Source organism: Mesorhizobium subarcticum (assembly GCF_055456085.1).
The window spans coordinates 57,672-115,342 of record NZ_JBVBEG010000002.1 but is presented as its reverse complement, the minus strand read 5'-3'; the positions used below and the strand labels follow the sequence as shown (position 1 = coordinate 115,342).

Here is a 57,671-nt window from a genome sequence, read left to right as displayed (position 1 = left end):
AGAATTCAAGGAAGTCCTAAAGGAACGTTGTCGATGTTTGCGTTAGCTCCGAGGAGCACTTTCGGCCCCGAGGAGCATTTTCTGGTGTACGCCTTCCGGCATACGCCCAACATCAATCAAGTCGCATGTCGATTGCGGCTTGGTTCTTCGGTGACCCGTGCAAGGTCCATCGCGTCGACACGACGCGACAACCTCTCCATTCCATCCGGCACGGTTCGGCAGGCGATGCCGAACCATGTTGCGCCAATTCGATGCTCGATGGGCGAGTGGCCGCCCGGCACCCTAATCGATCGGAGCGTTCCGAACCTATGAAAAATGTGGACTACATGTGCGAAGTGCCCAGTGACTGCGCTGACGGCACTCAAGATCGCAGCGTCTATTTGACGTTTGACGACGGGCCCAATCCAGTTTGCACACCGCAGATCCTCGATTTGTTGGCGCAACATCGGGTGCCGGCGACGTTCTTCGTCATCGGCGCCCACGCAGCAGACCAGCCGGAACTCATCCGACGAATGATTGCAGAAGGGCACGAGGTAGCCAATCACACGATGACTCATCCGGACCTGTCCAGATGCGGACCCGGCGAAGTCGAACGTGAAATAGTCGAGGCAAGCAACGCCATCAGGATGGCGTGTCCCCAGGCCACGGTGCGGCGCATGCGCGCGCCGTATGGGGTCTGGACCGAGGACGTGCTCACTACGTCGGCGCGCGCCGGATTGGCATGCGTCCATTGGTCAGTTGACCCGCGAGACTGGGCTCGCCCTGGCGTCGACGCGATTGTCGATGAGGTGCTCACCGGTGTTGGGCCGGGCGCAATTGTGCTCTTGCACGACGGGTGGCCCGAGGAGTTGAAATCGGCCACTTACGCCAGTCTGCGTGACCAGACTGTCACGGCGCTATCCCGTCTGATTCCAGCGCTGCATCACCGCGGTTTTGTAATCCGCCCGCTCCCTCAACATCACTGAACATACGAGATCCCATGGACCTGCTTACCACGACCAGTACTGTCGCCGTCGCGTGCTATGCACTGCTCTCGACTGTTTATAAGGGCATGCAGGCGGTTTATTCCCTGCCGCCAACCGTTGCACCGGCGTCGGAAGACCTGGTCGGCTCCGACCTCTGGCCGAGCGTGGATGTCATCATCCCCTGCTACAACGAAGGCCCGCTTACGCTCTCGGCGTGCCTAGATTCCATTGCAAACCAGGAATACGCCGGAAAGCTACGTGTCTACGTGGTTGATGACGGTTCTGGAAATCGCGACGCCGTCATTCCCGTTCACGACAATTACGCCGGCGACCCGCGATTCGACTTCATTCTGCTCCCAGAGAATGTCGGCAAGCGCAAAGCGCAGATCGCCGCGATACGTCGCTCATCTGGAGATCTGGTGCTCAACGTCGACTCGGACACGACACTTGCGTCCGACGTCATCAGGAAGCTTGCACGGAAGATGCAGGATCCAGCAATCGGCGCTGCCATGGGCCAGTTGACGGCAAGCAACCGGAGCGACACTTGGCTGACCCGATTGATCGATATGGAGTACTGGCTGGCCTGCAACGAAGAGAGGGCGGCGCAAGCCCGCTTCGGTGCCGTCATGTGCTGTTGCGGCCCATGTGCTATGTACCGCCGATCTTCGCTGCTTTCGCTGCTAGACCAGTACGAGACGCAGATGTTTCGGGGCAAGCTAAGCGACTTCGGTGAGGATCGCCATCTTACGATCCTCATGCTGGAGGCAGGCTTTCGAACCGAGTACGTTCCGGACGCTATTGCTGTAACGGTGGTTCCCGATAGATTAGGACCTTATCTGCGCCAACAACTGCGCTGGGCACGGAGCACTTTCCGGGACACGCTGCTTGCGCTGCGCCTGTTGCCCGGCCTCGATCGCTATCTTACATTGGACGTCGTCGGACAGAATCTTGGCCCGCTACTTCTTGCACTGTCGGTAATAGCCGGGATTGCGCAGTTTGCACTGACAGCCACGCTGCCGTGGCCGACAATCCTGGTTATTGCAGCAATGACCATCATTCGGTGCACCGTGACAGCATGTCGAGCTCGGCAAGCTCGATTTATCGGCTTTTCTCTGCACACTTTTATCAACATCTTTCTGTTACTCCCCTTGAAAGCCTATGCTTTGTGCACCTTGAGCAATAGTGATTGGCTTTCACGCAAGACTGCCACCCTTCCCAACGCCGACAAAAAGCAGATCATCGTCGCAAACCCGATTGCCGGAGTTGGTACAGGCAGTTCGGGAAGTGCTGAGGCAATTCGAAGAACGGATCTTCCGCGCGATTCTTCAAAGTTGGTGAACGCGGACAGCGTTTGCAGCGCTGAGTGATCGAGTGCGTTGGCTGGATGGACACGTTGTGAGCCTGGGCAACATCCATCAATTGTCAGCAACGGCGATCGATTGCATCTCGACGCCAATCCGTCCGGTGAGAGCGACACACGTTTGCTTCGGCTGTGACTATCCAAAGGGGCCGTCACAATGCGATGGCCGGTTCTGCCAAGAAATATTCGCAAATTAGCTACCGGCCGGCTGATCGGCCTCTTAAGACTGAGATCGACACATGTCCAAAGTAGCAATCGACCTTGCCGGCGTGAAGAAGTCCTTCGGCGACAAGCTTGTTGTGAACGGGCTGTCGTTCACCGTTGCGTCGGGAGAGTGCTTCGGCTTGCTGGGGCCGAACGGTGCGGGCAAGAGCACGATTGCGCGTATGCTCCTCGGCATGACAGTGCCTGATGCGGGCAAGATCACGGTTCTTGGAGAGCCAGTGGGTGCGCGGAGTCGCTTGGCACGCAAGAGCATCGGCGTGGTTCCGCAGTTCGACAACCTTGACCAGGAATTCACCGTACGAGAGAACCTGTTGGTGTTCGGGCGCTACTTCGGCATGAGCACACGCAAGATCAAAGAGGTCATCCCGTCGCTCCTCGAGTTCGCCCGTCTTGAGAGCAAGGCGGATGCACGTGTCGGCGAACTATCCGGCGGCATGAAACGGCGTTTGACACTGGCACGTGCGCTGATCAACGACCCCCAGCTACTCGTGATGGATGAACCGACGACCGGCCTCGACCCGCACGCGCGACACCTGATTTGGGAGCGTCTGCGTTTCTTGCTGGCGCGCGGTAAGACGATCATTTTGACTACCCATTTTATGGAAGAGGCCGAGCGTTTATGCGATCGGCTGTGCTTTCTGGAGCATGGACGCAAACTCGCCGAAGGCAGCCCTCATGCCCTGATTGAGGAACACATCGGGTGCCAGGTGATCGAGATCTTCGGCGGGAATCCCCAGGAGTTGGTTTCGCTGATCAGGCCATACGTGCAGCGCGTCGAGGTGAGCGGCGAGACGCTCTTTTGCTATACGGCCGATCCGGAGCAGGTTCGCGTACAACTGCGCGGGCGCGCGGGTCTGCGCCTTCTGGAGCGTCCACCCAGTCTGGAGGACGTTTTCTTGCGGCTGACCGGACGCGAGATGGAGAAGTGAACGATGGGTAAAGGTTTTTCGGCGGCTCTACCCGCCAACGCTTGGAACTGGATTGCGGTATGGCGCCGCAACTATCTGGCATGGACGAAGGTCGCGCTCGCGTCGATACTCGGTAACCTCGCCGATCCTATGATCTACCTGTTCGGACTCGGCACTGGTCTCGGAATGATGGTAGGTCGCGTTGAAGACGCGTCGTACCCTGCTTTTTTGGCAGCCGGGATGGTCGCGACAAGTGCGATGACCGCGTCCACCTTCGAAACAATTTATGCGACTTTCCCTCGCATGAACGAACAGCGGACCTGGGAAGCGATCCTGCACACACAACTTACCCTCGGCGACATCGTTCTCGGTGAGTTGGTGTGGGCAACCACAAGGGCCTTTCTGGCCGGTACGGCAATTGCGATGGTGGCCGTCATAGCGGGCTACTCAGCATGGTCGTCCGTCCTCTATGTGCTACCAGTCATCGCTCTCACTGGGTTGGCCTTTGCGAGCTTGGCGATGATCGTAACCGCGCTTGCGCCCAGTTACCACTACTTCATATTCTACCAGACGCTCTTCCTCACACCCATGTTGTTCCTGTCCGGCGCTGTCTTCCCGGTCACTCAACTGCCAAGCACCTTTCAGCACATAGCGGGCATCTTACCGCTGGCGCATTCGATCGACCTAATTCGTCCGGGCATGCTTGATCGCCCGGCTGGGGACATCGCCCTGCACATTGGTGCGCTTTGCATATACGCGGTAGTGCCTTTCTTCCTCTCGATGGTGCTGCTTCGCCGGCGCCTGCTGCGTTGATGCTACTTTCGAACACAAGAAGGAGAACGAGAGTCAGCATCGCGAACGGCTACAGCCGCGAGCGTGCTTGGCCCAGCGACTGTGAGTTGGGGACAGCAGAACACACAAGCTGAGGCGCACACGCGACCGGACGCAGCCTTGCACGCCGGTCTGCGATACCAGAACCTCATGGCGCGATCCGGCTGCATGAGCGCGGATTGCATCCGTCCGTCTTAAGAGATCACATCCCGTATTCTTGTCCTGGGCGCCCCTGAACCGTCGAAACTATCATCAGCTGGAACACACACTATGACCCACATTTCACCGACACCTGAGCCTTTTGCCATCCTTGCTATGCCAAGGACCGGGACACACTACCTGGAAGTATTGCTAAACGAGCATCCGAACATATTGAGTAACGGTGAGTTGCTCAACGAGTACGACACCAACTGGCCCGATAAGGATCGATTGCTGCTCGGCGATCGCGAGCTCCTAGAGCTTGCTTACGTGCGCTGTCCCACTTGGAGCGACAAGACGGTGACGCATGTTGGCTGCAAGGTCAACGAACCTCAGTTTCACGATCATCCGGGCTTTTTTGCGGAACTGGCCCGTTGGCCAGGACTCAAGGTCATCCTCGTGGTCCGGAGAAACATACTGGAATCGCTAAGGTCGCTGGTGCAGGCACGGCAAAGCGGCCAATGGCTGAAGTTCAGTTCGGACAAGGATGCGGCTCCGCCACCACGGGTCAGATTGCCAATCGCCAACTGCGAGGCGTACTTCAAAACCGCCGACGCTTTCTACGCTCGAGTAGCGCACGCCTTCGCGCCGTCCAACGTGCTGGTAATCGAATATGAGAGCCTTCTTCAAGAACCCGCCACATGTTTGGGAGCGGTTTGGGATTTCTTGGGGGTTCCGGGGCTTCAGCTTTCCGGTCGCGCCATCCTTCAGCGCCAGGAAGCGCGACCGCTCGACGAAACGGTAGAGAACTTCGACGAGTTGCGGCTTCACTTCGCAAACGGACCTTATGCGAGGTTCTTTGACGTCGCTGCCGTGTGACTGGCCTTCGCAGCCAGTAGCGGGCTTGCTCCACGACGGGGCTGCCACTTGGCCGCGATTGGCATCAACTAAGGGCGTTCTTGTTGCAGACTTGCCAAGAAGGGCATGACCGCCAACGTACTTCCTCCCGAGCTGATCGACAGGCAGGATCAAGAACGTTCCCACCATCAAACCAAGCTGACCAAATCAGGTCGGTTTTGACGTCCTCCTGGAGCGATTGCGCATGTTCATTCCTGTTCCCGAGACCCACGGCAGATCCATAGCCAAGGCTGTCAGTTGGCGCATCACAGGCAGTGTCGATACGTTCGCGCTGAGCTGGCTCATAACTGGAAACGTCGTTTCCGCGGGATCGATCGCCAGTGCTGAAGTTATTACAAAAATCGTGCTGTACTATCTCCACGAACGGGCATGGTCGTTCATTCCGTTTGGCCGGCGCATGATATTGCCGGCTGATTGAACAGCACACCATTGGGGCAATCTCTCGGATGTCTCAGATCGTCGCGATGACGAAAGCTGTGATCATATGGTTTCAGCAAGCGTCGAACGTCCGGCGCACATTCGCGCTTGCAAGGGCCCGCTTCGGGGATGACTGGCAGTTCTGCCCGGGGCGGCGCTTTAAGCGCCGTCAAAGGCTGGATTAGAAAGTGCCGACATGAATGTTCCTTTGACGCACCTGCAACGTCTGGAGGCCGAGTCCATCCACATCTTCCGGGAGGTTGCGGCCGCCTTCACCAAGCCGGTCATGCTTTATTCGGTCGGCAAGGATTCATCCGTGCTGATGCATCTGGCGATGAAGGCGTTTTATCCCGCCAAGCCGCCATTCCCCTTCCTTCATGTCGACACGACGTGGAAATTCCGCGAGATGATCGCTTTTCGCGATCAGATGGCGCAGAAACTCGGCTTCGATCTGCTCGTTCATGTCAACGAAGATGGCGTGCGCGACAACATCAATCCGTTCGATCATGGTTCGAACACCCACACCCATGTGATGAAGACCGTGGCGCTGCGCCAGGCGCTCGACAAATACGGTTTCGACGCTGCCTTTGGCGGCGCCCGTCGCGACGAGGAGAAATCGCGCGCCAAGGAGCGCATTTTCTCCTTCCGCAATGCCCAGCATGTCTGGGATCCGAAGAACCAGCGGCCCGAGATGTGGAAGATATTCAACACCCGCATCGCATCGGGTGAATCGATCCGCGTCTTTCCGCTGTCGAACTGGACCGAGCTCGATATCTGGCAGTACATCCTGCAAGAGAACATCCCGATCGTGCCGCTCTATTTCGCCAAGCCACGGCCCGTCGTCGAGCGCGACGGCATGCTGATCCTGCGGGATGACGAGCGCATGAAACTGCGCCCCGGCGAGACGGTGGAGAACCGGCTTGTGCGCTTCCGTACGCTCGGCTGCTATCCGCTGACCGGCGCCATCGAATCGGATGCCGACACGCTGGAAGCCATCGTCGGCGAAATGCTGACCGCGCGCACCTCCGAGCGACAGGGTCGCCTGATCGACCGCGATGAAGCCGGCTCGATGGAAAAGAAGAAGCGCGAGGGGTACTTTTGACCATGCGCCACATCATGGCAAAGAGCCTCGCACCCACCGACGGCGTCCGCGACTATCTGGCGGCGCAGGAGAAGAAATCGCTGCTGCGCTTCCTGACCTGCGGTTCCGTCGATGATGGCAAGTCGACGCTGATCGGGCGCCTGCTTTCCGACACCAAGCAGATTTTCGAGGACCAGCTCGCCGCGCTCGAACGCGATTCGCGCAAGCACGGCACGACCGGCGACGACATCGATTTCGCGCTTCTGGTCGATGGCCTCGAGGCCGAGCGCGAGCAAGGCATCACCATCGACGTCGCCTATCGCTTCTTCGCCACGCCGAAGCGCAAGTTTATCGTTGCCGACACGCCCGGCCACGAACAGTACACCCGCAACATGGCGACAGGCGCGTCGACCGCCGACCTGGCCATCGTGCTGATCGATGCCCGGCAAGGGGTGCTGCGCCAGACCAGGCGCCATTCGATCATCGCTTCGCTGCTCGGCATCCGGCACATCGTGCTGGCAGTCAACAAGATCGATCTTGTCGGGTTCGACCAGGCGGTCTTCGAACGCATCACCGAGTCCTACCGGCAATTCTCGCGTGATCTCGGCTTCCAGACCATCGTGCCGATCCCGATGTCCGCCCGTTACGGCGACAACGTCAGCCGCCGCTCGGAAAGCATGGAATGGTATTCCGGCCCGACGCTGATCGAGCATCTCGAAACCGTATCGGTCGACGAAGCGGTGGTCGAGCTGCCGTTCCGGTTCCCGGTCCAATATGTCAACCGCCCCAATCTCGACTTTCGCGGCTTTGCTGGCACAGTCGCCTCCGGCTCGGTTGCACCCGGTGACGAGGTCGTCGTCGCCAAGTCCGGCAAATCCTCGCGCGTCAAGCGGATCGTCTCCTATGGCGGCGACCTGGCCCAGGCGGCAGCCGGCCAGGCTGTCACACTCGTCCTTGACGACGAGGTCGAGATCTCACGCGGCAACATGCTGGTTTCGCCGGCTGCCCGGCCGCAGGTCGCCGACCAGTTCGCCGCCAACATCGTCTGGTTCGACGAGCACGCTTTGCTGCCCGGCCGGTCCTACATCCTTCGCACCGAGACCGACCAGACAAGCGCCACCGTCACCGACCTGAAATACCGGATCAACGTCAACGACTTTGCTCATGAGGCGGCCAAGTCGCTCGAGATGAACGAAGTCGGCATCTGCAACATCTCGACGCGGACACCGATCGCCTTCGATCCGTTCGCAGAGAACCGCACCACTGGCGCCTTCATCCTGATCGACCGCATCTCCAATGCCACGGTCGGCGCCGGCATGATCCTGCACTCGCTGCGCCGTGCCGAAAACATCCATTGGCAGTCGCTCGATGTCGGCAAGCGCGTTCGTGCCGACATGAAGAACCAGCGGCCCGCCGTGTTCTGGTTCACCGGGCTGTCGGGCTCCGGCAAGTCGACCATCGCCAACCTGTTCGAAAAGAAGCTGTTTGCCACCGGTCGCCACACCTACATCCTGGATGGCGACAATGTCCGTCACGGTCTCAACCGCGATCTTGGTTTCACCGACGCCGATCGCGTCGAGAACATCCGGCGCGTCGCCGAAGTGGCGCGTTTGATGGCCGATGCCGGGTTGGTCGTCATTGTTTCGTTCATTTCGCCGTTCAGCGCGGAGCGGCGCATGGCGCGCGAATTGATGGCGGACGGTGAATTCATCGAGGTGTTTGTCGATACGCCCTTCGAGGAATGCGCCAGGCGCGATCCGAAGGGCCTCTATGCCCGGGCGCTGAATGGCGAGATCAAGAATTTCACCGGTGTGGATTCGCCTTACGAAGCGCCGGAGAACCCGGAAATCCATCTCAAGACACTCGGCAGATCGGCCGAAGAGATGGTAGAGGCCTTGGAACTCTGGCTGATCGAGCGCGACATTGCGCAACCACCTCCTGCCGACAATGGTGGATCCATCTGATGACAAGGCAGTCCTTGCCCTGTTCGAAGGGTCGGCACTGGCCGGGAGTGGCGCCATCGGCTGTCTTTGATTTAGCCATGAGACGAAGGCGGACGCCTTGCCCCTACCCGCAGGGATTGTTGAGCCGGGGTCGCACACAACGGTTCGATGTCGGTTGCAAACTCAAAAACAACGAAACAGCCGGAGACCACCCACCTGATCACGCAGCATCGCCCTGAACTATGCGCTTCGCGACCAGATGGATGGAGCTCGTGGGTTGCTGCCGACATCGTCAATTTTGCCGGTATGTGGCAATCGGCCATGGTTTGTGCCACAGGCTGACATAAATCCGATAGGTCGAATTCAGATCCAACAAGTGCATTGCATTACGATATCGGACCGGGAACCGTAGACTGTGTTCCAGGCTGATGCGGACGCATAAAAACGAGGAAGAAGGATGGGAGCTGGAGCCTTGACCAGGGATGTTGAACCCGAGAATGCCGAGCGCCAGCGATGGCTGGCCCTGGCGGAAAAGGCGTTGGCCGGCGCATCCTTCGAGGAGAAGCTGGTCTCGCATAGCGATGACAACATCCGCATCGAACCGCTCTACGACCGCAGCACCGCGGCGGAACCGCTCGTGCGTGCAAACCCGAAATCGCCCTGGATCGTCAGCCAGCGCGTCGATGATCCGGATATCGACCGCGCCAGAGCCCAGGCTCTGGAAGACGTAGCGCAAGGCGCGACGGGATTGTCGCTTGTCTTCGAAGGGGCGCCGAACGCATTCGGCTATGGCCTGCCGAGAACGGCGCAAGCGCTGGAGACGGTGCTGGACGGCGTACCGCTCAATCGCATCCAGATCCGCATTGATGCGCATCCCTGGAGCCGCGCCGTGGCCGACTGGCTGGTGGCGTTCCTGAGCAAGCGCCGTTCGGACCCGGCAAAGCTGAACCTTTCCTTCGGCATCGATCCGGCGGCGATCTTTGCCGGAACCGGCCGGCTGCGCATGTCGATCGAGGCGCTACAGGCCTCGATGCCGCAATCGCTGGCGCATTTCTTCTCGATGGGCGTTCCGGGCGTGCTGCTGGAGGCGGACGGGCGTGTGTTCCACAATGCCGGCGCCACGGAAGCGCAGGAGCTTGGCATCATGCTGGCTTCGGCGATCTCCTATCTCAGAATGTTCGAGACGGCGCGGCAGCCGCTTGTCTATGCCGCACCCCATATCGGCTTTGCGCTCAGCGTCGACCAGGACCAATTCCTGTCGGTGGCCAAGGTTCGGGCACTGCGCAGGCTCTGGGCACGGCTGCAGGAAGCCTGTTCGATCCCCAATTCCACCGCCAATATCCACGCCGAGACGTCGTTTCGCATGATGACGGCATTGGACCCGGAAACCAACATCCTGCGCACCACGATTGCCTGCTTTGCGGCAGCATCAGGCGGCGCCGATTCGATCTCAATCCTGCCGCACACGATCGCGCATGGCTTGCCGGCGGGTTTTGCCCGCCGTGTTGCCCGCAACGCGCAACTGATCATGGCCAATGAAAGCCATATCGATCATGTCGCCGATCCTGCCTACGGATCCGGCGCGGTCGAAGCGCTGACCGCGGAACTGTGCGAGACAGCCTGGACGGAATTGCAGACAATCGAGGCCGAGGGCGGCGTCTTGTCCAGCCTTCAGGGCGGGCATATCCAGGCACGCGTTCATGCCGCGGCAGCGCGGCGCAACGCAGCCTATCAGGCAGGCGAGCGAGCCATCATCGGCACCACGCTCTATCCGTTGAAAAGCGAACGTCCGGTCGAGACGCTGGCAGCGGAACGGCGGCCCGCCTTCACCGAAGGCGTTGCCGTCTGCGAGCCCCTGTTTCCGGTCCGCATCGACCAATCAATCGGAGCCGCCTCTTGATCCCGGATTTCAGCCAGATCGGCTGGGTGCCGCCACGCCGCGCACCCATCGAGGTCAAAGGCCAGCGGATGACGCCGGAAGGCCTTGTCAGCATTGATGCTGTCTCCACGACGCAGGTTCCGGTCAGGCGAATCTTGACCGTGTCGTTCGCTAGCAAGCTGTAAAGGTCTATAGGCTGCATCAATGACGGCTTTGCCCTTCGATGGCGGAAACACATCCCGCATGGAGGCGACGCATGCGCCAACGACGTCCTGCTGACCCGAGCAGGGATGCAGCACGTGCTGCTGCGACAGGATTGCCAGAGTTTGCAGATCGCCGTTTCCGGCGCCTCCGTGCTCCGCCCGTTGCGGCTATGCGTCGACGCCATCGTGCCTACGCGGCGTCTGAAGTACCATCTTGCTGCCCTCCGGTGGCTGAATGACATCCACGGCGGCAGCCGCCCGATGGCCAGTGCCTCGCCAGCCGGTCGCTGTCACGGCCGATGGTGATCACTGTCGATGTTCAAGCAGGCGATCAAGGACACGGTTGCCACCAGGGTGTCGCCAGACACGCTGCCCCACGACTGCAGCTTGTATCTGCTTCCGAAATTGGACGACCTCCATTTTCGACGATTTCGTTTCGCCCGCACGGCCAGCGACCCGCCGCCGATAGAGTGCGTTCGCTTACCGCTGCCTCCATTGGGCGAGGAACGAACCCACCGGTAACAGCTTATCGCGGACAAAGATCCTAAGCCGCGCGATGATGACCGGCTTGGACAGTTTGATGCTGCGTGTTCCATATCCGCAGCGCTGATGGTCCGTATCAATACAATCGATTTGCCCTATTTTTCGAAATGCTGGAAAGCATCGCTCTTTCACTCCTATCTGGTACCACCTAAGGACCGGGCAATGCCTTACGAAGCTATTTTTAGCCTTGGATCTGACTGCACTCCTGCGACGCAAATCAGACGCTATTTCAAACGGCGCCCGAGCAGCTGTTTTGATTGGATTGTGACACCTATAGCCTCCATCGAAGAAATATTGGCAGATGATGGAGCGCGATTTGGGCTTCGTGTATCAGCCTGCTTCAATGGGACGTCAGCTTTTTGCGAGAATTACGGGGTAGTTTACCACCATGAATTCGATCGGACCACATCCAACGCAGTGATATTCACGCCGGAAGCGTTACGGTCCTGCCGAGAGAAGCTGATTTACAAATACAATAAGATGCTCGACATCGCTCGGACACGAAAAACGTTGTTTGTGCGTTATGTCTCGGCGACGGATGCTCCGGGGGATCAGCAGATGGGAAAGACGTTTGGCGTAGACGATCTCCAGGAGATGGTCACTCTACTTGAGAAAAAATTGGGACACTCAAGGTTCCATGTGGCCTATTTCCGCGCCATCGGGAATGCATATGATAGGTCGAAGTTCACAGGGCCAGTCCCGGAGCGCTGCAGTATCCATCAGGAGAACCATGTTCCTGATCAACTGGGCGAGGTTGAGGTATGGAACGTGTTCTTCTCGAAAATGGGACTTTCGCCAGACCGTCCACCGCTGCTGTAATCTTCAAGAGTTGACCAGAAGCATCCTTCGCGGCCATCCAAGGGAGATAGTCGGCGCGTCGATGTGGACGGATCCTCGACCTCGCCGAAACGATCGGTTTTCGATCCACATGAAATATTGCGCATGCTGGGCGAAGATTTCGAGTACAGGATCAAGCCCCCAAGCCCCACTATCGCAAACCCGTCCTATTGACGTTGGCGGGCGCCCGCGCGCCTCATGACGCGCGCGGGCTCTCGTGAACCGAGCCCGCTTCATTCGCTCTGCTCACGGCGGTCTCGGCCCTTCGGGCTTTGATCCCTGGCCATAACGACCCTTCGGTTGTCCAGCGGAGCCGCTTTCGTGTCACTGCGAGCAACACCGAGCCGAGGCAGGTTGACCGTACGATCGCGGACATCGTGGCCGCCCATAACGGGCGCTGCAACATCGACATCCATCTGAAGCATGATCCGTCGGTCACCGAACCTTTCGCCGAAACGCAACGTCCGGCGCCTTGAAGCGATCCGCCACGCCACCGGTGGAGTGAAGCGCGAGCCTGACGGCACCTGGGTCATCGGGCCGGACCATCCCAAACGCGTCGTCGTCTACGAGTGTCAGCGTGCCAGGGAAGAACCTGTCACGGTCGAGAAGCTCTCCTCATTGTCGCTTGAGCAACAGATTGGTTTCGACGGCGCCACTTGGATTGACCGCGAGCTGGTCTCTGACAGACCGGAGGCTTTGCATGGCTCGGGTTTCGGGCCATGATGTGCGGGCCGCGCAGGCACGCAGGCGGCAGTGGCTGCTCGTGCAGGGTCTCGCGAGTGAAGAGCAGGACCGGATAGTTTATCGCGCCAACATGATTTCGATCCTGCGTCAGCGTGAGCTGAACCGTGTTGTCGGTCAGCTTTCGCAGGAACTTGGGCTCTCGTATGCCGAAGCCCGGGCAGGAGATCGAATAGAGGGTACGCTGCGCCGATCGGTTGAGCTCGCCTGCGGCAAATATGCCGCGATCGAGAGGTCGCGCGAGCTCACGCTGGTGCCATGGCGGCCGGTGCTCCAGCGGCCCATCGGCAAGGAGGTTTCTGGCGTGGTTCAGCGCGAGGCTATCTCCTGGAACACCGGTCGGCAAAGGGGTGGGCCCAGCGTTTCATGACGACGCAGCAGCGATGCTTCATGCAACGCCCGATCGACCCGTCGCGCCGCGAAGCGCGGCGGTTTTTTTCTTGAGCACTTGTTTTTGGTCGCGGGACGTTTGCTGCCGTAGTGTCCAGCCTGGGCCTTGCAATAGCGCCCAACTATCGATTGTGCTCGACGGAGCCTGCAGCGAAGGGGGTGTCGTGCCGATTTCGTCGAAATGCTGAGCAATCCGGCGTCTTCAATCCCTCCGATCTGGCGTTGCTGGGGCGCGTCTTCGATCATTAGACATTGAGGGCCAATCTGCGCAATCTGCGTGAGGTGCTCGTGTCCCGGATCGTTCAGGAGGCCCGTATCGCCGAGATGAGCTGTCTCGCCGCCGGATGATCGAGGACGTCGCCCAAACGCGTCCTAGCCCCATCCACTGGGTGGATGACAGTTATCCCAATAATCGATTTTACCAGTCGTACCGAATTCCCCTAGGAGGCTCTGAATAGAAACGGCCGGGCGGGTGTCCTTCCGGTCGACCCAGGCTGCCGGGAGAAATCGGAGGCGAGCATGTGCGGGATTGTAGGCATCGTTGGGCAACAGCCAGTGTCGGAGCGGTTGGTCGACGCGTTGAAGCGTCTGGAATATCGCGGCTATGACTCAGCCGGCGTTGCGACGATCACCGAGGGTGCCTTGCACTGCCGGCGCGCCGAGGGCAAGCTTGTCAATCTCGAGGCGAGGCTGAAGGAAGAGCCGCTGGGCGGCACCATTGGCATCGCCCACACGCGCCGGGCAACTCATGGGGCACTGACTGAACGCAACGCGCATCCGCACTTTAGCGATGGTGTGGCCGTCGTCCATGACGGCATTATCGAGAATTTCGCCGAGTTGAAGGACGAATTGGCGGCTGCGGGGGCTGCCGGCAGTCGAGACAGTCGCGCCGATGATTTTCTCGCTGCCGATACAGCTTCTTGCCTATCACACGGCGCTGGTCATGGGCACAGATGTCGACTAGCCGCGCAATCTCGGAAAATCGGTCACCGTCGAATGATTGTGGGAGCTGACATGGCTGACTGGTCCGCCGCCCTCTATGTCAAATTCGAGGATGAGCGAACGCGGCCGGCGCGCGAATTCGACGCCCACATGAAGCCCGCAACGCCTGCGGATGGGACGGACTGAAACATGCATCGCGTCATCATCAGCGGCATTGGCGTTGAAATCCCCGAACCCACGATCACAAACGAAGAACTGGTCGCCAGCTTCAATGCCTGGGTCGACATGGAGAATGCGCGCCGCCAGGGCACCGACGAGCCGCTGCTACCGAAATCGGACAGCGACTTCATCGTCCACGCTTCAGGGGTGCGCGCCCGCCATGTGATCGAGCGCGAAGGCATTCTCGACCCGACCCGCATGGCACCGCGCATCCCGGCGCGGCCTGATGACGCGCTGTCGCTGGAGGCCGAGTTCGGCATCGCTTCGGCAAGGAAAGCCCTCGACCATGCCGGGCTGAGGCCGTCCGACATCGATCTGGTGATCTGCTCGGCCTCGCATCACCAGCGACCCTATCCGGCGATCGCCATCGAAATGCAGCAAGCGCTGGGCACCAAGGGCGCCGGCTTCGACATGGGGCTTGGCTGCTCTTCGGCTGCCGCTGCCTTGCACATCGCCGTCAATTTGGTGCGGTCGGGCGCGCACAAACGCATTCTGGTGACGACGCCGGAGATCATCACCGGCCATCTCAATTTCCGCGACCGGCAGACGCATTTCATCTTCGGCGACGCGTCCGTGTCCATGGTGGTGGAGGGGCTTGCCCAGGGCGAGAAGCGGCCGGAACGATTCGAGGTGCTCGACACGCGCATCTGGACGCAGATGTCGAACAACATCCGCACCAATCTCGGCCATCACACCCGCACCGCCCAGGATGATCCTTACATGATCAATCTGGAAGGTAATCTGATCAAGCAGGTCGGCAACAAGGTGTTCAAGGAAGTCACCGTCGCCGGGCAGAAGTTCATCGTCGAATTCCTCGCCGAGCACGGGCTGACGCCGCAGGCGGTCAGGCGCTTCTGGCTGCATCAGGCCAATGCGCGCATGAACGCGATGATCCTGAAACTGTCGTTCGGCCACGAGGTCGACCATGATCGCGCGCCGATGGTGCTGGAGCGACTGGGCAACACGGCGGGCGCCGGCGCCATCATCGCGCTGTCGGAGAACCACGCCGACATGAAGCCCGGCGATTTCGGCCTGATCTGCGCGTTTGGCGCGGGGTATTCGATAGGCGGCGCGCTGCTGAGGATGCTCTAAGATCGGCGGTTTCAGGCTGGTGCCTCGACAACCTCATCGCCGATCGGCAGGCGCTGCAAAACCGACTGAGGGGTGCAGCGGCTCGTGGTCCGGCCGCTGCCCCGGACACGGCTAGTCAGTCCGTCGGTATCCCATCTACTGCGCCACATGGAGCAGTAGCCGGAGTTCCGCTGGGTCGAATGCCATCATTGGTGGGGAGGCGGGTTCATCATCCAACAGCTGCCGGGGCTCCTCCTCGTGCGGCAAGCGCCCCTCGCCAAGAGTTAATTCGACCCCACATGTGCGAACGGACGGTGTTCATCAGTCAACCCAGGCGCCGTGGCTCCCTGAACGCAAAAGATCAGCATGAAGTCGAATTTGAAACGTTTTGCCCAAGCAACTGCGATCCCCTCGCTCTGGACGGTAACCGCTGCGTCGGCGAACGAAGGGATGTGATCACAGGGCAGGCAAACCCTTCCTGTAGAAGCGCAGCCCGGTCCGAACTGAACTATGGTGGCAAGGAGCAAGAACACGTACAGCGCCTGCTGCCCGACATTGCCGGGAAGATGTGGTCTGTGGTTGGACCGCTCCCAAGCTGATCGACCTCGCCGCATCGGCAAAGACGCCGACACGATTTACGCCGCGACTGAAGGAGGCCTGTCGGTCAGTAGGAACGGAGGCCTGATCTGGGAAACGGTCGTCGATGGCGCGCCCGTCAATCTCGGAGCTGACGGCCGACGGTTCCGTCTAGGCCCTCCGTGCCCTTATCGCCGATGATATAATGGAGACCTTCGACCACGTCCGATCCGAGGAGGTCTTCAAACTGTTTGGTGAGATGGCATGTGCCGGTCAGGTGATCTACCTGACGCATCACCGACACCTGTGCGAGATCGCCCAAGGCAGCTATTCCCAGCGTGACGATCCATGAGCTCGGACAGTTGTGCTCGTTTTCCGTTGGTGCAAATGACCGCCTTGGGGTCAATCCAAGCGTATCAGCAGAAATGGCAGCCAAGCCTACGGTAACAGTTGTGACGTCTGGTGCGAAGAAGCAAACCTCGCGATCGAGAAGACAAAGACTGAACCGCGCGGGATCAAAAGCAGCCTGGAGCGATACACAGCTACGCGTGGACCGAAGACTCTGCAGCAGGTCTCTCGACCGAAGCGCCTTAACTCGCTGCTCCAACTTGCTCCGGACACCGAGGTCAACCTGTAGCGGTCTCGAGCAGCGCCATCGGATCTTTCTGTCGCCTTTGTCGTGTCCGCTACACGGGCTTGTTCCGACAAGCACTGTTTGCCCTCAGGCTAAATAGCTGAAAAGCAATATTAAAATTTTTCTTCTGTCCGATCAAGCCAATTGGCACGCATCTTGAGACCCTTTGGGTGTGAGGCGGCGAGAGCTGCCGACCGGCATGTCGCGGGCAGCCGCGATGGATGGAACGAAGGAAGGAAAGCTACATGTCAGGTCTGCGTCAGATCGCATTCTACGGCAAGGGGGGCATAGGCAAGTCCACCACCTCCCAAAATACGCTCGCCGCACTTGTCGACCTTGGGCAGAAGATCCTCATCGTCGGCTGCGACCCCAAAGCCGACTCCACCCGCCTGATCCTGAACTCGAAGGCGCAGGATACGGTCCTGCACCTCGCGGCAGAGCAAGGTTCGGTCGAAGACCTCGAACTCCAGGACGTGCTGAAGGTCGGCTATAAAGGCATCAAGTGCGTGGAATCCGGCGGTCCCGAGCCGGGTGTCGGCTGCGCCGGGCGCGGCGTCATCACCTCGATCAACTTCCTCGAGGAGAACGGCGCCTATGACGATGTCGACTATGTCTCCTACGACGTGCTCGGGGACGTGGTGTGCGGCGGCTTCGCGATGCCGATCCGCGAGGGCAAGGCCCAGGAAATCTACATTGTCATGTCCGGCGAGATGATGGCGCTCTATGCCGCCAACAACATCGCCAAGGGCATTCTGAAATATGCCCATTCGGGCGGCGTGCGGCTCGGCGGCCTGATTTGCAACGAGCGTCAAACCGACCGCGAGCTCGACCTCGCCGAAGCACTGGCTTCCAGGCTCAATTCCAAGCTCATCCATTTCGTGCCGCGCGACAACATCGTCCAGCACGCCGAGCTCAGGAAGATGTCGGTTATCCAGTATGCGCCGGACTCCAAGCAGGCGGGGGAATACCGCGCGCTGGCCGAGAAGATCCATGGCAATTCGGGGCAGGGCACCGTGCCGACCCCGATCACCATGGAGGAGCTCGAGGACATGCTGCTCGACTTCGGCATCATGAAGACCGACGAGCAGATGCTTGCCGAGCTTCAGGCCAAGGAAGCGACGAAAGCGGCCGCCCAGTAACGAGCGCTGCCGCCACGAGGCGCCGCATTGCGCTGACGCGCCTTTCAAAGAACGGCGCCTCGTCGGTGAGGCGTCACTCGAACCTTTAAAGGGGTCCCATGAGCCTGGATTACGAGAATGACGGCACTCTCCATGCGAAGCTTATCGAGGAGGTGCTGTCGCAATATCCCGACAAGGCGGCGAAGCGCCGCAAAAAGCACCTCAGCGTCGCAAAGAGCGGGGACGAGGCTGGCGAGGAAGGCGAGGTCGTCTCCGAATGCGACGTCAAATCGAACATCAAGTCCATTCCAGGCGTGATGACGATTCGTGGCTGCGCCTATGCCGGCTCTAAGGGCGTGGTGTGGGGTCCAATCAAGGATATGGTCCATATCTCGCACGGCCCGGTCGGCTGCGGGCAATATTCCTGGTCGCAGCGCCGCAACTACTATGTAGGCACGACGGGCATCGACACGTTCGGGACAATGCAGTTCACCTCCGATTTCCAGGAAAAGGACATTGTTTTCGGCGGTGACAAGAAGCTGGAACAGATCATCGACGAGATTGAGGGACTGTTTCCCCTCAACAACGGCATGAGCGTGCAATCCGAATGCCCGATCGGCCTGATTGGCGACGACACCGAAGCAGTATCCCGCAACAAGGCCAAGGAGCACGGAAAGACGATCGTGCCGGTGCGCTGCGAGGGCTTCCGCGGCGTCTCGCAATCGCTCGGCCACCACATCGCCAACGACGCGATCCGCGACTGGGTCTTCGAGAAGAAGGACGTGGAGTTCGAGGCCGGCCCGCACGACGTCAACGTGATCGGTGACTACAATATCGGCGGCGACGCCTGGGCCTCGCGCATCCTGCTCGAGGAGATAGGGCTGCGCGTGGTCGGCAACTGGTCGGGCGACGCCACGCTCGCCGAGATAGAGCGCGCGCCGAAGGCCAAGCTCAATCTCATCCATTGCTACAGGTCGATGAACTACATCTGCCGGCACATGGAGGAAAAGTATGGGGTCGCGTGGATGGAGTACAATTTCTTCGGCCCCTCCCAGATCGAAGCCTCCCTGCGCAAGATAGCCAAGCATTTTGGCCCTGAAATCGAAGAGAAGACCGAGAAGGTTATCGCCAAGTACAGACCGCTTGTTGATGCGGTCGTCGCCAAGTACCGGCCGCGCCTCGAAGGCAATACTGTCATGCTCTACGTCGGCGGCCTGCGCCCCCGCCACGTCATCACCGCCTACGAGGACCTCGGCATGGTGATCGTCGGCACAGGCTACGAGTTCGCCCACAACGACGACTATCAACGCACGGGCCATTACGTAAGGAACGGCACGCTGATCTATGATGATGTGACCGGTTACGAGTTGGAGAAGTTCATCGAGGGGGTTCGCCCTAATCTCGTCGGCTCGGGCATTAAGGAAAAATACCCGGTGCAGAAGATGGGCATACCGTTCCGCCAGATGCACTCCTGGGATTATTCAGGACCGTATCATGGCTATGACGGCTTTGCCATTTTCGCCCGCGACGTGGATCTTGCCATCAACAACCCGGTCTGGGGCCTTTACGACGCGCCTTGGAAAAAAAGCCCGAGCCGTGGGCGGGCGATGGCTGCCGAATAACACCCGGCCTTAGCCTGGTCTCCCCAAGGGAGACGATGAACGCCCGCGGCCCCGTGGCCCGCGGGGACACCTGAAACGTCTCGACGTCCCTGAGCTGCCTTATGGGGCGGCCAGATGAAAAGAGGTAATCACCAATGCCGCAGTCGGCTGAAAAAATTCTCGACCACGCTCCCCTGTTCCGCGAGCCGGAATACAGGCAGATGCTCGCCGAGAAGAAGCTGAATTTCGAATGTCCGCACCCGGATCAGATCGTTACCGATCAACGCGAATTCACCAAGACGTGGGAATACCGCGAAAAGAACCTCGCCCGCGAAGCGCTTGTCGTGAACCCCGCCAAGGCCTGCCAGCCGCTCGGCGCGGTGTTCGCGGCAGCGGGCTTCGAACGAACCATGTCCTTCGTCCACGGCAGCCAGGGCTGCGTGGCCTATTACCGCTCACACCTGTCGCGCCATTTCAAGGAGCCTGCTTCGGCGGTTTCCTCCTCGATGACGGAGGATGCGGCCGTATTCGGCGGCCTGAAGAACATGGTCGACGGGCTCGCCAACACCTACCAGCTCTACGACCCGAAGATGATCGCCGTCTCGACCACCTGTATGGCGGAGGTCATTGGCGACGACCTGCACAGCTTCATCGAGAACGCCAAGGACGAAAACTCGGTCCCGCGCGACTTCGACGTGCCCTTCGCCCACACGCCGGCCTTCGTCGGCAGCCATGTCGATGGCTATGACGTAATGGTCAAGGGCATTCTGGAGCACTTCTGGAAAGGCCAGGAGCGCACGGAAGCCAAGGGAACCATCAACATCATTCCGGGTTTCGACGGCTTCTGCGTCGGCAACAACCGGGAACTCAAGCGCCTGCTCGAACTGATGAGCGTGTCCTACACCTTCATCCAGGACGCCTCAGACCAGTTCGACACGCCGTCGGACGGCGAATACCGCATGTATGACGGCGGCACGAAGATCGAAGACGTGAAGGAGGCACAGAACGCCGAGGCGACACTTTCGCTACAGTATTACAACACCCGAAAAACGCTGGACTACTGCGAGCAAGTCGGGCAGGCGACGGCCTCGTTCCATTACCCGCTCGGGGTCCAGGCGACCGACGAATTGCTGATGAAGGTCTCGGCGCTTTCCGGCAAGGAGATCCCCGAGACAATCCGCCTTGAGCGCGGCCGACTGGTTGACGCCATGGCGGACAGCCAGTCCTGGTTGCACGGCAAGAAATATGCGATCTACGGCGATCCGGACTTCGTCTACGCCATGGCCCGCTTCGTCATGGAGACCGGTGGCGAGCCGACCCATTGCCTCGCCACCAACGGCAGCTCGGCATGGGGAGCCGAGATGAAGGAACTGCTTGCATCCTCGCCCTTCGGCAAGGATGCCCAGGTCTGGCCGGGCAAGGACCTGTGGGCGATGCGCTCGCTGCTCTTCACCGAGCCGGTGGACCTATTGATCGGCAATTCCTATGGCAAGTATCTGGAGCGCGACACCGGCACGCCGCTGATCAGGCTGATGTTCCCGATCTTCGACCGGCACCATCACCATCGCTTTGCGCTCATGGGCTACCAAGGCGGGTTACGCGTCCTGACGACGATCCTCGACAAGATCTTCGACAAGCTCGATCGCGAGACCAGCGAGACGGGTGTGACGGACTATTCTTATGACCTCACCCGCTAGCAGCGGCGGCCGGCCTTTCGCCGAGGCTGGCCGCCTTCCAATGCACTTTTGGAGACCGACGCAATGTCCTCGCTCAGCGCCAAAATCCAGGATGTCTTCAACGAGCCCGCCTGCGATAAAAACCGCGGCAAGGAGGCCAAGGCGCGCAAAGAGGGCTGCTCGAAGCCGCTGACCCCCGGGCGGCAGCCGGCGGCTGCGCCTTTGACGGCGCCAAGATCGTACTGCAGCCGATCACCGACGTCGCGCACCTGGTCCATGCGCCGCTCGCCTGCGAGGGCAATTCCTGGGACAACCGCGGAGCGGCTTCGTCCGGGGCAACGCTTTGGCGCACAAGCTTCACAACCGATCTGACCGAACTCGACGTGGTGATGGGGCAGGGCGAGCGCAAGCTTTTCAAGGCGATCCGCGAGATTAGGGAAGCATATGCGCCGCCAGCGATCTTCGTCTATTCGACCTGCGTGACGGCGTTGATCGGCGACGACATCGAGGCCGTGTGCAAGCGTGCGGGGGAAAAATTCGGCTTGGCCGTGGTGCCGGTCAATGCGCCGGGCTTGGCCGGCTCTAAGAACCTCGGCAACAAGCTCGCCGCAGAGGCGTTGCTCGATCACGTCATCGGCACGGTAGAACCCGACGACGCCGGGCCGTACGACATCAACATCCTTGGCGAATTCAACCTCTCCGGCGAATTCTGGCTGGTGAAGCCGCTGCTTGATCGGCTAGGCATCCGGGTGCGCGCCTGTCTTCCGGGCGACGCGCGCTACCTTGACGTTGCTTCCGCGCACCGCGCCCGGGCGGCTATGATCGTGTGCTCGACGGCACTCATCAATCTTGCCCGCAAGATGGAGGAGCGCTGGGACATCCCGTTCTTCGAAGGCTCCTTCTACGGCATTTCCGACACCTCGGAAGCACTTCGCAACATTGCTGAGCTGCTCGTGAGGAAGGGTGCCGATCGCGAGATCCTCAACCGCACACAGACGCTGATCGCAGTGGAAGAGGCGATTGCGTGGAGGAAGCTCGAAGCCTACCGGCGGCGGCTTCAAGGCAAGCGCGTGCTGCTCAATACAGGCGGCGTGAAGTCCTGGTCGATCGTCCACGCGCTGATGGAGATCGGCATGGAGATCGTCGGCACCTCGGTCAAGAAATCCACGGTCGAAGACAAGGAGCGCATCAAGCAGATCCTGAAGGACGACAACCACATGTTCGAGCAGATGGCGGCGCGCGAGCTTTACGCCATGCTCTCAGAACACAAGGCCGATATCATGCTGTCGGGCGGGCGCACGCAATTCATCGCGCTCAAGGCCAAGACACCCTGGCTCGATATCAACCAGGAGCGCCAACATCCTTATGCGGGCTATGACGGCATGGTGGAACTCGTACGCCAGATCGACCTCGCCATTCATAACCCGATCTGGTCCCAGGTGCGCGAGCCGGCTCCGTGGGATTGCCAGCCTTCGGTCGAGGACGAACTGCCGGGCACGAAGAGCGAGACCGCGACGTTGCACGCTGTCCAGGAAGTCGCCGGCACGACGGCCGGCGAGTGCGGCGAGCGTTGAGGAAAGCCTATGGCCCGCATTCTTTCCCAGACCAAATCGGCAGCCGTCAATCCGCTGAAATCGTCACAGCCGCTGGGTGCGGCCTTGGCCTTTCTTGGGGTCGACGGCGCGATGCCACTGTTCCACGGCAGCCAGGGCTGCACCAGCTTCGCGCTCGTGCTCTTCGTGCGGCATTTCAAGGAAGCGATCCCCTTGCAGACCACCGCGATGGACGAAGTGACGACGATCCTCGGCGGGGCGGACAATCTGGAAGAGGCGATCCTCAACCTCAAGGTCCGCACAAAGCCAAAGCTGATCGGGGTCTGCACGACTGCACTGGTGGAAACCCGTGGCGAAGATTGCGCAAGAGACATCGCCGACATCAGGCTGAAGCACGCGCAAGAAATCGCCGGCACGGAGATCGTGCTGGCCAACACGCCGGATTTCGACGGCGCGATCGAAGAGGGCTGGGCCAAGGCTGTTACCGCGATGATCGAAGGCATTACACGGCCCGGCGAACAGGCGCGGCAATCAAAAAAGATCGCAATCCTGCCCGGCTGGAACCTCACTGTGGCTGACATCGAGCATTTGCGTGAGATGGTTGAAAGCTTTGGGCTGAAGCCGGTGGTTTTGCCGGACGTTTCAGGCTCGCTCGACGGCACCGTGCCCGACCGTTGGGTCACAACCACCTATGGCGGCACCAGCGTCGAGGATATCCGCGAGCTTGGCACGGCCGAACATTGCATCGCCATCGGCGAGCATATGCGCCGCCCGGCGGAGGTGCTGCAGAAGTTGACCGGCGTGCCTTACGTGCTGTTCCAGTCGCTGACCGGATTGAAGGGCGCCGATCGGTTCGTCTCGCTGCTGTCCGCGATTTCAGGCGCGTCGGTGCCGGCCGGGGTGCGCCGTCGCCGGGGCCAATTGCAGGATGCGTTACTCGACGGACATTTCCATTTCGGAGGCAAGAAAATTGCGATCGCTGCTGAACCAGACCAACTCTATCAACTCGCGACCTTCTTCGTCGGCATGGGCTCCGAAATCGCGGCGGCGGTCTCCACGACCGATATGTCGAAAATTCTGGAAAAAGTACCGGCGCAGTCCGTTCAGATCGGCGATCTCGGCGATTTGGAAGCTCTTGCCGCCGGCGCTGATCTTCTGGTCACCCATTCCCATGGCCGCCAGGCGGCGCAGCGCCTTGGCATTCCGCTCATGCGCGTCGGGTTCCCGGTCTTCGACCGGCTCGGCAGCCAGCACAAGCTCACAATCCTCTATCAGGGCACCCGCGACCTGATCTTCGAGGTTGCCAACATCTTCCAGGCCAACCAGCACGCGCCGACGCCTGAGGCACTTGATCCATTCCATAAGCGAGAAATGCCAGATGAGCTCCTTTCGTCGCCTCTCGCTCGTCACTGACGAGGTTCACACACCGATGCCGGAACGACGAGCGGGCGCATTGCGCGTGGCCATCGCCACGCAAGACATGAAGGACCTCAATGCCCATTTCGGGTCCGCCAGGCGCTTTGCCGTCTACGACGTGACGCGCGAGGAATGGAACCTCGTGGAAGCCGTGGCCTTCGATGACGTTTCCGACGAGAGCGGGGAGCATCGCAGCGAGGGCGATGACCGCATCACGCCGAAGGTGGAGGCGCTGAAGGGCTGTCATCTCCTGTTCTGTCTGGCGATCGGCGGGCCTTCGGCGGCCAAGGTAGTTTCGGCAAAAATCCATCCGATCAAGGTGCCGCACCCCCAACCCATCCAGGAGGTGCTGTTGCGCACGCAGATGATGCTCAGGACGTGTCCTCCCCCCTGGCTGCGCAAGGTGCTGGCGGAGGCAGGCGTCGCCGAGAAGAAACCGTCCTTCGAGGACGACTGAAATGAGGAGAAGGCGAAATGTCAGATACCGCGGCTAGCACTGCTGTCGCCGAGGACGAGGCGGCGCTTGCCACCCCGTTCGTCAAATGCCTCGTGCGGCTGATCCGTGCTCAGGATTCCTACGGGTCATGGGAAGGCAAACCGGATGCCGAGCTTCTGGGCGACTTCATCATCACCAGGGAACAGCGCCGTGCGATCCCGATCATCGGCGATCCCGATCCGGACGTGCTGTGGAGGCTCGATAAGTTCTATGCCGCCGTCGGGCTTGCGATCGAGGAGCGCTGCGGCCTGATGGCATCGCCGATGATGGAGATGAGCCATGAGGGCTTTGGGCGCGTGCTCTTCACGGCCGGACGGCTGGTCGTGCTTTCGAAGACCCTGCGCGATGTCCACCGGTTCGGCTTCGAGACGTTCCGGAAGCTCGCTCAGGCCGGCACGAAACTGGTCGGCGACGCAATCGCTACCATCGAGACCTATCCCGAGGTGGCGCGTGCGTGATGAAGCGGATCTTCGAGCAAGGGGGGCCATGACAATCTTGAGCGAGCGCGATAGCCAGCCCACGGAAGCCGAGGCGGGCCAGGTCGATGAGGGGGCTCTTGGGGTAGCGCCGATGAAGCCACTCGTTTTGATCTGTTCGCAAGATGCGGAGTTCTATCTGAATTATAGCCACATTCTGGAGGCGGACCGCTTCGCGAGTGAGCAGGCAGGCTGCGCGAAGGAAGCATTTGTATTGGCCGAACAACGGGAGTTCCACGCCGTCGTGCTGGACTGCGTGCCAGCAAGCGCGACGGGAGCCACAATCTGCGCCCGCCTCAAGGAGGAGCCGCAGACGGCCGACCTGCCCGTTATTGCCCTGATCGCGCGCGGCGCCGAGGACCAGCACCTCGATCTCCTGAAAGCTGGCATTGACGAGATCTTTGTGCGGCCGATCGACCCGGCCAAGCTGCTCGACTGTCTACGGGCGAGGCTGGCGCTGCCGAAGCGGGGCGCAAATGGTCTTGAAAACGGCGGCTGGCTCACCTGTGGCGGCCTCGAGATGAAGCTCGATGCCCGCCGGATTCGCGGCAATGGCCACGACATTCACCTCGGACTCATCGAGTTCAACGTGCTGCGGCTTATGATTGAAGCTCCCGGCAAGGTCTTCAGCCGGGAGGAGCTTATCGGCAGGGCCTGGGGGGACAACATCCATGTCGAACCACGCACCGTCGATGTCCATATCAGCCGGATCAGAAAAGCCCTGAAGTCAGCTTCGCCCGACAGCGACATTCGCACCGTCAGGTCGGCCGGCTACTCGCTTGAGAAGCCGGCCGAATGAATCAAGTGCCGGGTGTGGTGGCACTCCCACCCTCGCCGTGAGCCGGTCTTGCGGCCTGAAACGCCCCTAAACGCATACTCAGGAAGAAGCAGGCAAATGGGTTTTAAAACCGTACTCTGTGTGACCGGCGCCGACCATTCCGATCAGGACATCAGAACTGCTGCCGGCTTGTGTGCCGAAGTCGGCGCGCACCTTTCCGTACGGATTATACCGGCTCCGATGCTCGCTATGTCATATCCGCCGATCGGAGATGGTATCCCCGAGTGGCCTACGGGACGTGGACAGACAATTGCCAGATTGAACAATCGGTTTCGGCAAATCGACAGGTTTTCACAGGAGGTGGCCAGACAGGAAAAGCGCTCCAAGGATATCCAGAAGCTGCTGAGAGCCATGTGCCTTTCCTATGACGTCGATACCGATTATTGCGATGCGACCGGCGTGGGTGAGGTTGTGCGACAGCGGGCGCTCTGCGCCGACCTGACAATTGTTGGCCCCGCACTTCTCAACGACAGTATTCTCGGACCTCTTGTTATAAACGGCAGCTTATTCGATACGGGAAAGCCGGTGCTTATTGTGCCGAAGGGCGCTGAGGCGACCCTGTGGCCACGGCGCGTCCTGGTCGGTTGGGATTCACGACTCGAGGCGTCCCGTGCTGTTCGGGAAGCGCTGGGTCTCCTATGCGTTGCTGAGGAAGTTCGTGTCGCCCTGGTCGATCCGAAGGCGAACTACAACGGGAACGGCGCGGAGCCTGGAGCCGACATCGCTGCCTATCTCACTCGGCACGGTGCTCGGGTGTCGGTTGACCTACTGCCAAGTGCCGGCAAACCGGCGGCCACGGTGCTTGCGCAGCACGCAATCGACATTTCTGCCGACATGATAGTCATGGGCGTTTATGGCAGCCGCCGGCTGCGTGAGCGGCTCTTTGGCGGTGCGACGAGATGGATCTTTGAGAAGCCGACATTGCCGCTGTTTTTGGCTCGATGACTGGTTCGGGAGTTGCACCGATGCTGTTCAAAGCTCGACTCTCCTGGTCACCGATCCTGCTGCCAATTGGGAGAAGGGTCACGGCAAACGCGGGAAATTTCGCGAAGCTCCTCGGAGCCAATCTGCACGCGCCGTCGCCGAGACCATCGGACGTGTCTAGCGCGCTCTCGGGGGTTCTCTTCGCCCGGAGATGATCCGCAACGCGGAGACCGGTCGGGCAGAGGTACAGAGCGCTCTTAAATGCACTCAAAAGCACGCTTCGCAGGTCGGCGTCGGATCGAGAAGGAGAGTCGTTTCAGCGCGGCAGGCCCGACTTCGGACCCGGCATCGCATGCGCGCTATCGCGATCTCCTTCACTGGCTGGGAGCTGAACCCGTGCCGTGGCCGAGGCCCCAACTTCAAGTCGAGACGGTTGTTCTCTTGGCCGTAGTCGGCGGGAATCGATGGCATCAATTACGTTATCATCGCCTGGGACGGTAGCCAGTAGCGGCGAGGGCGGCTGCATTTTCAGCGTTTTCAGCCGGCCCGGCCCGACCCGCGTGGCGACCGGGCGGTTTTCGGGCTGGTCAATTCCGACAACGCTCACATTCGCATCAGGCGGTCCCTGTAGCGCCTGAGCACAGGGGACACAGAAGATAACGACACGAGACCAGAAAAATCCCGGAGAGAGCTCGCCGGACGGTACATGCCGCCACTCATCCTGGGCTTTTTCGCCACGATCATCATCGTCAAATGGCGGTATTCGCGAGCCGCAGCTGGACCGGCTTCGTCGTGACGAACTCATATGTCGCCAACTAGGAATTCAATCGCCCAGGCGGAGCGAGGAGGGCACACGCGGTCGGATCGAGCAGCCACGTGCAATCGCAAGTGGCGAGATCCGCAATAGCCGGCCGGACCGGAGCAAGAAGCTCGGGCCAGGTGGCGTGAAGCGGACGATGATAGGAGCATGGCGTGGCCCGCGCAGTCATGATGTCCATCTACTCGTCCCTCAATCCGAATATTGTTGCGTCGTCCGTGGCCCTGCTTTTTGTGGCGCGAAGCGCGTCATGCGTGTCCAAAACCGGACAGCGGCAGAAAACATGTCGGGTTCAATACAACCGGACACCTTGGACACTTGGAGGTTTTTCAAAGCGCAATCATGGGCTTATTGCGCGCTGAGCGTGCTGGCACGGCCTTTGCGAATTGAGATGCGGCAACACTGAGTGAAGGCTGACTGCATTCAGACGAACAAGACGAGCGATGCTCTCCTTTCCCGTGTTGCCCCGCCTGAGGGAAACAAGCTCGCGCATAAAGCGCGCAACCTTTGGCAATAGCTTTGGAGAGCAACATGGTATTGCAGATGGAGTCCCCGGCTCCTTCGATCAAAGTGGAGGACTGGCTGCGTGGCGAGCCCCTCACGAACTTCCAGCCCGGCAAAGTGTACATCGTCGAATTTTGGGCAACTTGGTGCGGACCATGTGTGGCGGCGATGCCCCATCTGGTGCAGCTCCAGCAGAAATACAAAGACAGCGGACTTGAGGTCGTCGGAGTCGCGGCTTCTGAAGACGCTCCAACGGCCGTTGAGGCCCGAACCAAGTTGGACGCGTGGTTGACCGAAAAGGGATCGAATCTGAACTATCGGATCGCGTTCGACTACACAGGCGAAATGAACAAGCTTTGGATGGAACCGAGCTTGTCCGTCGGGATTCCGGCCTCGTTCGTGGTCGACCGAGACGGCCACATCGCCTTTATCGGCCACCCGGCGGACCTCGAGGACGTTTTGCCGAAGGTTCTTAACGGCAGCTGGCGCAGCAGCGATGAAGCGAAAGCCGCCGATACACGGCGAGTCGCTAGTGACCAACGCACAGCGCGCGAACTATCGCTGACCATGCCGATATACGCCAAACTTCGGCCGGCGATGGAGGCCGAGGATTGGATGGCGGCACTCACGGCCATCGAAGAAGGCCTCGCCTTAATGCCAGATGATAGCGGGTTCCGGGAAACTCATGCGAATCTACTGCTTCACAAGCGGCGCGACATGCGGGCCGGCTTGCCAGCCATGCGCCAATTAGTCGAGGACGCGATCGACAAAAAATTCGAGGCCGTGTCTTGGATGGTCATGGCCCTGAACCAACTCTTCGATCCGGAAATGGACAACTCCCATCTCCCCCGTACTGAGCGCTTTGCGATGGGCGACAAGCTCTCGGAACAGATCCTGACACTGAATCCCCCACAAGGCGACGGACCCCTTAAATTCCGTTGGTACCTCCCGGTCGCTCAGTATTATTACGAGAGCGGCAACAAGGATCGCGCGATCGAGTTGATCGAGGTGGCATTGAAATCTCTGGGTGATCCGGAGACAATGCCGGACCACTTCAAACAGTACTACCTTAGCCCATTGCTCCAAGCCCTGGCCAACTACACGGGTGAGCACGCCTGTTACGCGGATCTTTGCGTGGTTCCGCAAAACAAGACTTCCGAAACTCAAACCGCAGTCGCCTCATGAGCAAAGATCGCAAAGGGATGACAATTGGAATTGAACCCTGGCCAATTCGTCCAGTTTCTGCGGCGGGCCCGCGGTAAGTATGTCCATTGCAGCACAGGGCGCATCGCTTGCCGCAGGTTGGAGTTCAAAACTTGCGATGCCCTCCGGCTGCATCGCGGGAGACGGGATACTCGACGCGATTCTGGCCGCGGTGGAAGCCCCCGCAGTCGAGGACCTCTTCAAGATCGGCCAGCGGAACATCAATTGCGTGGAATCGGCCGCCTGGAGCCGGACGTCGATTGCGCAAGTGTGCCCGAAGCAGGCGCCCCGAAAACAGAAATCGTCCTTCGAGGACGAGGACTGAAATTGAGGAGAAGGTGAAATGTCTGATGCCGCGGTTAGCCCTGCTGTAAACGAGCACGAGGCGGCCCTTGCCACCCCGTTTGTCAAATGCCTCCTGCGGCTGATCCGTGCCCAAGACTTTGACGGCTCATGGCGAGGCAAGGCTGACACCGAGCTGCTGGCCGGCTTCATCATCACGAAGGAACAGCGCCGTGCCATCCCCATCATCGGCGATCCTGATCCGGACGTGCTGTGGAGGCTGGACATGTTTTACACCGCCGTCAGTCTTGCGATCGAGGAGCGCTCCGGCCTGATCACATCGCCAATGAAGGAGATGAAACCGATGGGGGCTTCGGGCGCCTGGTTTCCACGGCCGGGCGGTTGGTCGTTCTGTCGAGACGTCCACCGGTTTGGCTTCGAGACGTTCCGGAAACTCGCGGAGGCCGGTACGAAACTGGTCGACGATGCGACTGCAGCTATTGGCTTCCCGCCGTGGCGCGGCCGTGAAGAAACTGATTTCGAGGAAGGATTTATGTCAAACCTGGATGAGATGGGGAAGAAAGTCCGAAAGCTTCAGCTGCGTGCGGCAGTTGCGAAGATGAAATTGCGCGACCTTGCAGAGGATCTCCCGGTCCAATGGACTGAGCTAGAGGAGGTTGCCGAGAAAGCGTACGCCGTTTTTGCCGAGTTGGATGATGCCAAGAGAGAGCTCGCTGCAATGAAGAATTTACGATGAGGAGCACATTCACCACCCGCGACGGCTCCATATGGCTGCCGGAATATCTGACCGCTATAGATGGCAGGACTTGTATCGGCTGCGGGCGCTGTTTCAAGGTATGCTCGCGCGAGGTCATGCACCTTCACGGCGTCGATGACGCGGGTGAAATCCTCGGCGTCTGCGACGGCGAAGACGACGATTTCGACGGCGAGCTCAATCGCATGATCATGGTTGTCGATCATGCCGGCCGCTGCATTGGCTGCGGAGCCTGCGCCCGCGTCTGCCCGAAGAACTGCCAAACACATGTTGCGGCCGACGAGCTCGCTGAATGAGCAGCATGATTTGACGAGACGAAAACCAGGAGAACGGCGTTGCCCTTTAGAATCTTTTGTGCCGTGTTTGTGCTGGTCCTGTGCGGCAATGCTGTGACTGTTTACTTCGCTTCGCATTCGATCCGTCTAGTGGTCGTCACGACGCTGGCTGGTTCGCTGCTCCTTCAGTTGGCCTATTTCGCAAGCGTGCTCTTTCTGATCTGGCGGTCTGGCTGCGCTAGAGCAGATTCGACTTACACCGGGTCATATCCGGCTGCCTCGAAGTAGTTTCGGCATTCGGCCGGTTTGAAGGCGTCGAGGCAGTCGGCGATGACGGACCAGAGTTGATCGATGGAGCGGGCAGCTGCTTTTCTGAGTAGGGCCTTGAGCTTCGAGAACGCCATCTCGATCGGATTGAAGTCGGGCGAATAGGGCGGCAGCAACAGAAGCCGTGCGCCGGTCCTTTGGATGGCCTCGCGAACGCCGGTGATCTTGTGAGCCGGCAGGTTGTCCATGACGACGATGTCGCCGGGAGAAAGTTCAGGTGCGAGCACCTGTTCGGCATAGGCCAGGAAGGCGGCGCCGTTCATCGGCCCGTCGAGCAGCATCGGTGCGGTCAGGCCGTTCAGCCGCAGTCCAGCGGTGAAGGTCGTGGTCTTCCAATGACCATGAGGAACCGGCGCACGGCAGCGTTCGCCACGTTTGGCCCGCCCGCGCAGCCGCGCCATCTTGGTGGAGGCGGCAGTCTCATCAATGAAGATCAGCTTCTCGGGGTCGAGATCGAGCTGGCCGTCGAACCAGGCGCGACGGCGCGCCTTGACGTCGGGGCGCTGTTGTTCGCTGGCATGCGCCGTCTTTTTTTAAACGTGACGCAGCGCCTGTCGAGAAACATCCAGATCGTCGAAGGAACCACGCCCACGCCATGCCCGGCCGCCAGCCTCTCGGCAATCTCCGCCAGAGTGATGTCGGGCGTCTCCTCGATCAGGCCGAGGATGAAGGCTTCGTGAGGATCAAGCTTCGAGCACGACGGTTGGCCCTGCTTGCGGGCCGCCATCTCGCCTGTCTCGCGATAGCGGCGATACCAGTTCCCCGCCGTAGCAATCCCGATCCGGAACCGGCGTGCTGCCTCTCGCGTCGAAACACCCTCCGATATCGCCAAAATCACCCGACCGCGAAGGTCCGCACTCAAGCTGCGTGTCATCGTCATCTCCCTGCGAATCACAGGGAAAATGAAACAGACTTCCGCCACCGCGTGAATCCCAAATCTGACTCGGCGTTCACGGAAAATGCTCTAGCAGAGCTGGCCAAAGGGCTGAGCATTTCGGTAGTTGCAAGGAAGTTCGATCCCAGCCGGCAGACCATGATGAGGTGAGGAATGAATCTTCAGATGTGCCTCAGCTTGGCCCGGCATTTCCCTGCTGAGGCGTCGTGATCCATGGGAAATCTACGCCACTTTGGATCAACCGGGGACATCGAGCTGACCGTCCGAGCGTGGGTGTGCTTGAAACGGGCAGAGGTGACCGCATCCTGGCCCGTCTAGCGTGAATCCAGCTGTTTGGGTTCGGTTGGCACATAATAGCCGTCGCAGCACGCCATCATGCGGGTGGCTTTGTCTCGATGACGAACGCGGCGCTGGAAAGAAAATGGGAGCCTTCTGCAACGTCCGACGACGCAGCTGGCTCCAAATCAAAAGCCCATGAGCGAGGGCGGAGCTGGTTCAGCTCAATCACGTTTTGCTGGAGAGAACATGCTGGAAAAGTTCGAACGCTATCCGCTCACCTTTGGACCCACGCCCATCGAGAAGCTCGACCGCCTCGGCAAGCATCTGGGGGGAAAGGTGGAAATCTACGCCAAACGCGAGGACTGCAACTCCGGTCTAGCGTTTGGCGGAAACAAGCTGCGCAAGCTCGAATACATCATTCCCGACGCGATCGCGTCAGATGCCGATACGCTCGTCACCATCGGGGGCGTGCAGTCCAACCACACCCGCATGGTCGCCGCGGCCGCCGCCAAGATCGGCATGAAATGTCTCCTGGTTCAGGAGAGCTGGGTACCACATGAGGATGCCGTCTACGACCGGGTCGGCAATATTCTCTTGAGCCGCATCATGGGAGCAGAGGTGCGGCTGGTCGACGAGGGCTTTGACATCGGTATCCGCCGCAGTTGGGAAAAAGCGCTCTATGAGGTCAAGGCAAGGGGCGGCAGACCCTACGCGATACCAGCCGGGGCGTCTGTTCACCCGAACGGAGGCCTCGGCTATGTGGGATTCGCGGAGGAGGTGCGCGCTCAGGAGAAACAGCTTGGGTTTGCTTTCGACTACATCGTCGTTTGCACAGTGACAGGTTCAACGCATGCCGGCATGCTCGTCGGATTTGCCAAGGACGGTCGACAGCGCAATGTGATCGGTATCGATGCCTCCGCCACCCCCGCGAGAACCAAGGCGCAGGTGCTAAGCATTGCCCAACATACAGCGACGCTCGTAGATCTCGGAACCGAACTCGTGGAGGATGACGTGGTGTTGCTCGAGGACTACGCGCACCCGCATTATGGCATTCCGTCCGAGGGAACCAAGGAGGCCATCCGCCTGTGTGCGCGGCTCGAGGGAATGATTACCGATCCCGTCTACGAGGGCAAATCGATGCAAGGGATGATCGACCTCGTCCAGAAAGGCTTCTTTCCAGAGGGGGCGAGGGTCCTCTACGCGCATCTCGGCGGCGCGCCGGCGATCAACGGTTACGGCTACACCTTTCGCAATGGCTGACGCTCGACAGCCTATTTCAACGATCGCATGCTGCTTGGGCTGAACAGGACGGTGACATGATGCAGTACCTCGTGATCTCATTGAAAAGACAGGGTTTCTTGGCGAGCATCGGCTGATACTGGGCGACCTTTCGCGATCGCCTGGCGGATTGCCGGCTGGGCGAGATCATCCTCGCGGATGACATAGGGGGCACTGGCGCATACCTGCCTTGCCGGCAGCAGTCCATCCCGGATCAGGCGAATAACGGTCATGTTGCTGACGCCGAGGCGGCTTGCAGCTTCGCGCAGGACAAGCTCATGGCGCTCTGCACGTTCGCCCTCCCGGTAGACCGGGATTTGATGCGCACCGCGGAAATTGCGCACGCGCAGTTGCGTCCAGGTCTGTCCCCTGGCCGAGCGTATGCCGAGCCGGTTGAGGACGGGGGCGATGCTGTGATCCGGCAAAAGGCGGGCGAGTTCGCGCATCAGTTGTTCGGTCGCCACATCAGTCTTGTAGCGGTTTTGGCCAGGCCGGTTCTTCACCACGTCGAGCCGCGTGTGATCGCCGCCGTGCCAGTGTAGCACGAGGTGGAGCCGACCGGTCTCGGCTGTAACAATGATCTCCTTCAGCACGGTGCGCAAAATCCGCTTGCGCGTCTCGACGGACGCGGCGGGATGGTTCCACAACGCAGGCATGTCGTCTGCGAGCGCTATAAGCATCGTGCGTTCGTCCTCGCTTAGGGCGCTCGGCTGCTCGCTGCGCAAGCTCCGGACCTGATCCTCAAGCCGGGCGACCGCCGCCAGACAGTCATTCCATCGCCGTTCGAGCTCGCCGGCGACAAGGCGGTTATCTGGATCAACGGCGTCGTATTGGCGGCGTGCATGCGCCGCCTCATAGCGGGCCTGGTCCAGGGCGAGCTCGCTTTGCCGCAGCCGTTCGTTGCCGGCCTGCTTGCGATCGGAAATCAATTGCAACGCCGCCTCAAGTGCCAGCGGTGCAATTGCCCGCAGCACTTCCGCTGACACCGCCGCATCGATGCGCATGTTGCTGAAGACGGTACACCGTTTCTCGGTCGACGGGTCAACATGGGTACCGCAGACATAGCGCGCATCGCGGCGTGAATGGTGCAGCACCTTGAGCTTGCGGCCGCAGCAGCCGCAGCGCAGCAAGCCGACGAGAAGTCCACTGCCATTGCGCACCGCGCCCGCGACCATCGTTCCCTTCATGTTCGCATTGTTGGCAATCATCGTCTGGTTGCGATCATACTCGGTCCAGGAGATATAGCCATCATGGTGATCGCGGATCACAACCGCCCAGTCCTCACGCCGGCGCGCGACACCGTGGGTGACGACTTTGCGGCCATCTTGGACGCGCGTGCGCGTGGCGGTGCGGCCAAAGACATAGGCACCAGCATAGACCGGATTGGTCAGCAGCCGATGGACGGCGTGGTAGCGCGGCGCCCCCCACCGCACTGTCCACCCCTGAGGACCATGGACAGCGGTCGGCAGGTCGATCCCCTCCTGGCCCAGCCACAGGACGAGCTGGCGCACGCTGCCGATCTCACGAAATTTGTGGAACACCAGCGACAGCGCTTCGCGGATGCGCCGGTCAGGGTCTTGTTCCAGACGATCGTCAGCGCCCCGCCGGTAGCCGATCGCCACCGTCGTGTGCAGTTCGCCGCGCGCCGCTTTCAGGCGCAATGCCTCTTGCGAGCGCTGCCGCAGCGTCGACAGCTCAAGTTCGCTGAAAGTGCCTTTCATGCCGAGCAGCAAGCGATCGTTCGGCCGACAGGGATCGTACGATCTATCATGTTGATACCCTTATTCGGTAGCAGGTGGGTTAAAGTCGAGGTGTTGCCGCACGCCGGATTTGAGCGCTTGTATTGCGGCGATTGTTGCAGCGGCATCTGGGAACAGAACGCGTTTGTGATGGGCGTTTTGGTGGATACTGATCACGCCATTGCGGATTCGATGCCGGATCCAGGAGCGAGAAACGTCCGCTGCCATCGCTAGTTCAGACACCGTTAGCCACCCGGGAATGTGGTGAGAGCGGGCTGGTGTAGACTGCCTCAATACGCGATGGCGTTGTCGGACGATCTGGACTGTGCGCACAGGAACGTAGCTGCGGCGCGGTGAGCGGAAGCCTTCCTTAGTCAGTTTGGCCGCTATCGCCGCGTCGTTGAGCCCTTGATGAGCCAGTTCGAGCAGCCGGACCTCCATCTCGGCGCCGCGAGACAGGGCGCTCAAGGCATGAACTCTCGGCTCGACCTCGCGTTCGGTAACTTCACCGCCTCGCCAAACGATGCGGATCGTAATCCGATCTCGGACCACCCGTTGCAGGATCACTTTGTCGATCAGGCTGCGTAGCAAGGCTTTCTTGCGTCCCCACTCTATGTCAGGTCTCTGCCAAAATTCGGGAAGTTGCGAACCGGCAGCGATAAAATCATTCTGTTCTGTCGGCGTCAGATCATCAGATTGACTTTGCATTGCGCGACGGCGCTCAAGTGCATCCTCCGCTTGACGAAGCTCACGCAGAGCCCCCTCCCAACGGCGCTCCAACTCGGCCGCAATCAGGCGATTGTCAGGGTCAACCCGATTGTATTGCCGTTCTGCGAGCAGCGCTTGATAACGCAGCCGCTTGATCTGCTGCTCTTCAGCGCGCTTAAAAGCCTCGTCTGCCTGCTGACGAGCATCTTTGGCGTGCATCAACTCGGCCAACTCGGCCGGACTGGCCGCCGCGAAGAGGGCCTCAACGACGCGGGCGTCGATGGGATCGGCTGGCAAATGCTGGCATAAGGCTCCGCCCTGGCTGCGTGCCAGGAAGTTGCAGACGTAACGATTGCCGTTCTTGTATTCGACGCCCATTTTATGGCCGCATCGCCCGCACCAGACAATGCCTTGCAACACCGCCGCGCCATCACGCGGCGCACCGCGTGTCTGGTTTCGTCGGTATTCAGCGTGATTGTCGCTCAGCATGGTCTGGATCCGCTCGTAACGCTCCCAATCGCAATAAGCAGGATAACGGTCTTTAACTACGATTTTCCACTCTGCCATTGGCCGGCGTCGCGAGATGATTTTACCACTCGCATACCTGGCGTGACAGGACTGGGTGCGGCCATAGACGAAGGCGCCGGCATAGGCCGGGTTCTTCAACATCCCGGCAAGCATGTTGGCAGTTGGGACGCGCCAGACAACGTCGCCAAATCGATTTCGCCGCGGTATGGTGAGCGCACGATCCCGCAAGGAACGGATCACTTTTCCGACGGTGCCCAACTCCCAAAATGCAGAGAATATCAGGGCAATCCGGTCCTGCACTTCCTGGTTTGAATCCTTCATCACGACACCATTGGTATCCCGCTCCAACCCGGCTGGTAACAGCAAAGCCAACTCACCCCGTTCAGCCTTGCTGAGCAGACCAGCCGTCAGGCGGCCACGAAGCGTGTGCAATTCCACTTCCGAGATCGTACCCTTCAGGCCAAGCAACAGGCGCCCGTTGGCCGAGCCCGGGTCGTAAATTCCGTCGCGGTCGCCGATGAGGCATTGCCGATAGCCGCATAAATCGAGGAGTGGGTACCAATCGGAACAATTGCGGGCAAGCCGTGTCACTTCATACGAGAGAACGATGCCAACTTCACCCAATGTGACGCGTCCAAGGAGATCTTTGAAGCCGGCACGGTGAGCCGCCGCAGCTCCACTCTGGCCAAGGTCCGCGTCGATCACTTCGATATTGGTGTCGTCCCAGCCGAGATCTCCCGCACGCTGATGCAATGCATATTGCAGCCGCAGGCTTTCCTGGTTGTTGACCATCTGATGTGGTGTCGATTGCCGGATGTAAATCACGGCTTTTCGGCACAAATGCTGGGTTGTTATCAGATCCGACATCATGGCTCGCCCTCCAGAGAACCATGCGATTCCGATAGGGGTGATTCGGTTTCTAACGTTACGCTACCATGGTCAGCCATATCGCCGGAACTTCGCGGCGCCTGCGCCTTTGCACAGCTAACAAGGCGAATAAAATCGCGAACGCTCGCAGTCGAAAGCTTGGCTGACGGCGAATCTGGTGCCGATGGATACAGATTGGTGGCCGAGATCGGAATCTTCAGGAGAACATCATCGCGGTAAACGACAAGAAGCTGACGATAGGCGCCGGCGCCGCTCGGTCCTGCCGCTAAAATGAAATCGCGCCCATAAAGAGGGTGCGCCGGATCAGTAACTGTTATGCGCTGATCATCTCCAAATCTAATTGGGGCATTAAGATGTGTGCTCGTAGATCCCGTCCTCATCGATGATCAGGCTGCCCACAAGGGCACAGAACTCCAAGAGGGTGTGCCAGTCGCGCCCGTTGCGGGCCAGGCGCGAGGCTTCGAGGGCAAAGACCGCGCCGGCGCCGCCGCTGCCGATCGCCGCCAGGAGGCGTTCGAAACCCGGTCGCGCCGTCCCGCCGCCCGAGCGGCCGAGATCATCGTCAATGACGACCACATTCTCCCAGCCCAAGGCGCGGGCGCGCGTCTTCAAGGCGTACTGGCGTCGTCGGCTCTCGGGGTTGTTGGCAAGCTGGTCCGGGGTGGACTGACGAACATAGACATAGGCGCTGCGCGCCAGGTGATCGGCAGTGATTTTAGTCATCGTCCGTCTCCTCCGATATTCTGACCGGGGCGAGGCGATCGCTTAGGAGAGCTTTGAGCAGGCTCACGATCTCCGCGCGCCTCACTGGATCGAACAGCCGGGGCACGACATCGTCGGTCGCCAACATGAGAAGATCGAGTTGCCGCTTTTGGGCATGCTGTTGCATCATCGTCTCCATCGTTGCGAATCGCTTCAAGCGATGGCGACAAGGATACGCCCTGCGCGTCGACGAGCTGGCGCAGCTCTCGCAGGCAGGCGAAGGAAAGCCGCGGCGTGGCCATCACGGGCGGCGTCGCCGCGTTGTTCTCGGTCATCCATGCAGGCAGCAGGAGCCGGCCGCCGCCTGGCAGCTCGACGACGAAGTGGGCGTGACCGGCGTAAAGGAGACGCCGCACGACCGTGAGGCGCTCGCCGGCCTGCGGGTGATGCGGATATTGGACAACGACTTCAAGCGGCTGTTGCTGGGCAGTATGTCGCGGGTTCGAAAGGCGCCATGAGCGAGGCCGAACTGCACATCCTGAAGTCGCGGCTGCAAGGCGGCATTCTCAACAAGGCGCGCCGCGGCGAGCTCGAGATGCCGTTGCCGATCGGGTTGGTCTACACCCCTGACGCGCGGGTCGTGCTCGATCCCGACCGACAGATCCAGGACACGGTGCGGCTCCTGTTCGATACCTTCCGCGCGACCGGCTCGGCCTGCGCCGTCGTGCGCCGCCTGCGCGGCGAGAAGATCCTCTTTCCCCGGCGTATCCGTCGCGGCATCGGCAAGGGCGACGTCCTGTGGAGCGAGATCGACCATTCCCGCGTGCTCCAGATCGTGCACAACCCGCGATATGCCGGCGCCTTCGCCTATGGGCGCACGCGCACCGCCTACAATGCCAAGCTCAAGTCCGTGCAACTGCGCGTGGCGAGATCCGACTGGCAGGTGCTTATTCCCGAAGCCCACGAGGGCTACATTTCCTGGGCCGAGTACGAGCGCAATCAGACATCCCTGCAACAGAACGCCTCCGGCTTTTCACCCGGCCTGCGTGGACGCATGCCCCGCCAGGGTAGCGGTCTGTTGCAGGGACGGCTGCTGTGCGGCCGCTGCGGTGCACGCATGCGGGTGCATTACGAGCCGTTCGAGGGGCGGCTGCGCCCGTATTATGTCTGCAACGAAGCCGTCGTGCGACACGCTGGCAAGCATTGCCAATGGGTGCGCGGCGCTCCGGTCGACGACGCGGTGAGCGCGCTACTGCTGGAGGCGATGGCGCCGGCAGCGATCGATGTCGCGCTTGCCGTGCAGCAGGAGATCACGCAGCGCGTGGAGCAGGCCACGGCGCTGCGCGGCGCGCAGCTGCAACGCGCCCGCTATGAGGCTGAACTGGCCCGCCGACGCTACCTGAAGGTCGATCCGGACAACCGCCTGGTCGCCGACGCGCTGGAAGCCGACTGGAACGCACGGCTGCGCGACCTGGACGCACTCCAGCGCGAGCACGAGCGCCAGAACGAGGCCGACCGATCGCTGCTGGACGAGCCAGCGCAGGAGCGCATCAGGGCGCTGGCCGCCGATTTCCCGCGCATCTGGAACGACGAGCGCACCGGTGCCGTCGAACGTAAGCGCATGCTCGGTCTTCTCATCGAAGACGTGACGCTGCTCGTCAACGAGCAGGTCAACATCCATATCCGCTGGCGCGGCGGGCGCACGCAAAGCCTGTCGGTGACCAGACCACGGCCTATGTCAGTGATACGCAAGACGCCGGCACAGGTCGTGGTGTTGATCAACGCGCTTCTGGAGACCGCCAACGACCGGCAGATCGCCGCCCGTCTCAATGAACTCGGGCATCGCAACTGGCGCGGCGAACCCTTCACGCTGAAGAAGGTCATGCTCGTGCGCCGCACCTATGGTTTGAAGAGCCGGTACGAACGGCTGCGGGAGAGCGGCATGATCACCGGCGAGGAAGTAGCCCAGCAGCTCGGCGTGTGCGTCTCGACCGTTCACCAACTCGGGCGGAAGGGCATTCTCAAGCGCCATCGATACGCCACCAACCATCGATACTTGTACGAACCGCCGGGCAACGTCAGACTCGAAAAAGGCGCCGGCAGTCGATATGGTGGTCGTCCGCCCAGATTAATTGTCGCTCAACCACTCCAACAAGGTGCATCGTGATGCCTGCTCCTTGTCGCGCGGCTTTCGGCTGCAGGTCGGCAAGATGGTGGTGTCGTAATGCTCGGCCATCGCCGCAAAGGTCTGGTTAGCGTCGGCTCGAACCACAGCGCCTTGGCGACGCCGGCCTTCAGATTGTCGCAGTTTTGTGTCCCGCGCGGTGATGTGCCCTGCCGCCGACAAGACGTTGCTTTTGAACAGTATTGTCGACCTGCACGACACATAGCGTGAAGGAAGCCCAGAGCGCATCTTCTGTTTCCCGTAACTGGAATGGAGGTTGCCATGTTGGAACGCTTTTTCGTCAAGCCGCAGACGGTCGATCGGATCAAGGATTGCTGGCTTGGACCGCAAATCGAGCTGTATGTGACCGCACTGTGTGAGCGGGGATATGCCGCCCGCACCATCTATCGGCGGGTTCCGATATTGACGGCGTTCGCGGATTTCACCGCGATCCGCAGCATCGAGCAGATCGAGCAGGCGGAAGCCCTCATTGATGCATTCGTTGCCGACTGGCTATCCGCTCGGCGCGCGGGCCGATCCGCTGATGCATGTCGACGCGACCGCAACCTCGCTCGTGTTACTGTGCGGCATTTCTTCAGCCTGGCCATATCGAAGACCGAGTACCACCCTGACAGGACTGCACTGGACAACCCATTCGCAAGGCGGGTGCCCGGCTTCTTCGATTATCTCAGTGACGAGCGCGGCCTGCGCCCCGGTTTCCTTCGTCACTACCGGCACTATCTGCGCCGATTCGAAGTGTATCTCGACCAGATTGGATGCTACGACCTTGGAGCACTGTCATTGCCCGTGGTCACGGGATACGTCACGACGATGGCCCAACAGTTCGGGCCAAGGTCGATGATCAACCTGGCTGGCACGCTGCGGGTTTTCCTGCGATTCGCACACAGAGAGGGTGTTCTGCCGCGGGACATCAGCAAGCTGGTCGAGATACCCCAAGCATTATCGGCTGGCTGACATCCCCCGATCGATCGGCTGGGATTCCGTCCAGAAGATGCTCGACCAGGTCGATCGCCGCACCGTCGTTGGCCGACGCGATTACGCCATGCTGTTGCTGATGATCTCCTATGGCCTGCGCGCCCGCGAGGTCGCGATGTTGACGCTCGACGACCTCGATTGGAAGCGAGACCGGCTGCATGTGCGCGAGCGCAAGGCCGAGCACAGCACGACCTATCCGCTGGCGCCCGTGGTCGGCGAAGCGATCGTAGACTATCTCAGGAACGGGCGCCCCGAGGTGCCAGGCAGGCAGCTTTTCTGGCGCCACCTGGCCCCACGATCGCCGCTGACACAGTCAGCGGTGTCGTGCATGGCCACTAAATATTTGCATAGAGCAGGCATCCCTGTATCTCGCCCTGGTTCCCATACGCTCCGACATGCGTGCGTTCAACGGTTGGTGGATAGTGGCTTTCCGCTCAAGACCATCGGCGATTATGTCGGGCATCGCGCTGCCTCCTCGACCATGATTTACGCGAAGGTCCAGGTCGATGGCTTGCGTGAAGTAGCTCTGGGTGACGGGGAGGATCTGCAATGAGCCCGCGTCTTCCCGAGCCCTCAAGCCCGATCGCGCGCCATATCGTCGCTTTCGTTCGCCACAAGCGCGCGCTCAACCGGCGCTACGACGTCGAAGACAAGGTGCTGCGGATGCTCGACGGCTATCTGAACGTTCAAGGGGTGACGAGCATGACCGAGATCACGCCGGCGCTCCTCGATGCTTTTTTCCTGAGCCGTCCGCGCTCGCGGCCGAGAAGCTTCAACCATCTTATCGGCGTCGTCGGCCGGCTGTTCGAGTGGATGGTCGAACATGACGTTATCGATCGCTCTCCTGTGACGATGAAGCCACGCCGGCGAGGTAATCCAAGACCTCCCTGCATCCTGGATCTGCGGACCGCTCAACAGCTCATCGATCGCGCCGCCGAGCTGCCGGATCAGAACAACGCCCCGCTTCGCGGTCGCGCCTATGCCACCATCTTCAGCCCTCTGTTCGGGCTTGGTCTGCGCGTAGGCGAAGTTGCGCGCCTGCGCTGGCGGGATGTCGATCAGGGTCGTAACGTCCTAACTATCCGTGAGACGAAGTTTTCCAAGTCGAGGCTCATTCCCATCGGGCCGCACCTGGCGCAGCGCCTCTATGCGTTCATGGCATTGCGATCACAGCACCTGGTTGCGGTGACTGCCGACACACCGTTGTTCTCTTTCCTGCGAGGTCGGCCTGTGAACCCGGGCACGATCAGTATCATTTTCCGCTCGCTGGCCGATCAACTGGACATAGCGATCCCGCCAGGAGGAACTCCGGCTCACGTGCATGATCTTCGGCATAACTCCGAGTGCCGGATTATTCCGAGTGACGGTCCGGGAGGCCAAAGAGTGCGGGCGATCTGTGGCTGTTGGGTCGGCATAATCAGAGGCTCTTCAGGAATGCAAGGAGATGGTCGTCGGGCTTGTAGCGGCCCAACCGGATGTCGGCCGTGTCGGTCTTCGCCAGAGCTTGCTCCTTGAGCTTCATGTCGGCCTGAAGATAGATGGCGGTGGTTTCGACCGAACTCGTGGCCCAGCCACAGAGCAATGACCGAGCGGTCGACGCCGTGCTGGAGCAGGTCCATTGCCAGGGTATGCCTCAGGACATGCGGCGTTACGTGCTTGCTGGCCAGCGATGGGCAGTGGCGACGTGCGACGGCGAGGTGCTTGTTCAGCAGATATTGAAGTGCGTCGTGACTCAATGACGTGCCGCTTATCGTCGGGAAGGCAGGATCGGCGCTCCGCCCGCGTCGCTCGGCAAGCCAGGCACGCAGCACCGTGACCGTATCCTTGCGAAGCGGGGTATTGCGGAGTTTTCGGCCCTTTCCCTGACATTGCACATAGGCGGCCGGGCCAAGGACAATGTCCTCGCAGCGAAGGCCGACGATTTCGGCAGCACGCAGGCCGGTCTGCACGGCCAGCAACAGAAGCGCCCGGTCACGGCGCCCGATCCAGCTGCCGAGGTCGGGGGCGGCGAGCAAGGCGGCGACTTCGACGCTACTGAGGAAGGCGACCGGCCGGCGCACGTAACGCTTGCTCGGAATGGCGAGCACGCGCTGAGCCAATGCGCTGTGTTCCGGCGCATGCAAGGCCACATAGCGGAAGAAGGAATGGATGGCGGCAAGACGGACATTGCGGCTCCTGGCGCAGTTGTCGCGTTCGTGTTCGAGATGATCGAGGAAGGCGCCAAGGAAGGCGGTGTCGAGATCCGGCAAGGTGACGTGCGAGGCCCCCTTGCGTAGCTGCCGCTGGGCATAGGCCAGCAGCAGGCAGAAGGTATCGCGGTAGCTCGCCAGCGTATGCGGGCTTGCTTGTCGTTGTCTGATGAGGCGATCGGTGAAGAAGGCCTCAAGAAGAGCGGGGAACGTTGGGGCGGCGCTCATGGGCGGGATTCCGGCTGAGATTGTTCCGCCCGCAGCAGCGCTTGCTGCAGCAGCTCCGGCGTTGCCGTCAAATACCAATAGGTGTCGGTGATGTGGGCATGGCCGAGATAGGTCGCCAACTCGGGCAGGTGGCGTTCGACATCGATGCCGTTGCGATACCAGCGCAGCAATGTTGTCACGGCCAGTCGGTGGCGAAGGTCGTGCAGGCGTGGCCCGCGGGAGTCATTGGCGCCGCGGAGGCCGACCTCGCGCGACAGCTTGACGAACGTCCACCGCACGGCCCATTCGGTTAAACGCATGCCGCGCTCGGAAAGGAAGAAGCTGGAGCTCAGGGGATTGGGGCATGACCGGTCTCGGCTGGCCGCATAGATTTTGAGAGCGTGTTGCGTCGAGGGGTGAAGCGGCACGTAGCGCGACTTGCCGAACTTCGTGTCGCGAACCGTCAGCACGCCATCAACGAGATCGGTGTCGCCGCGATCGAGACGCAGCGGTTCGTTACAGCGCATGCCGGTCGCCGCGTACAAGCCGAAGAGCGTGGCATAGGTCTGCGGGCGAAGGCCGACTGTCGACGGCAAGCGCTTTGCCGCGTCGATCAGTCGGGTGATCTCTTCGTCGCGGTAAACATAGGGCGACGATGGCCGACGATACCGGTGAGGAAGAAGGTCGGGCGGCGGGACGACGGTCTGCGGGTCAATGGCGCTGCAATAGCGCGCGAGCCGGCGAACCATCGCCAACCGGTTGGCCCACTGGGCGGGCTGTGCCTCTGCCGGCTGCATGGCCCAGGCCAGGGCAATCTCGGTGGTGATGACGGTGGCGCCGGAAGATTCGGCAAAGACAACGAAGCGCTGCAGCAACCGTCCGGAAAGACGCAGCTTATGGCCGAGGGCGCGGCGCGCGGCCAGGTACTCTTCGAGCGCCGCTTGCAACGCGCTCATGATGCGAACTCCTGGCCAGGGTAGCGCAATGGCACGCAACGCCGCGATGTCGACTTTGGCATAGATCTGTGTCGTGTTCGGCTGGCTGTGGCGGAGAAGTTGACCGATTTCAACGAGCGAAGCGCCGCGGCGCAGCAGATCGGTGGCGAGTGAGTGACGCAACAGGTGCGCACCCTTGAACGCCGGCGTCAGACCGGCGCGCTTGAGCGCACGATGGACGATGCAGCAAATAGTCGACGGGCTGACAAAACTCCGTCTGGGCGCCTTTATGCGAATGAAGACGCGGCGTGTTGAGCAAGCAGGCCGATCTTGCCGCAGATAGTCGACCAAGGCGGCACCGACATCCGCCGGCAGTGGCAGCCGCGCCAGCCGTTGACCCTTGCCATGCACGACGATCTCGCCGCAATCCCAGTCGAGATCGTCCAGGGTCAAGGCTGAGACTTCGCCACCCCGTAAGCCGAGGCGCGCGAGCAGCATCAGAACCGCGTAGTCCCTGCGGCCGGCCGGTGTTCTCCTGTCGCAAGACGCAAGGAGCCGTTCGACCTGTTCGGCAGGCAGCGCCTTCGGCAGATGTGCCAAGCGCCAGCCGGCGATCCCAGGCACCGCGACAGCGAGATCGGTGGCAAGCAACCCGCGTTGCTGGAGGAAGCGCAGAAACGAACGCAGCGCCGTGACCGCCAACTTGGCGCGGCCGGGCGAACCGGCCTGGGCGCGCCGCACGATGAACCGATGAACGTCGCCCACTCGCAAGCGGTCAAAATCCGGATCGTTGCCGCCAAACTGTTCGTCTAGGAACCCACGAACAATCGGCAGATAGTTCGTCAATGTCGATGCCGAGAGACCACGCTCGGTGCGCAGGAATTCCCCAAATGCGTCGATCAGCTTACCCTTGGCGCTCGTATCGACCTCCAGCAGCGGTACCGGCACGCCGCCCGTGTCGCGCAGATATCGGAGCAACTGCCGAATGGTCCAGGCATCGCCACGCCTCGGGCGCCGACCAAGTTCCGTCAGAAATCGATCTGCGTCCTCTTCCCCGAGCAAGCTCAGCGGAACATCCTGCCTCTCCACCCAAGCACTGAAACCAGCCAGGAGCTTCATCTTCTCCCGAACAGTCGCTTTGGCGTATCCCTGGCCATCGAGCAAAGCCTCGAAACCATCCAGGTGGCTAGCCAATCGGCCTATCCAGCGATCTTCGGCTAGCGTCTCATTCAGATCAAGCATTCGTCTGTCTCCCTGTAGCGTGGGAAAGTCCACGCTCAGAAAGAGCAGCCGAATAATGCCGAGCAATCAACGGCCGACGCTGATCCAATTACTTGCAATCATTAAAAAATTACGCCGCAGCGATGGCGTGACTCGGAATAATCCGGCACTCGGAGTTATGCCGATAATTCCGAGCTCGGAATTAGCGGCATAGCTTTGCCGTCGGGCGGCTTCTGCGATGGTATCGCGACGGAAGCAATGCCCACGACAAGCTGGTCAAGCTGTCGACTTTCATGGGGCACGTCGATCCCGCCTCCACCGCGGTCTACCTCACCATTACCGCCGATCTATTGGAAGCCGCCGGTCAGCGCTTCGAGCGCTTTGCTGCGCCGCTATCGCGTGGAGGTCGGCCATGAAGACCGTCGGCAGTCTCATTTACCAGTTTTTTGAACACCATCTCAAAGCCGAGAAAGGTTTGGCGCCGACCTCGATCCGGAGCTATCGCGATGGGATCCGACTGTTCCTTCTCTTCCTGGCCACGAAGAACCGACGCCCCATCAGCAAGCTCGAATTGACCGATCTCAACGCCGACAATGTGCGGGCCTTTCTCGCCCATCTTGAAGCCGAGCGCGGCAACAACATCCGATCACGGAATCACCGGCTCGCAATGTTGCATGGTTTCTTTGCTTATGCCGCGGGCCAGGAACCAATGGTGCTGCCGGAGGCCGAACGCGTCGCCGCCATTCCGAGGAAGCGTACGCAGCCAGCGGCCACTTATTACATCGAGCGCGACGAGGTCGAACGACTCTTTGACGGACTGCCGCGCGACGGGAAGTTGGCCACCCGTGACAAGGCGCTGCTCATGTTCATGTACAATACCGGAGCTCGCGCAACAGAAGTCATCGGACTGACCGTCAATCAGTTGGCTTTGACCTCCTCGCCGCGGGTGAACCTGCACGGCAAGGGCGACAAATGGCGGGCCTGCCCACTATGGCCCGAGACCGCCCGCCTGCTTGGCAAGATGCTGCGTGACCGACGCCAGCCGGCCACGCCGGAAAGTTCGGTCTTCCTCAATAACGTCGGCAAACCGCTGACGCGATTCGGCCTGTACAAGCTCGTCCGGCGTCATGTTCGGACATTCGCATCGGTAACGGGCAGAGGTCCATTTCTCCGCACGTCTGGAGACACTATCTACCCTGCCGGACTATGTCGGGTAGCTAGATTTCGATCAAATATTTCAAAGAGTTATAGATAGCGTGTAGACATAGTTTGTAACCCGTCCAGCAATTCAGCTTGGAAAGGGAGCCAACTATGAAGTATTTCATCAATGATGATTTGGCGTTGTCGCGGCCGCCAGAGGGCCCGGTGACGAGTTACGTTATTCCGTTCGCCGAATGGCTTGTTGATCGAGGCTACGGTCTTTTTTCCCTGAGGAACCAGGTGCTGATGGCTGCAGGCTTCAGCAAGTGGCTCCGGCAAAAGGGGATTGAGCTAAGCGACATAAGTGGAGACCATCCTGGGCGTTATTTGCTGGACCGAGTGCAGCAGCCAAAGCGTGGAGATAACGCCGCTCTTCGGCATCTATTGGCTTTTTTACGAAGCCAGAATGCAATCGCCGAAGAGATTGAGGCCCCGTACAGTCCATCACCGGTAGAACAACATGTGCTAGCATATGAGCAATATTTGCAGGATGCACGTGCGCTGTCTCGTCCAACGATTATAAATTACCGGCCAGTCGTTCGAGATTTTCTCAACTACCGCTTCAGTGATGGTGGGGTGTCGCTCGCGCAACTGCGCGCCGTCGACGTGACCGATTTCGTGCAAAAGAGGGTTTCGCGCCTCAACATGCGACGCGCCAAAATCATGACGACCGCATTGCGGTCGTTTCTCTCCTATGCGCGTTATCGTGGAGACATCACGTCAGACTTGGCGGCAGCAGTTCCGATCGTGGCAAACTGGTCGCTCTCGTCTATTCCTCGTGCGATCGGCCGCGAAGAGGTAGCTCGTTTACTCGCCAGCATTGATCGGGATACGCCCATCGGATGTCGCGATTATGCGATGATCCTCGCATTGGCGCGATTGGGATTGCGGTCGAGCGAGCTGGTGACGCTCGAACTCGACAATATCGATTGGGCAGCCGGAGAGATCCATGTGGTTGGCAAGAACGGGCAGCGCAACGATCTTCCGTTGCCTGCGGATGTTGGCGAGGCGATTGCCTACTACCTGCGGAAGTCGCGTCCACGCAATGCCAGTCGTCGCGTCTTTTTGCGCGACAAGGCCCCGATCCGTGGTTTCACTGGCCAGAGTGGACTCGGGTCAATTATCCGACGCTCACTCAAAAGGGCCGGGATCGACGCTCCCACCAAGGGAGCGCATCAGTTCCGCCACGGCCTCGCTTCAGAGATGCTGCGGGGCGGCGCCTCGCTCGGTGAGATCGGCGAAGTTCTGGGGCACCGTCATGTGGAGACAACGGCGATTTACGCCAAGGTTGACCTCAACGCCCTGCGAACATTGGCGGTGGCATGGCCGGGAGAAGTTCAATGAGCGCACTCCGACAGGCTGCCCACGACTATATCGAGATGCGCCGCGGATTGGGGTTCAAGCTACGAGAAGCGGGAAGAGGATTGATCGATTTCGTCACCTTCCTGGAGGCCAACGACACGCCATATATCACGACGGAGCTGGCCCTTGCCTGGGCTCAGCGACCATCGCATGCGCAGCCTTCGCATTGGGCGAGGCGGCTGGGTTACGTCCGCGTATTCGCCCGTCATCGAGCTGCCACTGATCCGCGGACCCAGATTCCCCCAGACGGTTTGCTACCCTTTCGCCCGAAGCGGGCACGGCCTTATCTCTATTCAAAGGAAGACATCGAGCGCCTCCTGTCCGCAGCGCTTGAGATGCCGTGCCGATATACCCGCGGTAAGCTCAGGCCGTGGACCTATTATTGCCTGTTCGGATTGCTGAGCGTTTCCGGCCTGCGCCTCGGCGAAGCCCGCAACCTCAAGCTCTCGGACATCGATTTCGATGCCGCTGTGCTGACGATCCGCGGCACGAAGTTCGGAAAGTCCCGTCTTGTGCCGATGCACGCATCAACCAGCACAGTGCTCCAGGATTATCTCAAACGCCGCCGGCAGCATTGTGCAGCCCAGGCGGCGTCTCCCTATTTGTTCACTTCCCAGTTGGGCAACCGCCTTGATGTGGGAGACATTCATCGAACATTCTATGCTCTGTCTCGCCAGATCGGCCTGCGCGGCGCAACCGACAGCCACGGCCCGCGCCTGCATGACATGCGGCATAACTCCGAGTGCCGGATTATTCCGAGTCACGCCATCGCTGCGGCGTAATTTTTTAATGATTGCAAGTAATTGGATCAGCGTCGGCCGTTGATTGCTCGGCATTATTCGGCTGCTCTTTCTGAGCGTGGACTTTCCCACGCTACAGGGAGACAGACGAATGCTTGATCTGAATGAGACGCTAGCCAAAGATCGCTGGATAGGCCGATTGGCTAGCCACCTGGATGGTTTCGAGGCTTTGCTCGATGGCCAGGGATACGCCAAAGCGACTGTTCGGGAGAAGATGAAGCTCCTGGCTGGTTTCAGTGCTTGGGTGGAGAGGCAGGATGTTCCGCTGAGCTTGCTCGGGGAAGAGGACGCAGATCGATTTCTGACGGAACTTGGTCGGCGCCCGAGGCGTGGCGATGCCTGGACCATTCGGCAGTTGCTCCGATATCTGCGCGACACGGGCGGCGTGCCGGTACCGCTGCTGGAGGTCGATACGAGCGCCAAGGGTAAGCTGATCGACGCATTTGGGGAATTCCTGCGCACCGAGCGTGGTCTCTCGGCATCGACATTGACGAACTATCTGCCGATTGTTCGTGGGTTCCTAGACGAACAGTTTGGCGGCAACGATCCGGATTTTGACCGCTTGCGAGTGGGCGACGTTCATCGGTTCATCGTGCGGCGCGCCCAGGCCGGTTCGCCCGGCCGCGCCAAGTTGGCGGTCACGGCGCTGCGTTCGTTTCTGCGCTTCCTCCAGCAACGCGGGTTGCTTGCCACCGATCTCGCTGTCGCGGTGCCTGGGATCGCCGGCTGGCGCTTGGCACATCTGCCGAAGGCGCTGCCTGCCGAACAGGTCGAACGGCTCCTTGCGTCTTGCGACAGGAGAACACCGGCCGGCCGCAGGGACTACGCGGTTCTGATGCTGCTCGCGCGCCTCGGCTTACGGGGTGGCGAAGTCTCAGCCTTGACCCTGGACGATCTCGACTGGGATTGCGGCGAGATCGTCGTGCATGGCAAGGGTCAACGGCTGGCGCGGCTGCCACTGCCGGCGGATGTCGGTGCCGCCTTGGTCGACTATCTGCGGCAAGATCGGCCTGCTTGCTCAACACGCCGCGTCTTCATTCGCATAAAGGCGCCCAGACGGAGTTTTGTCAGCCCGTCGACTATTTGCTGCATCGTCCATCGTGCGCTCAAGCGCGCCGGTCTGACGCCGGCGTTCAAGGGTGCGCACCTGTTGCGTCACTCACTCGCCACCGATCTGCTGCGCCGCGGCGCTTCGCTCGTTGAAATCGGTCAACTTCTCCGCCACAGCCAGCCGAACACGACACAGATCTATGCCAAAGTCGACATCGCGGCGTTGCGTGCCATTGCGCTACCCTGGCCAGGAGTTCGCATCATGAGCGCGTTGCAAGCGGCGCTCGAAGAGTACCTGGCCGCGCGCCGCGCCCTCGGCCATAAGCTGCGTCTTTCCGGACGGTTGCTGCAGCGCTTCGTTGTCTTTGCCGAATCTTCCGGCGCCACCGTCATCACCACCGAGATTGCCCTGGCCTGGGCCATGCAGCCGGCAGAGGCACAGCCCGCCCAGTGGGCCAACCGGTTGGCGATGGTTCGCCGGCTCGCGCGCTATTGCAGCGCCATTGACCCGCAGACCGTCGTCCCGCCGCCCGACCTTCTTCCTCACCGGTATCGTCGGCCATCGTCGCCCTATGTTTACCGCGACGAAGAGATCACCCGACTGATCGACGCGGCAAAGCGCTTGCCGTCGACAGTCGGCCTTCGCCCGCAGACCTATGCCACGCTCTTCGGCTTGTACGCGGCGACCGGCATGCGCTGTAACGAACCGCTGCGTCTCGATCGCGGCGACACCGATCTCGTTGATGGCGTGCTGACGGTTCGCGACACGAAGTTCGGCAAGTCGCGCTACGTGCCGCTTCACCCCTCGACGCAACACGCTCTCAAAATCTATGCGGCCAGCCGAGACCGGTCATGCCCCAATCCCCTGAGCTCCAGCTTCTTCCTTTCCGAGCGCGGCATGCGTTTAACCGAATGGGCCGTGCGGTGGACGTTCGTCAAGCTGTCGCGCGAGGTCGGCCTCCGCGGCGCCAATGACTCCCGCGGGCCACGCCTGCACGACCTTCGCCACCGACTGGCCGTGACAACATTGCTGCGCTGGTATCGCAACGGCATCGATGTCGAACGCCACCTGCCCGAGTTGGCGACCTATCTCGGCCATGCCCACATCACCGACACCTATTGGTATTTGACGGCAACGCCGGAGCTGCTGCAGCAAGCGCTGCTGCGGGCGGAACAATCTCAGCCGGAATCCCGCCCATGAGCGCCGCCCCAACGTTCCCCGCTCTTCTTGAGGCCTTCTTCACCGATCGCCTCATCAGACAACGACAAGCAAGCCCGCATACGCTGGCGAGCTACCGCGATACCTTCTGCCTGCTGCTGGCCTATGCCCAGCGGCAGCTACGCAAGGGGGCCTCGCACGTCACCTTGCCGGATCTCGACACCGCCTTCCTTGGCGCCTTCCTCGATCATCTCGAACACGAACGCGACAACTGCGCCAGGAGCCGCAATGTCCGTCTTGCCGCCATCCATTCCTTCTTCCGCTATGTGGCCTTGCATGCGCCGGAACACAGCGCATTGGCTCAGCGCGTGCTCGCCATTCCGAGCAAGCGTTACGTGCGCCGGCCGGTCGCCTTCCTCAGTAGCGTCGAAGTCGCCGCCTTGCTCGCCGCCCCCGACCTCGGCAGCTGGATCGGGCGCCGTGACCGGGCGCTTCTGTTGCTGGCCGTGCAGACCGGCCTGCGTGCTGCCGAAATCGTCGGCCTTCGCTGCGAGGACATTGTCCTTGGCCCGGCCGCCTATGTGCAATGTCAGGGAAAGGGCCGAAAACTCCGCAATACCCCGCTTCGCAAGGATACGGTCACGGTGCTGCGTGCCTGGCTTGCCGAGCGACGCGGGCGGAGCGCCGATCCTGCCTTCCCGACGATAAGCGGCACGTCATTGAGTCACGACGCACTTCAATATCTGCTGAACAAGCACCTCGCCGTCGCACGTCGCCACTGCCCATCGCTGGCCAGCAAGCACGTAACGCCGCATGTCCTGAGGCATACCCTGGCAATGGACCTGCTCCAGCACGGCGTCGACCGCTCGGTCATTGCTCTGTGGCTGGGCCACGAGTTGGTCGAAACCACCGCCATCTATCTTCAGGCCGACATGAAGCTCAAGGAGCAAGCTCTGGCGAAGACCGACACGGCCGACATCCGGTTGGGCCGCTACAAGCCCGACGACCATCTCCTTGCATTCCTGAAGAGCCTCTGATTATGCCGACCCAACAGCCACAGATCGCCCGCACTCTTTGGCCTCCCGGACCGTCACTCGGAATAATCCGGCACTCGGAGTTATGCCGATAATTCCGAGCTCGGAATTAGCGGCATGTGTTCGCGACGAACACGCTGGTGCGGTGGTACGAAGCCGAGCAGGATCCCGAGCGGCTCCTGCCCATTTTGTCCACCTATCTTGGCCATGTCCACGTGGCCGATACCCAATGGTACCTCAGCGGTTCACCCGAACTGATGAAAGAAGCAATGCGCCGCCTCGAGCGCAGATGGGAGGATCGGACATGACCAAACATGCCAGCCTGGCGCCACTCTTGGAGCGCTTTTTCATCCAACGCCTGATGCAACAGCAGCAGGCAAGCCCCCATACGATCAGTTCCTATCGCGACACATTTCGGCAGTTGCTGAAGTTCACTGCACGAACAGTGCATAAGCCGCCGTCTCGGTTGAGCTTCGCGGAAATCGACGCGCCGTTGATCGTTGCCTTCCTTGATGATCTGGAGAACCATCACGGTATCAGCGTCCGCAGCCGCAACCTGCGCCTCACGGCGATTCATTCCTTCTTTCGCTATGCGGCCTTCGAAGCACCCGAGCATTCCGCCCAAATTCAACGCGTGCTCGCGATCCCCAGCAAGCGATTCACTCGAACCCTGGTCAATTTCCTGACCCGCCCAGAGGTCGATGCCTTGCTGGCCGCACCGGATCAATCGACCTGGTCCGGGCGACGTGATCACGCGTTCCTGCTGGTCGCCGTGCAGACCGGATTGCGGCTATCGGAGATCACCGGTCTCAAGCGCGACGATCTGTTCTTCGGAACGGGCGCCCACCTGCGCGTCATTGGCAAAGGGCGCAAGGAACGCTGCACGCCATTCGCAAAGTCTACGACCGCAGTCTTGAGAAGCTGGCTGAAAGAGCCTCAGCGCGGAGAAGAGAGTATCCTGTTTCCCAGCGCCAGAGGTGAGCGGCTGAGCGTTCATGGTGTTCAGTATATGCTGAACAAACACCGCCAGAGCGCTTCTGCCATTTGCCCGTCGCTGAATGGAAAGCGCGTCACTGTTCATCGTTTGAGGCACACGATGGCCATGGACCTCCTGCAGGCGGGCGTCGATCGCGCCGTCATCGCTCTGTGGCTCGGCCATGAATCGGTCGAGACCACACAGATCTATCTCGAGGCGACGTTGGCGATGAAGGAGGCGGCGTTGGCAAAGACCTCCCCATATTCCGGTAAGTCATCCCGCTACCGACCTGACGACAATTTGTTGGGGTTCTTGAACAACCTGTAAATCGGGCAGACTATGTCGGGTGGCTCGGGCGTTTCTGCAGGAAATCTCCATGTTTCTCAGATGCTTGCATTTGAAGTCGTAGCTACCCGACATAGTCCGGCAGGGTAGATAGTGACGGCTATGTCGACCAAGATATAGCCGGCACACGACAGCCGTCCATTTACTCGAATCCGGTGTCGACGTGAACGTCATAAGAGGTTGGCTTGGCCACGTCAGCCTGGATACGACCAACCGATATGCCGAGATCAACATCAAGATGAAGCAGGAGGCGCTTGAGGCTTGCCAGGTGCCTTCAACTTCTTCGGTGGGACCGCCCCGAAGACCAGTCTGGCAAAGCGAGCCAAAACTTCTCGAATGGCTCGCCGGCCTCTGATCGTTATGTGCCCCGCCGTCGGCGAGAACACTGGATCAGCAGGCGGCAGGGCACATAACCGCGCGGGACACAAAAGCCCGATTACGTGCGCCCGGGCACGTAATCAGGGACGATCGCCTTCGTTACTCTGCCGAAGAAGGTGAGTGCCCGGCACTGGCCCTCGATCCAGTCCGGCAGCTTCTGGCTGAAGCTGGCAATGGGCGAAGGTGAAGGACGACGCGCCCAGCACCGCAACGAAGATCTGAGCCTGGCAGATGACGCCAGTATCGGGATCGACGACGGGCACGGTGTGGCCCGCATAGTCGGTCTGCAACACCGCGCCCGCCTCGTGGCGGTTGCGGGACGTTGCGCTCGCCTGACGCTGGAAAGCGCCGAACCGGTCGCAAAACCAAGTGTAGCCATAACCATCGGGATGCGCCGCGCGGTATTCCTGCCACAACAACGCCAGCGTCACGCCCTTGCGCTTCAGCTCGCGCGAGATCATCGCCCAATCGGGCTCGTCCAGATCCTGCGGCGGACGGCCAACCCGGCGAAACAGAAGCCGCTCAAGCGATGCGTCATTGTCACAGCCCGGCGGCAGCGGCCAGTCCGAGATGCCAGCCTCACGCGCCCGCAACAGATAGGTCGAAACGGAAGTCTTGCTGATCTTCAGCCGTTCCGACACCGCACTGCTCATGCGTCAGGCGTAGGATTGATCGTATGTCTTTCACTGTCGTTCGTCTCGCTTGCTTCCGTCTTGGCATGGCCCCTCTCAACCCGATGATGAGAGGGCAAAATGCCAGAACGGCGCTCCCGAGAACCGACCGTTATATCCGCCCTGAAAACTGTCCGGGAATTAGCGGAATCACTGTCCCGTAATTACTGAAATCGCTGTCCGCGAATTAGCGGGATCCGTGTCCGCGAATTTCTGAAACACGCAGACTGTGGAAGGCGGCGCGCTTAGCCGCTCAAGCTAGTAACCGGGGCAGATTACCGGGCGGTGGGGGTTTGCAGGCGCGTGCGTTCGTGATTCACCCTTTGCGTGACGCGGCCTTTATCAACCAAAGACCGCAATATCCTTGTGATGTATGGCTTTTCATGCGATTCTTCGGGCTGGTCTAAGGAGGTGAGAATGCCTGAAATACTTGCAGCGCTTTCCAACATTCGGACTGTTGAAGAAATGATCGCGGCCTTCCGGGATGAGCAGCATTGCCGTCGGTTGCTGGAAAGCATGGTGTGGCCGGATGGCCGGATCTGCCCCGCCTGCGGATACAAACGCTCGATTGCGCTTGCCGGTCGCGATACCGGCAAGCGTCGCGCCCGACCGGGTCTTTATCAATGTTCCAGCGGCGATTGCCGGTTCCAGTTCACGGTGACGACACACACGCCTCTGCACTCCACGAAGCTTCCCTTGCGTGTTTGGCTGAAGGCCATGTGGCTGTTACTGCAATCCGACAAGGGCTTGTCGTCGGTGCGCCTGGCCGAGGCGCTCGGGGTGAGCCAGCCAACGGCCTGGCGGATGGGACATGCACTGCGTCTCATGGTGGCGCGGGAGAACATGCTCGCCGGCACGGTGGAGATCGACCATTTCCATCTCGGTGGAAGGCCCAGAAAGAATCCCGACGACCCGCCTCCGGGCCGCGGCCGGAAAGGCCAGGCGAATACGGACAAAACGCCAGTCATGGCAATGGTGCGGCGCCCGAGTGACGTCATGCCTGGCACTCTGGCCGGTGACGCGCGTGCCGCGGTCGTGACCAGTCTCTCGGCGCGAGCAAGCGAACGCGTCATTGAAGCGCAGATCGAATTGGGAGCTCATTTGATGAGCGACGAGTGGAAGGCATTCATGGCCATTGGTAAGAGCTTTGCCAAGCATGAGACAGTGAAGCATTCCAGCGGTGAGTATGTGCGCGACGCCGTCCACGTCAATTCGGTGGAGGGCTTCAACTCCCGCGTCCGCCGTACCATCGCCGGCGTTTTTCATCATATCAGCCCGCAGCATGCCGACCTGTATTTCCACGAGGTCGGCTTCCGATGGTCGCAGCGCGTCGTCACAGGAAACGTCATTCGCAAAACCCGGCATGGCCGGGAGAGCGTGCGAACCTTGTGGTCGCGCGTGCCGCCTGCGCTGCAATTGACGAATGTTTTTCGCACCGCCACGGGTCGTCAGATGCGCCGAAGCCCGGATGGCGGCATCATCATCAAATCAGCCGTAGCTGTCTTTGGTTGATAAAGGCCCGTGACGCTACCACCGACTGATTCGCTTGAAGGCCTGTCGCTTGCGGAACTCCGCGGGCTGGTTTCTGCGCTGATCGGCGAAGTGCGCGGTCTTCAAGGCCGGGTCGAGAGCCTTGAGATTGAGAACCAGGCGCTACGCGCCGAGAACCAGACCCTGAAGGATGAGATCGCCCGGCTGAAGGACCTGCCGCCGCGTCCCCCGGTCAAGCCGACCAAGCCATCGGGCATGGAGAAGGCGACGCAGCCGACATCTGGCAAGGGCAAGCGCCGCCGGCGCGGCGCCAAGCGCGACGGCGGTCGCGTGAGCCGCGAGGTGACGGTTGCGGTGAGCGCTCCTGCGGGCTCTCGCTTCAAGGGGTATGAGACGATCCTGGTGCGCGATCTGGCGTTGTCGGCCGAGGTGGTGCGCTATCGCCGCGAGCGCTGGGTGACACCGACCGGCGAAACGATGGTGGCGCCGTTGCCGGCGGGGATCATCGGCGGCTGGGGCGCGAACCTGCGCCGCTTCATTCTGGCCTGTCACATTCAAGGCCAGGTGACGACGGAGCGGTTGACGGCGTTGTTGACCGGGATCGGGGTCGACATTTCGAAGCGCCAGGTGGTGCGGCTGATTTCGGAGGGCCTGGAGGCCTTCGCGGCGGAGGACCGTGACGTGCTGCGCGCCGGGCTGGCTACGGCGCCCTGGATCACCGTCGATGATACGTCGGCGCGCCACGCCCACCAGGACGGCTACACCACCCAGATCGGCGATCGCCGCTTCACCGCGTTCCGCACCGGGCGATCGAAGTCACGGGAGGCGTTCCTGGCGACGCTTGCGTGCCGGGCACAGCGATTACTTCATCAATGAAGAGGCCCTGGCCTATATGCGCGGCCGCAACCTCGCCGGTCCGGTGATCGCGCGGCTTGGCGGCTGCGCCGCACAAGGCATTTGCCGACAGCGCCGCATGGCAGGCGCATCTGGCCGCACTCGGCCTCGACCAGCTCGCGGTTGAGCCCAACCCAGTCAGGATCGCCACCGAAGGGGCGATGTGGGGAGCGATCCGCCACCACGGCTTTCTTGGCGATACCGTGGTCGTGTCCGATGATGCCGGCCAGTTCCGCATCGGCGACCATGCTCTGTGCTGGGTCCACGCCGAGCGGCTCGTCCACAAATTGATACCCGTGACCCCGGATCAACGTCAGGCCGTCGACATCATGCGCCAGTTGATCTGGTGGTTCTATCGCGACCTCAAGAGCTACCAGCGTGCTCCTTGTCCGCGCCACGCGGCGGCCCTGCGCGCCCGCTTCGAGCGCCTGTTCAAACGACGAACCGGCTACGTCATGCTCGACCGGCTTCTTGCCAGGC

The 57,671-nt window shown here is 60.7% G+C and carries 46 protein-coding genes and 8 pseudogenes (1 of these 54 only partly in view); 45 read left to right on the top strand and 9 right to left on the bottom strand.

Going from position 1 to position 57,671, the window contains the following annotated elements:
- Positions 1 to 308 precede the first annotated feature (308 nt).
- From nodB to ACZYHG_RS32330, 15 genes and pseudogenes are all read left to right on the top strand, one after another.
- Positions 309 to 965, top strand: coding sequence for a chitooligosaccharide deacetylase NodB (nodB, locus tag ACZYHG_RS32400; RefSeq protein WP_258580996.1), 657 nt, complete (start codon positions 309 to 311; stop codon positions 963 to 965).
- A 14-nt stretch (positions 966 to 979) separates the two neighbouring features.
- Complete coding sequence (gene nodC, locus ACZYHG_RS32395) at positions 980 to 2,332, top strand: chitooligosaccharide synthase NodC (RefSeq protein WP_464615168.1); 1,353 nt, start codon at positions 980 to 982, stop codon at positions 2,330 to 2,332.
- A gap of 232 nt (positions 2,333 to 2,564) precedes the next feature.
- Positions 2,565 to 3,479 (top strand): nodulation factor ABC transporter ATP-binding protein NodI, encoded by a 915-nt coding sequence (nodI, locus tag ACZYHG_RS32390; RefSeq protein ID WP_464615167.1) that lies wholly within the window; start codon positions 2,565 to 2,567, stop codon positions 3,477 to 3,479.
- Between the two features lie 3 nt (positions 3,480 to 3,482).
- Entirely contained in the window at positions 3,483 to 4,271 is a 789-nt protein-coding gene (locus ACZYHG_RS32385) for an ABC transporter permease (protein ID WP_183455227.1), read from the top strand.
- 288 nt (positions 4,272 to 4,559) lie between these two features.
- Positions 4,560 to 5,306: a sulfotransferase gene (locus tag ACZYHG_RS32380; protein WP_464615166.1), complete on the top strand. Its 747-nt coding sequence runs from the start codon at positions 4,560 to 4,562 to the stop codon at positions 5,304 to 5,306.
- 223 nt (positions 5,307 to 5,529) lie between these two features.
- Positions 5,530 to 5,763, top strand: a complete 234-nt coding sequence (locus ACZYHG_RS32375; protein WP_183455225.1) for a DUF2061 domain-containing protein — start codon at positions 5,530 to 5,532, stop codon at positions 5,761 to 5,763.
- A gap of 195 nt (positions 5,764 to 5,958) precedes the next feature.
- On the top strand, positions 5,959 to 6,864 hold the full coding sequence (gene cysD, locus ACZYHG_RS32370; RefSeq protein ID WP_464615165.1) for a sulfate adenylyltransferase subunit CysD: 906 nt from the start codon (positions 5,959 to 5,961) through the stop codon (positions 6,862 to 6,864).
- Positions 6,865 to 6,866: 2 nt separating this feature from the next.
- The gene (cysN, locus tag ACZYHG_RS32365; RefSeq protein ID WP_464615164.1) at positions 6,867 to 8,807 is read left to right on the top strand and encodes a sulfate adenylyltransferase subunit CysN; all 1,941 of its coding nucleotides are present in this window, start codon (positions 6,867 to 6,869) and stop codon (positions 8,805 to 8,807) included.
- 436 nt (positions 8,808 to 9,243) lie between these two features.
- Positions 9,244 to 10,686 (top strand): methylmalonyl-CoA mutase subunit beta, encoded by a 1,443-nt coding sequence (locus tag ACZYHG_RS32360; RefSeq protein ID WP_464615163.1) that lies wholly within the window; start codon positions 9,244 to 9,246, stop codon positions 10,684 to 10,686.
- On the top strand, positions 10,683 to 10,850 hold the full coding sequence (locus ACZYHG_RS32355) for a hypothetical protein (protein ID WP_464615380.1): 168 nt from the start codon (positions 10,683 to 10,685) through the stop codon (positions 10,848 to 10,850). Before ACZYHG_RS32360 ends, ACZYHG_RS32355 begins: the two co-directional genes overlap by 4 nt.
- Positions 10,851 to 11,477: 627 nt before the next feature.
- Complete coding sequence (locus ACZYHG_RS32350; protein WP_464615162.1) at positions 11,478 to 12,230, top strand: hypothetical protein; 753 nt, start codon at positions 11,478 to 11,480, stop codon at positions 12,228 to 12,230.
- 441 nt (positions 12,231 to 12,671) lie between these two features.
- Complete coding sequence (locus tag ACZYHG_RS32345) at positions 12,672 to 12,971, top strand: DUF3363 domain-containing protein (RefSeq protein WP_464615161.1); 300 nt, start codon at positions 12,672 to 12,674, stop codon at positions 12,969 to 12,971.
- Positions 12,949 to 13,359, top strand: coding sequence for a DUF3363 domain-containing protein (locus ACZYHG_RS32340; protein ID WP_464615160.1), 411 nt, complete (start codon positions 12,949 to 12,951; stop codon positions 13,357 to 13,359). The genes ACZYHG_RS32345 and ACZYHG_RS32340 overlap by 23 nt, the downstream gene beginning before the upstream one ends.
- Before the next feature lie 539 nt (positions 13,360 to 13,898).
- Positions 13,899 to 14,247 (top strand): annotated as a pseudogene (locus ACZYHG_RS32335) (glutamine--fructose-6-phosphate transaminase (isomerizing)); the annotation flags it as partial.
- 263 nt (positions 14,248 to 14,510) lie between these two features.
- Entirely contained in the window at positions 14,511 to 15,632 is a 1,122-nt protein-coding gene (locus ACZYHG_RS32330) for a beta-ketoacyl-ACP synthase III (RefSeq protein WP_464615159.1), read from the top strand.
- A gap of 694 nt (positions 15,633 to 16,326) precedes the next feature.
- Here the strand turns inward: ACZYHG_RS32330 and ACZYHG_RS32325 are convergent.
- Positions 16,327 to 16,509 carry a hypothetical protein gene (locus ACZYHG_RS32325; RefSeq protein WP_464615379.1) on the bottom strand — a complete coding sequence of 61 codons (183 nt, stop codon included), beginning with the start codon at positions 16,507 to 16,509 and terminating at the stop codon, positions 16,327 to 16,329.
- 557 nt (positions 16,510 to 17,066) lie between these two features.
- Between ACZYHG_RS32325 and nifH the strand changes: the two genes are divergently transcribed.
- The 14 genes and pseudogenes from nifH to ACZYHG_RS32255 all read left to right on the top strand — a co-directional run bounded on the left by nifH (position 17,067) and on the right by ACZYHG_RS32255 (position 31,063).
- Positions 17,067 to 17,960: a nitrogenase iron protein gene (nifH, locus tag ACZYHG_RS32320; RefSeq protein ID WP_464615158.1), complete on the top strand. Its 894-nt coding sequence runs from the start codon at positions 17,067 to 17,069 to the stop codon at positions 17,958 to 17,960.
- 98 nt (positions 17,961 to 18,058) lie between these two features.
- Positions 18,059 to 19,561 carry a nitrogenase molybdenum-iron protein alpha chain gene (nifD, locus tag ACZYHG_RS32315; protein WP_464615157.1) on the top strand — a complete coding sequence of 501 codons (1,503 nt, stop codon included), beginning with the start codon at positions 18,059 to 18,061 and terminating at the stop codon, positions 19,559 to 19,561.
- A gap of 134 nt (positions 19,562 to 19,695) precedes the next feature.
- Complete coding sequence (nifK, locus tag ACZYHG_RS32310; RefSeq protein ID WP_464615156.1) at positions 19,696 to 21,237, top strand: nitrogenase molybdenum-iron protein subunit beta; 1,542 nt, start codon at positions 19,696 to 19,698, stop codon at positions 21,235 to 21,237.
- A 63-nt stretch (positions 21,238 to 21,300) separates the two neighbouring features.
- Positions 21,301 to 22,790 (top strand): annotated as a pseudogene (nifE, locus tag ACZYHG_RS32305) (nitrogenase iron-molybdenum cofactor biosynthesis protein NifE).
- Between the two features lie 9 nt (positions 22,791 to 22,799).
- Entirely contained in the window at positions 22,800 to 24,182 is a 1,383-nt protein-coding gene (gene nifN / locus ACZYHG_RS32300; RefSeq protein WP_464615155.1) for a nitrogenase iron-molybdenum cofactor biosynthesis protein NifN, read from the top strand.
- Positions 24,148 to 24,642, top strand: a complete 495-nt coding sequence (gene nifX / locus ACZYHG_RS32295; protein WP_464615154.1) for a nitrogen fixation protein NifX — start codon at positions 24,148 to 24,150, stop codon at positions 24,640 to 24,642. Before nifN ends, nifX begins: the two co-directional genes overlap by 35 nt.
- Positions 24,643 to 24,659: 17 nt before the next feature.
- A complete protein-coding gene (locus ACZYHG_RS32290; protein ID WP_258580979.1) occupies positions 24,660 to 25,139 on the top strand; it encodes a NifX-associated nitrogen fixation protein in 480 nt (159 codons plus the stop codon).
- A gap of 28 nt (positions 25,140 to 25,167) precedes the next feature.
- Positions 25,168 to 25,956 carry a winged helix-turn-helix domain-containing protein gene (locus tag ACZYHG_RS32285; RefSeq protein WP_464615153.1) on the top strand — a complete coding sequence of 263 codons (789 nt, stop codon included), beginning with the start codon at positions 25,168 to 25,170 and terminating at the stop codon, positions 25,954 to 25,956.
- Between the two features lie 96 nt (positions 25,957 to 26,052).
- On the top strand, positions 26,053 to 26,940 hold the full coding sequence (locus tag ACZYHG_RS32280; protein ID WP_464615152.1) for a universal stress protein: 888 nt from the start codon (positions 26,053 to 26,055) through the stop codon (positions 26,938 to 26,940).
- 1,327 nt (positions 26,941 to 28,267) lie between these two features.
- Complete coding sequence (locus ACZYHG_RS32275; RefSeq protein WP_464615151.1) at positions 28,268 to 29,425, top strand: TlpA disulfide reductase family protein; 1,158 nt, start codon at positions 28,268 to 28,270, stop codon at positions 29,423 to 29,425.
- A gap of 79 nt (positions 29,426 to 29,504) precedes the next feature.
- Positions 29,505 to 29,768 (top strand): hypothetical protein, encoded by a 264-nt coding sequence (locus tag ACZYHG_RS32270; RefSeq protein ID WP_464615150.1) that lies wholly within the window; start codon positions 29,505 to 29,507, stop codon positions 29,766 to 29,768.
- An 18-nt stretch (positions 29,769 to 29,786) separates the two neighbouring features.
- On the top strand, positions 29,787 to 30,482 hold the full coding sequence (locus ACZYHG_RS32265; protein WP_464615149.1) for a CCE_0567 family metalloprotein: 696 nt from the start codon (positions 29,787 to 29,789) through the stop codon (positions 30,480 to 30,482).
- Positions 30,479 to 30,796, top strand: a complete 318-nt coding sequence (gene fdxB, locus ACZYHG_RS32260) for a ferredoxin III, nif-specific (RefSeq protein WP_464615148.1) — start codon at positions 30,479 to 30,481, stop codon at positions 30,794 to 30,796. The genes ACZYHG_RS32265 and fdxB overlap by 4 nt, the downstream gene beginning before the upstream one ends.
- 63 nt (positions 30,797 to 30,859) lie before the next feature.
- Positions 30,860 to 31,063 carry an exopolysaccharide production repressor protein gene (locus tag ACZYHG_RS32255; RefSeq protein ID WP_464615343.1) on the top strand — a complete coding sequence of 68 codons (204 nt, stop codon included), beginning with the start codon at positions 30,860 to 30,862 and terminating at the stop codon, positions 31,061 to 31,063.
- Here ACZYHG_RS32255 and ACZYHG_RS32250 read toward each other — a convergent pair.
- A protein-coding gene (locus ACZYHG_RS32250) for an IS630 family transposase (RefSeq protein ID WP_464615147.1) occupies positions 31,030 to 31,976 on the bottom strand; the annotation gives its coding sequence in 2 pieces (ribosomal slippage) (positions 31,030 to 31,628 and positions 31,628 to 31,976; 948 coding nt in all). The genes ACZYHG_RS32255 and ACZYHG_RS32250 overlap by 34 nt on opposite strands.
- 546 nt (positions 31,977 to 32,522) lie before the next feature.
- Here ACZYHG_RS32250 and ACZYHG_RS32245 point away from each other — a divergent pair.
- Positions 32,523 to 33,536 carry a 1-aminocyclopropane-1-carboxylate deaminase gene (locus ACZYHG_RS32245; protein WP_464615146.1) on the top strand — a complete coding sequence of 338 codons (1,014 nt, stop codon included), beginning with the start codon at positions 32,523 to 32,525 and terminating at the stop codon, positions 33,534 to 33,536.
- Positions 33,537 to 33,613: 77 nt separating this feature from the next.
- Here the strand turns inward: ACZYHG_RS32245 and ACZYHG_RS32240 are convergent, their stop codons facing one another.
- From ACZYHG_RS32240 to ACZYHG_RS32230, 3 genes are all read right to left on the bottom strand, one after another.
- On the bottom strand, positions 33,614 to 35,176 hold the full coding sequence (locus ACZYHG_RS32240; protein ID WP_464615145.1) for a recombinase family protein: 1,563 nt from the start codon (positions 35,174 to 35,176) through the stop codon (positions 33,614 to 33,616).
- Between the two features lie 159 nt (positions 35,177 to 35,335).
- Positions 35,336 to 37,399 (bottom strand): recombinase family protein, encoded by a 2,064-nt coding sequence (locus ACZYHG_RS32235; RefSeq protein WP_464614992.1) that lies wholly within the window; start codon positions 37,397 to 37,399, stop codon positions 35,336 to 35,338.
- A 366-nt stretch (positions 37,400 to 37,765) separates the two neighbouring features.
- Positions 37,766 to 38,140, bottom strand: a complete 375-nt coding sequence (locus ACZYHG_RS32230) for a recombinase family protein (RefSeq protein ID WP_464615144.1) — start codon at positions 38,138 to 38,140, stop codon at positions 37,766 to 37,768.
- Between the two features lie 53 nt (positions 38,141 to 38,193).
- Here ACZYHG_RS32230 and ACZYHG_RS32225 point away from each other — a divergent pair, with 53 nt between their 5' ends.
- Entirely contained in the window at positions 38,194 to 38,637 is a 444-nt protein-coding gene (locus ACZYHG_RS32225) for a hypothetical protein (RefSeq protein WP_464615143.1), read from the top strand.
- A pseudogene (locus ACZYHG_RS32220) lies at positions 38,619 to 40,286 on the top strand (recombinase family protein); the annotation flags it as partial. The gene ACZYHG_RS32225 and the pseudogene ACZYHG_RS32220, both read left to right, overlap by 19 nt.
- Here ACZYHG_RS32220 and ACZYHG_RS32215 read toward each other — a convergent pair.
- Positions 40,269 to 40,426: pseudogene (locus ACZYHG_RS32215) on the bottom strand (IS21 family transposase); the annotation flags it as partial. The pseudogenes ACZYHG_RS32220 and ACZYHG_RS32215 sit on opposite strands and share 18 nt — an antisense overlap.
- 139 nt (positions 40,427 to 40,565) lie before the next feature.
- Here ACZYHG_RS32215 and ACZYHG_RS32210 point away from each other — a divergent pair.
- The 3 genes from ACZYHG_RS32210 to ACZYHG_RS32200 are packed head-to-tail and all read left to right on the top strand — an operon-like array spanning position 40,566 to position 42,794.
- Positions 40,566 to 41,258, top strand: coding sequence for a site-specific integrase (locus ACZYHG_RS32210; protein ID WP_464615142.1), 693 nt, complete (start codon positions 40,566 to 40,568; stop codon positions 41,256 to 41,258).
- A gap of 37 nt (positions 41,259 to 41,295) precedes the next feature.
- Positions 41,296 to 41,832, top strand: a complete 537-nt coding sequence (locus ACZYHG_RS32205) for a tyrosine-type recombinase/integrase (protein WP_464615141.1) — start codon at positions 41,296 to 41,298, stop codon at positions 41,830 to 41,832.
- Positions 41,829 to 42,794, top strand: a complete 966-nt coding sequence (locus tag ACZYHG_RS32200; protein ID WP_464615140.1) for a tyrosine-type recombinase/integrase — start codon at positions 41,829 to 41,831, stop codon at positions 42,792 to 42,794. The genes ACZYHG_RS32205 and ACZYHG_RS32200 overlap by 4 nt, the downstream gene beginning before the upstream one ends.
- Here ACZYHG_RS32200 and ACZYHG_RS32195 read toward each other — a convergent pair.
- A pseudogene (locus ACZYHG_RS32195) lies at positions 42,697 to 43,696 on the bottom strand (site-specific integrase). The gene ACZYHG_RS32200 and the pseudogene ACZYHG_RS32195 sit on opposite strands and share 98 nt — an antisense overlap.
- The gene (locus ACZYHG_RS32190) at positions 43,693 to 45,918 is read right to left on the bottom strand and encodes a tyrosine-type recombinase/integrase (protein ID WP_464615139.1); all 2,226 of its coding nucleotides are present in this window, start codon (positions 45,916 to 45,918) and stop codon (positions 43,693 to 43,695) included. The pseudogene ACZYHG_RS32195 and the gene ACZYHG_RS32190 overlap by 4 nt, the downstream one beginning before the upstream one ends.
- Positions 45,919 to 46,243: 325 nt before the next feature.
- Here ACZYHG_RS32190 and ACZYHG_RS32185 point away from each other — a divergent pair, with 325 nt between their 5' ends.
- From ACZYHG_RS32185 to ACZYHG_RS32150, 8 genes and pseudogenes are all read left to right on the top strand, one after another.
- Positions 46,244 to 47,086 carry a tyrosine-type recombinase/integrase gene (locus ACZYHG_RS32185; protein ID WP_464615138.1) on the top strand — a complete coding sequence of 281 codons (843 nt, stop codon included), beginning with the start codon at positions 46,244 to 46,246 and terminating at the stop codon, positions 47,084 to 47,086.
- Between the two features lie 56 nt (positions 47,087 to 47,142).
- Positions 47,143 to 48,375 (top strand): site-specific integrase, encoded by a 1,233-nt coding sequence (locus tag ACZYHG_RS32180; protein WP_464614957.1) that lies wholly within the window; start codon positions 47,143 to 47,145, stop codon positions 48,373 to 48,375.
- Positions 48,372 to 49,175, top strand: a complete 804-nt coding sequence (locus ACZYHG_RS32175; RefSeq protein ID WP_464615137.1) for a tyrosine-type recombinase/integrase — start codon at positions 48,372 to 48,374, stop codon at positions 49,173 to 49,175. The genes ACZYHG_RS32180 and ACZYHG_RS32175 overlap by 4 nt, the downstream gene beginning before the upstream one ends.
- Positions 49,176 to 49,218: 43 nt before the next feature.
- Positions 49,219 to 51,444 carry a tyrosine-type recombinase/integrase gene (locus tag ACZYHG_RS32170; protein ID WP_464615136.1) on the top strand — a complete coding sequence of 742 codons (2,226 nt, stop codon included), beginning with the start codon at positions 49,219 to 49,221 and terminating at the stop codon, positions 51,442 to 51,444.
- Positions 51,441 to 52,439 (top strand): tyrosine-type recombinase/integrase, encoded by a 999-nt coding sequence (locus ACZYHG_RS32165; RefSeq protein ID WP_464615062.1) that lies wholly within the window; start codon positions 51,441 to 51,443, stop codon positions 52,437 to 52,439. Before ACZYHG_RS32170 ends, ACZYHG_RS32165 begins: the two co-directional genes overlap by 4 nt.
- Before the next feature lie 110 nt (positions 52,440 to 52,549).
- Positions 52,550 to 52,744 (top strand): annotated as a pseudogene (locus tag ACZYHG_RS32160) (tyrosine-type recombinase/integrase); the annotation flags it as partial.
- Positions 52,741 to 53,739, top strand: a complete 999-nt coding sequence (locus tag ACZYHG_RS32155) for a site-specific integrase (protein WP_464614953.1) — start codon at positions 52,741 to 52,743, stop codon at positions 53,737 to 53,739. The pseudogene ACZYHG_RS32160 and the gene ACZYHG_RS32155, both read left to right, overlap by 4 nt.
- Positions 53,740 to 53,920: 181 nt before the next feature.
- The gene (locus tag ACZYHG_RS32150; RefSeq protein WP_464615135.1) at positions 53,921 to 54,112 is read left to right on the top strand and encodes a hypothetical protein; all 192 of its coding nucleotides are present in this window, start codon (positions 53,921 to 53,923) and stop codon (positions 54,110 to 54,112) included.
- A 102-nt stretch (positions 54,113 to 54,214) separates the two neighbouring features.
- On the opposite strand, the pseudogene ACZYHG_RS32145 reads toward ACZYHG_RS32150, so the two are convergent.
- Positions 54,215 to 54,855 (bottom strand): annotated as a pseudogene (locus tag ACZYHG_RS32145) (transposase); the annotation flags it as partial.
- Between the two features lie 368 nt (positions 54,856 to 55,223).
- Here ACZYHG_RS32145 and ACZYHG_RS32140 point away from each other — a divergent pair.
- Both ACZYHG_RS32140 and ACZYHG_RS32135 read left to right on the top strand, forming a co-directional pair.
- A complete protein-coding gene (locus ACZYHG_RS32140) occupies positions 55,224 to 56,318 on the top strand; it encodes an IS1595 family transposase (RefSeq protein WP_464615134.1) in 1,095 nt (364 codons plus the stop codon).
- A gap of 42 nt (positions 56,319 to 56,360) precedes the next feature.
- Positions 56,361 to 57,671, top strand: a pseudogene (locus ACZYHG_RS32135) (IS66 family transposase) (it continues 290 nt past the right edge of the window).

What these genes read in the sequence shown, in the direction of transcription:
- nodB (WP_258580996.1), top strand. Translation starts at nt 309, where the DNA reads ATGAAAAATGTGGACTACATGTGCGAAGTGCCCAGTGACTGCGCTGAC.
- nodC (WP_464615168.1), top strand. Translation starts at nt 980, where the DNA reads ATGGACCTGCTTACCACGACCAGTACTGTCGCCGTCGCGTGCTATGCA.
- nodI (WP_464615167.1), top strand. Translation starts at nt 2,565, where the DNA reads ATGTCCAAAGTAGCAATCGACCTTGCCGGCGTGAAGAAGTCCTTCGGC.
- ACZYHG_RS32385 (WP_183455227.1), top strand. Translation starts at nt 3,483, where the DNA reads ATGGGTAAAGGTTTTTCGGCGGCTCTACCCGCCAACGCTTGGAACTGG.
- ACZYHG_RS32380 (WP_464615166.1), top strand. Translation starts at nt 4,560, where the DNA reads ATGACCCACATTTCACCGACACCTGAGCCTTTTGCCATCCTTGCTATG.
- ACZYHG_RS32375 (WP_183455225.1), top strand. Translation starts at nt 5,530, where the DNA reads ATGTTCATTCCTGTTCCCGAGACCCACGGCAGATCCATAGCCAAGGCT.
- cysD (WP_464615165.1), top strand. Translation starts at nt 5,959, where the DNA reads ATGAATGTTCCTTTGACGCACCTGCAACGTCTGGAGGCCGAGTCCATC.
- cysN (WP_464615164.1), top strand. Translation starts at nt 6,867, where the DNA reads ATGCGCCACATCATGGCAAAGAGCCTCGCACCCACCGACGGCGTCCGC.
- ACZYHG_RS32360 (WP_464615163.1), top strand. Translation starts at nt 9,244, where the DNA reads ATGGGAGCTGGAGCCTTGACCAGGGATGTTGAACCCGAGAATGCCGAG.
- ACZYHG_RS32350 (WP_464615162.1), top strand. Translation starts at nt 11,478, where the DNA reads ATGGTCCGTATCAATACAATCGATTTGCCCTATTTTTCGAAATGCTGG.
- ACZYHG_RS32345 (WP_464615161.1), top strand. Translation starts at nt 12,672, where the DNA reads ATGATCCGTCGGTCACCGAACCTTTCGCCGAAACGCAACGTCCGGCGC.
- ACZYHG_RS32340 (WP_464615160.1), top strand. Translation starts at nt 12,949, where the DNA reads ATGGCTCGGGTTTCGGGCCATGATGTGCGGGCCGCGCAGGCACGCAGG.
- ACZYHG_RS32330 (WP_464615159.1), top strand. Translation starts at nt 14,511, where the DNA reads ATGCATCGCGTCATCATCAGCGGCATTGGCGTTGAAATCCCCGAACCC.
- nifH (WP_464615158.1), top strand. Translation starts at nt 17,067, where the DNA reads ATGTCAGGTCTGCGTCAGATCGCATTCTACGGCAAGGGGGGCATAGGC.
- nifD (WP_464615157.1), top strand. Translation starts at nt 18,059, where the DNA reads ATGAGCCTGGATTACGAGAATGACGGCACTCTCCATGCGAAGCTTATC.
- nifK (WP_464615156.1), top strand. Translation starts at nt 19,696, where the DNA reads ATGCCGCAGTCGGCTGAAAAAATTCTCGACCACGCTCCCCTGTTCCGC.
- nifN (WP_464615155.1), top strand. Translation starts at nt 22,800, where the DNA reads ATGGCCCGCATTCTTTCCCAGACCAAATCGGCAGCCGTCAATCCGCTG.
- nifX (WP_464615154.1), top strand. Translation starts at nt 24,148, where the DNA reads ATGAGCTCCTTTCGTCGCCTCTCGCTCGTCACTGACGAGGTTCACACA.
- ACZYHG_RS32290 (WP_258580979.1), top strand. Translation starts at nt 24,660, where the DNA reads ATGTCAGATACCGCGGCTAGCACTGCTGTCGCCGAGGACGAGGCGGCG.
- ACZYHG_RS32285 (WP_464615153.1), top strand. Translation starts at nt 25,168, where the DNA reads ATGACAATCTTGAGCGAGCGCGATAGCCAGCCCACGGAAGCCGAGGCG.
- ACZYHG_RS32280 (WP_464615152.1), top strand. Translation starts at nt 26,053, where the DNA reads ATGGGTTTTAAAACCGTACTCTGTGTGACCGGCGCCGACCATTCCGAT.
- ACZYHG_RS32275 (WP_464615151.1), top strand. Translation starts at nt 28,268, where the DNA reads ATGGTATTGCAGATGGAGTCCCCGGCTCCTTCGATCAAAGTGGAGGAC.
- ACZYHG_RS32270 (WP_464615150.1), top strand. Translation starts at nt 29,505, where the DNA reads ATGTCCATTGCAGCACAGGGCGCATCGCTTGCCGCAGGTTGGAGTTCA.
- ACZYHG_RS32265 (WP_464615149.1), top strand. Translation starts at nt 29,787, where the DNA reads ATGTCTGATGCCGCGGTTAGCCCTGCTGTAAACGAGCACGAGGCGGCC.
- fdxB (WP_464615148.1), top strand. Translation starts at nt 30,479, where the DNA reads ATGAGGAGCACATTCACCACCCGCGACGGCTCCATATGGCTGCCGGAA.
- ACZYHG_RS32245 (WP_464615146.1), top strand. Translation starts at nt 32,523, where the DNA reads ATGCTGGAAAAGTTCGAACGCTATCCGCTCACCTTTGGACCCACGCCC.
- ACZYHG_RS32235 (WP_464614992.1), bottom strand. Translation starts at nt 37,399, where the DNA reads ATGATGTCGGATCTGATAACAACCCAGCATTTGTGCCGAAAAGCCGTG.
- ACZYHG_RS32230 (WP_464615144.1), bottom strand. Translation starts at nt 38,140, where the DNA reads ATGACTAAAATCACTGCCGATCACCTGGCGCGCAGCGCCTATGTCTAT.
- ACZYHG_RS32210 (WP_464615142.1), top strand. Translation starts at nt 40,566, where the DNA reads ATGTTGGAACGCTTTTTCGTCAAGCCGCAGACGGTCGATCGGATCAAG.
- ACZYHG_RS32205 (WP_464615141.1), top strand. Translation starts at nt 41,296, where the DNA reads ATGCTCGACCAGGTCGATCGCCGCACCGTCGTTGGCCGACGCGATTAC.
- ACZYHG_RS32200 (WP_464615140.1), top strand. Translation starts at nt 41,829, where the DNA reads ATGAGCCCGCGTCTTCCCGAGCCCTCAAGCCCGATCGCGCGCCATATC.
- ACZYHG_RS32185 (WP_464615138.1), top strand. Translation starts at nt 46,244, where the DNA reads ATGAAGACCGTCGGCAGTCTCATTTACCAGTTTTTTGAACACCATCTC.
- ACZYHG_RS32180 (WP_464614957.1), top strand. Translation starts at nt 47,143, where the DNA reads ATGAAGTATTTCATCAATGATGATTTGGCGTTGTCGCGGCCGCCAGAG.
- ACZYHG_RS32175 (WP_464615137.1), top strand. Translation starts at nt 48,372, where the DNA reads ATGAGCGCACTCCGACAGGCTGCCCACGACTATATCGAGATGCGCCGC.
- ACZYHG_RS32165 (WP_464615062.1), top strand. Translation starts at nt 51,441, where the DNA reads ATGAGCGCCGCCCCAACGTTCCCCGCTCTTCTTGAGGCCTTCTTCACC.
- ACZYHG_RS32155 (WP_464614953.1), top strand. Translation starts at nt 52,741, where the DNA reads ATGACCAAACATGCCAGCCTGGCGCCACTCTTGGAGCGCTTTTTCATC.
- ACZYHG_RS32140 (WP_464615134.1), top strand. Translation starts at nt 55,224, where the DNA reads ATGCCTGAAATACTTGCAGCGCTTTCCAACATTCGGACTGTTGAAGAA.